Source organism: Dactylosporangium sp. NPDC049525, from assembly GCF_040676755.1.
GTDB lineage: Bacteria > Actinomycetota > Actinomycetes > Mycobacteriales > Micromonosporaceae > Dactylosporangium.
This window is the reverse complement of record NZ_JBFAPO010000006.1, coordinates 113,899-170,870: the sequence shown is the minus strand read 5'-3', so window position 1 is coordinate 170,870 and position 56,972 is coordinate 113,899. Positions and strand designations below refer to the sequence as shown.

Sequence of the window (56,972 nt, the reverse complement as noted above, 5' to 3'; positions counted from 1 at the left end):
AGCCGACCGGGAACTGGGCGAGCCCGCCGGCGGGTCCGCCGCCCGTCAGGTGGGCCTGCGCGAGCTGGCGGGCCAGATCCCAGTTGACCGGTCCGCCGCCGGGCGTGGCGAACATTTGCTGCAGCTGGCTCAGGAATTGCTGCATCTGGCGCGGATCGTTCGGATCCGGCACCTCGCCGCCGGGCGGACCGAAGCCGAACGGGATGTCTGCGGGCATGTCCCAAAGGTACTCGCTTCCCATGTACGAAAACTGAGAGCGCTAGGCTCGCCGCCATGAGACGTCGTGGCGTGACCGTGTTGGTCGGCGCGTTGCTGCTGCTGTTGCTGTCCTGGCAGACGACCGAGCTGAGGGTGCCCTACGTCGAGATGGGCCCCGGGCCGACCTACAACACGCTCGGCGCCGGCGACGACGGCAAGCCGATCATCAATGTCAGTGGTGCGCCGGTCACGAAGTCGGCGGGGCAGCTGCGGATGACGACGGTGTCGGTGCAGCCGGAGATGACGCTGCTCGAGGCGATGATCGGCTGGTGGCAGAAGGACCGCGCGGTGGTGCCGCGTGAGTTGATCTACCCGCCGAACCGCACGGAGCAGCAGGTCGAGGAAGACAACAAGAAGGACTTCCAGGCGTCGCAGTCCTCGGCGGAGACGGTCGCGCTGCGCAAACTCGGCTATCCGGTCCTGGTCGCGGTCGACGAGGTGTCCGCCGGCTTCCCGGCCGAGGGGCAGCTGGAGAAGGGCGACGTCATCACCGCCATCGACGGCACCCCGGTGACGTCCCTGGCCAAGCTCACCGAGCTGGTGCGGGCCAAGCCGGCCGGGACGCCACGGCAGCTCGAGTTCACCCGCGGCACCGAGAAGCGCACCGCCACCGTGGCGACGAAGGCCGCCGACGACGGCACCCCGCGCCTCGGCGTCGTGGCCAAGACGTCGCAGCCGCACCCGTTCCAGCTGTCGATCCAGCTGGACCGCATCGGCGGGCCGTCGGCCGGGCTGATGTTCACGCTCGGCATCATCGACACCATCAAGGAAGAGGACCTGACCGGCGGGATCGTCATCGCCGGCACGGGCACCATCGACGACGAGGGCAACGTCGGGCCGATCGGCGGGATCCCGCAGAAGCTGGTCGCGGCGAAGGCGGCGAAGGCCAAGGTCTTCCTCACCCCGGCGGCCAACTGTGCGGAGGCAGTCGCCAATGCCCAGCCGGGCCTGCCATTGATCAAGGTCAGCAGCGCCGACGAGGCGCTCGCCGCGCTCGAGCAGTTGCGGGCCGGTCGTACACCTCCCGTGTGTAGTCCATGACTACGCTGAACGGGTTTCCATACGCGAACGGGCGGAGCCGACCGTGGTAATGCGTAATCCGATGACCAGGGTGAGCCGACGCGGTCGGGTCACGATCGTCGTGCTGGCGGTCGTCTTCCTGCTCTTCACCCTCTTCGACCGGGTCGTCGGGGCCTGGGCCGACTATCTGTGGTTCTCCGAGGTCAAATACACCGGCGTCTTCTCGACGGTGCTCACGACCCGCCTGTGGATGTTCCTGATCTTCGGGGCCGCGGTCGGGCTCGTCATCGCCGGCAACCTCTACCTGGCATACCGGACCCGTCCGCTGCTGCGGCCGCACTCCGCCGAGCAGCACGCGCTGGACCGTTACCGGCTCTTCCTGCTGCCGCACATGACGATCTGGGTCGTCGCCGTCGCCGGGCTCATCGGGCTGTTCTCCGGGCTGTCCGCGCAGGGGCACTGGCAGGAGTGGCTGCTGTTCAGCAACAGCACGCCGTTCGGGCAGACCGACGCGCAGTTCCACGTCGACCTGAGCTTCTACGTGTTCGAATACCCGTTCTGGCGGTACGTGCTGGGCGTCGCCTTCACCGCGGTGGTCTTCTCACTGCTGGGTGCCCTCGCCCTGCACTACCTGTTCGGCGGGGTGCGGTTGCAGGGCGCCGGCGAGCGGATGACGACCGCGGCGCGCGCCCACCTGACCGCGCTGGTCGCCACGTTCGTGCTGCTCAAGGCCGCGGCGTACTACCTGGACCGGCGGGGGCTGCTGCTGGACAAGTTCCCCACCCAGGACCTGTACGGCGCCGGCTACACCAACGTCAACGCGCTGCTGCCGGCGAAGGAGATCCTCGCCTGGATCTCGATCGTCGTGGCGATCGCGATCCTGGTGTTCTCCAACGCGTTCATGCGCAACCTCGTCTGGCCGGGACTGTCGCTGGGCCTGCTGGCGCTGTCCGCGGTCGCGGTCGGCGGCATCTACCCGGCCGCGGTGCAGTCGTTCACGGTGAAGCCGAGCCAGCTGCAGAAGGAGGCCGAGTACTTCCAGCGCAGCATCGACGCCACGAGGCTGGCTTATGGGTTGAACACCGTCCAGGTCAAACCATATGCGTCGAAAGCGGAGAAACCACCGACCAACCTGCCGTCGGTCGACGAGACGGTCACCAGCATCCGCCTGCTCGACCCGACCGTCGTCGGCGAGACGTACACGCAGCAGCAGCAGGTCCGCGGCTTCTACGAGTTCAACCCAAAGCTCGACATCGACCGGTACACCCTCGGCGGCAAGACGCAGGACTACGTCGTCGGCGTCCGTGAGATCAACTACGCGCAGCTGCAGCAGAACAACTGGCAGAACCGGCACTCGGTCTACACCCACGGGTTCGGGTTCGTCGCGGCGCCGGCCAACCAGGTCGTCTGCAACGGGCAGCCGTTCTACGTCTCCGGCTTCCTCACCGAGCAGACCAAGCCGGTCGGCGACCAGGGCCAGCAGTGCGCGTCGTCGACCGACCTGATCCCGGTCAAGGAGCCGCGGATCTACTACGGCGAGCAGATGGGCGAGGTCTACGCGATCACCGGCCGGTCCGTCGGCGGCGCGGGTGCAGAGTTCGACCGGCCCACCGGCAACACCGGCGACCAGTACTCCAGCTACGACGGCTCCGGCGGGGTCAAGGTCGGCTCGTACTGGCGCCGGCTGCTCTACGCCGCCTACTTCCGCGAGACGAACTTCCTGCTCTCGGGCGTCTTCAACGACAACTCGAAGGTGCTGTACGTGCGTGACCCCGAGGACCGGGTCCGCAAGATCGCACCGTTCCTGACGCTGGACAGCGACCCGTACCCGGCGGTCGTCGACGGCAGGATCCAGTGGATCGTCGACGGCTACACCACGTCGGCGACGTACCCGTACGCGCAGCGCATCGACTGGAACACCGCGATCCAGGACTCCTCGACCAACAGCCGGATGTTCCCCGAGCCGCGCCAGGACGTGTCCTACCTGCGCAACTCGGTGAAGGCGACCGTCGACGCGTACACCGGCGAGGTCAGCCTCTACGCGTTCGACGAGACCGACCCGATCCTGAAGGCGTGGAACAAGGCGTTCGGCAACAAGCTGGTCAAGCCGCGCTCGGCCATCACGCCGTCGCTGATGGATCACCTGCGCTACCCGGAGGACCAGTTCAAGGTCCAGCGTGACCTGCTCAGCCGCTTCCACGTCACCACGCCGAACGGCTTCTTCTCCGGTCAGGACTTCTGGGAGGTGCCGAAGAACCCGGCGAACCCGACCGCGGACCAGCCGCCGTACTACATCGTGGCCAAGCTGCCCAACCAGGATCAGTCCCGGTTCCAGCTCACCACCGCGCTGGCACCCCGCAGCCGGGGCAACCTGGCGGCGCTGATGTCCGCGTCGTACGTCGACGGCAAACCCGTGTTCGAGATCCTGGAGCTGCCACCGGACACGGCGACCCTCGGCCCGGCGCAGATGCACAGCGCCATGACCGGCATCGCCGAGGCCAGACGCGAGATCACCCAGTTCAGCTCGAACAACTCCGAGGTCATCTACGGCAACCTGCTCACCCTGCCGGTGGCCGAGGGCATGTTGTACGTCGAGCCGATCTATCTGCGGACGAAGAGCGACAAGACGTTCCCGACGCTGCAGAAGGTCCTGGTCGCCTACGGCCCGAACTACAAGGCCTACGCCAACAACCTGGCCGACGGCCTGGCCGAGCTGGTGAAACAGGCGACGGGGCAGGCACCCGTGCCCGGCTCCGGTGACAACACGGACCCGGGCACCCCGCAGACGGGCAGCCAGGGCGGTTCGCCGCAGGTACAGGAGGCGATCGCCGCCATGAACAAGGCGCTCGCCGACCTGAAGGCCGCGCAGATCTCGGGCGACCCCGAGGCGTACGGCCGGGCGCTCAAGGCGCTGCAGGACGCGATCGGGCGCTATGAGGCGGCGGTGAAGGCGGCGACGCCGTCCCCGTCGACGAGCGCCTCACCGAGCCCGCAACCCAGCACGTCGACGAGTGCCAATCCGTCGCCATCGGTGACGGTCTCACCGGCCCCGTCCGGTTGATCGACGGAGGCGCCGCCGCACCCCGGTGCGGCGGCGCCTCCGCACCACCGGCGTGACGCCGAACACGGTCACCCGTAAGCGATTTGGAACTCATGACACACGTGCGCTAATCTGAACAAGCCGACGCGGGGTGGAGCAGCTCGGTAGCTCGCTGGGCTCATAACCCAGAGGTCGCAGGTTCAAATCCTGTCCCCGCTACAACCTGAGAGGCCCCTGCTTTGCGGCGGGGGCCTCTTGCCGTTGAGGTTTCCGCGTTCTCGCGCTCGCTTCGCTCCGCTCCCCAGCGGGGGAGCTTCGCTCCACCCACACCCCCTCAAATGCGTCGGTGGGCGCGCTCTTCAGTGATGGCCGTTGCGCAAGGTGCTGAGCTGGCATGATCGGGCGTTCGGTCGAGGAACCATACAGTGGCACGTGCTAGTGTCGGATTCTGTCACGGCACGTGCGAGGAGCATCGAATGTTCGGATCGGCGATGCTCGACGAGCGCGGAGTGCGGCCGGGGACGATGGCCGCGGGGCACGTCCACCTCAGCGGGGCGCGCCACGCCAAAGCCGTCGACGGGGTCACCGTGACGCTCATGACCGTCGTCAGCGGCGTCGAGGTCGACTTCCTGCGGTGCCAGGTGTCCGCGGGGTTCACCCTCGCGGCGGGGCGGAGCCGGTCGATTCCGTTCGAGCAGCCGCTGCCGTGGGAGACGCCGTTCACGCAGCTCGCGGGCGGGCACCTGCCGGCGGTCTCGGTGCGCCTGCGGACCACGATCACCGTCGAAGGGGAGACCCGCGACGTCGGCGTGACCCCGGTGACCGTGCACCCGACGCCCGGGCAGTGGCGGGTGCTGGACGCGCTGCGGCGGCTCGGCTGGACCTTCCCGCACAGTGAGGTGCGCCAGGGCGCGGTGCCCGGCGTGCGCCAGAGCGACCCGTTCCTGCAGTGGTTCGACTGCATGGCCCCGGACGTCGCCGGGCCGGTGCGGCTGACGTGCGTGGCCAACCCGGTCGGCGTCGACGTCCTGCTGGAAACCGCGCGCGACGGCGGGCACCGGTTCGCAGTGCGGCACGACGACGAGACCACCGACCTCGCCGCGCTGATCGAGGACCGGCTGAGCCCGTCCCGGATGCGGTGAAGGGCGGCCACCGTCACACGGTGACCGCCCTCCTGCAGCTGCACCGTCAGGCGAGCAGTTCGAACTCCGCCAGCTGGGTCTCGGCGGCGCCGTGGTTGGCGGTCACCTGGATCCGGTAGCGGCTGTAGCTGGTCGTGTTCGGGATGACGAAGGCCCTGGTCTGCCGCCGGTCGACGAAGTCGATGTTGGTGCGGGTGTCGACCGTCGTCCAGGTGACGCCGTCGTTGGAGCCCTGCACGACCCAGTTCTTCGGGTCGCGGCCCGGCACGTCGTCGGCGGACGTCAGCGTGTACTGCTTGAGCGTCGCCGACGCCGTCAGCTGGCAGGTGATCGTGGCCGTGGTCGCGAACGCCAGCCACTTCGTCATCGACGTGTCGTCGACGAGCATGGCGCGGCCCTCGGCGGTGCCGTTCTCCGCCGTGGCGGTGACGGTGCTGCCGGTGGCCCGGTCCTTGAGCTGCACCGGTGCCGCGGTACCGGTGGTCATCGAACCCGGGATGTCCGAGGCGCCGGTGCCCCACGACGACGGGTTCGGGCCCATCACGAAGCTGAGCGTGCCGCCGGCGGTGAGGTCGGCGTGGGTCAGGTAGTTCTTCGTGTAGGTGACGCCGTTGAGGGTGGCGCTCTGGATGTACCGGTTGGTGTCGCTGACGCCGGGCGCGTTGACCGTGAAGATCTTGCCGTTCTCCAGGGTCAGCGTGGTCTTCGGGTGCAGCGGCGCGCCGATCGTGTAGTCGGTCGAGCCCATCCGCGCCGGGTAGAAGCCCGCCGCGGAGAAGACGTACCAGGCCGACATCTCACCGTTGTCCTCGTCGCCGAGGTAGCCGTTGCCGGTGCCGGCGCCCGAGTTGTACAGGGTGGTCAGCACGCGCCGGACCTGGTTCTGCGTCTTCGCCGGGGTGCCGGCGTAGTTGTACATGTACAGCATGTGGTGGATGGGCTCGTTGGAGTGCGCGTACTGGCCCATGTTCGTGTCGTACGCCTCGGACATCTCGTGGATCGTCCCGCCGTAGCAGCCGGGCAGGAAGTCCCGCGGCGCGGCGAGCACCGCGTCGATCTTCGCGGACAGCTGGGCCTTGCCGCCGTAGAGGTTGGCCATGCCGTTCGGGTCCTGCGGCGCCGCGGTCGCGTAGTGCCACGGCGCGCCCTCGGTGAACTCGCAGCCCCACTCGTTGGGCTTGAAGTTCGCGTCGGTGGTGCGCCACGAGCCGTTGCTCTGCTTGCCGCGGAAGAAGCCGACCGACTGCGAGAACAGGTTCGTGTAGTCGAGGGCCTGGTTGCGGAAGTACGCCGCGTCCTCGGTGTATCCGAGCGCCTGCCCCATCTGCGCGATGCCGAAGTTGTTGGCCGCGTCCTCCAGCGTCCACGCCGCCGACTCACCGAGGACGTCGGTCGCCACGTACCCCTTGAACACCGACGTCTGGATGCCCTTGCGTCCCTTGTTGCCGGCGCCCGAATAGGTGCTCGCGTTCTTCACCATCGACGCGTACGCCGCCTGGTAGTCGAAGTTGCGCACGCCCTTCATGTACGCGTCGGCGAACGCCAGGTCCTGGTTGGTGCCGACCATGATGTCGATCGATCCCGGCCCGGTCCAGCGCGGCGTCCAGCCGAAGTTCTTGTACGCGTTGACGATCCCGTCGAGCATCTCGCCGGTCTTCGTCGGCGCGAGCAGCGTGTACAGCGGCCACACCGCCCGGGACGTGTCCCAGAAGCCGTTGTTCACGTACATCTGGCCGTCGTGCAGCGTGTTGTCGTAGGGGCTCTGGTACTTGCGGACCCCGCCGACCATCTCCGAGCGGTTGTTCGGGTACATGAACGACCGGTACATGTTCGAGTAGAACGTGGTCTGGCTGTCGCTGGTGGCGCCCTCGATGCGGACCTTGCCGAGCGTGTTGTCCCACAGCGTCGCGGCGTCCTCGCGGACCGTGTCGAAGCTCTTCGAGCCGACCTCCTGGCTGAGGTTCGCGGCGGCCTGGGCGACGCTGATAAACGAGGTGCCGATCTTCAGGGTCACCTGCTCGTTGGCGGCGGTCGCGAAGCGGATCCAGCTGGTCGCGCCCTGCCCGGTGATCGTCCCGGACGCGGCGATCGCCTTGTCCACCGTCGCGGAGACGTACATCTGCTGGCCGCGGTGGTTGATCGAGCCGGAGATGGTCTGCGCGCCGGTGTTAACCGTCAGCGAGCCGCTGGCGCTGTCGACGGTGTCGAACAGGATCACCGACTCGGCGGCGGACGGGAAGCGGAAGCGCATCACGCCGGCGTGGTCGGTCGGCGCGATCTCCGCGGTGATCCCGTACGTGTCGAGCTGGGTCTTGTAGTAGTGCGCCTTGGCGACTTCGTTGGCGTGGCTGAAGTTCGACTTGCGCGCGTCCGGCGTCGACTTCACCGCGCCGGTCATCGGCATGACCTGCAGCTGCGCGTAGTCGCCGATCCACGGGCTCGGCTGGTGGCTGATCGCGAAGCCCTGCACGGTCGTCTTGGAGTACTCGTACAGCCAGCCGTCGCTGTTGCCGTTGGTCACCGGCGTCCAGAAGTTGAAGCCGTTGGGGACCGTGGTGCCGGGGAACGTGTTGCCGCGCGAGTAGCTGAACGTCGAGTTGGAGCCGCGCCGGGTGTCGACGTAGTCCGACAGCCGGCCGGCAGTGCCGCCGTCGGCGCGGATCTGGATGTCGTCGAACCAGCCGCGGAACAGCCCGGTGTTGAGCGGCTGGTCGTAGGCGACCATGATCCGGTCGATCGTCTTGCCGGCCCGGACCGCGCCGATGTTCGACGTGACGAAGTTCCAGCGGTCGAAGCCGAGGGTCGAGCCGTTGCCCTGGAACGTCGGGTGGACCCGGACGCCGTACTGGTCCACCGCGCCGGAGTCGCGCAGGTTGGTGCCGTCGGTGAACATCAGGTCGACGGCGACGTCGAGGTGGCCGCCGGACTGGGGGTACACCCAGTAGGACAGCGTGCTGGCCGCACCGACCGGGATGTCGACATCGAAGACCCGGTTGTACGAGAAGGACGTCGTCGCGCTCAGGTCGTTGCCGGAGTACAGCAGCGCGGTCGTCCCGCCGTGGGCCGTCCCGGTGCCCGGGGTGCTCTCCATACCGGTCAGTGCGCAGCAGTAACCGCCGATGCCGTTACTGTTCTCGACGCTGTTGGTCCAGGTCGGCTGCGGTTCGCCGGACTCGAAGCCGGTCGACCAGTCGCCGGCGGCGGCGGACGCGGGCTCGGTGAACACGGTGGCGCCGATCAGGCCGGCGACGAGGGCGGCCGCCGCGAACCAGGTGCGTCTGCGGGGTGTTCTGCGGGGGTGGCGGATGGTCATGCGGCAACCTGCCGTTTCGGTGAGGGTTGTCTCGCCGCCGCCCACCACCAGCGTTGTCAACGTTGTCAGCACGCGAGCCATCACCACCTGTCGATATGCCGAGGTGGGTGACACGAGCGCGCCTGGCGGGGCGGCGCCTTGATGGGGCTGGATTTGATGGGGCGGGGTGCGGACGTCCATACGGAGATTCGCGCCCATATCGAGTTTTGTCAACTCTTGACAAATCGCGGTTCGCGGGGGCCGCAGCTCGCGGCCCCCGCGCCGCTGGTTACTGCTTGAGGAACGTCTGCGCGGCGCTGCCGTTGCAGTCCCACAGCTGGAGCCGGGCGCCGTTGTCGACGGAGCCGTTCGGCGAGTCCAGGCAGCGGCCCGACTGCGGGTTGCGCAGCGAGCCGTCGGCCTGCGGCACCCATTGCTGGGCGCCGCCGCCGTTGCAGTCCCACAGTTCGATCAGGGTGCCGTTGGCGGTGCCGTTGCCGGTCGCGTCCAGGCACCGGTTCAGCGTGCGCAGCGCCGTGCCGTCCCACGCCCAGTGCTGGTCCACGGCGTGCGGCTGGCAGCCCCACAGCTGCACGGCGGCGCCGTTGCCCCCGGTGTCGTCGGCGGCGACGTCGACGCACTGGCCGGCCGGGCCGTTGACGAACGTCGCGCCCGGCGAGCCGCCGCCGAGGCGGAAGCCCTGCGCGCCGCTGCCGTTGCAGTCCCACAGCTGCAGCCTGGCGCCGTTGGCGGTCGAGCCGCTCGGGGAGTCCAGGCAGCGGCCCGACTGCGGGTTGCGCAGCGAGCCGTTGGTCTGCGGCACCCACTGCTGCGCGCCGCCGCCGTTGCAGTCCCACAACTGGATCAGCGTGCCGTTGGCGGTACCGTTGCCGGTCGCGTCCAGACAGCGGCCGAGGGTGCGCAGCGCGCTGCCGTCCCACGACCAGCGCTGGTCGACGGCGTTGAGCTGGCAGTCCCACAGCTGGACCGCGGCGCCGTTGCCGCCGCTGTCGTCCGACGCGACGTCCACGCACTTGCCGCCCGGACCGGTGATGTTGCGCCCGGGCGGCGGGCCCGCCGTGTTGAGCCGCTTCGACGCGGCGATGAGCTGCTGGTTGGCGTTGCGGACCTTCGTCTGGTCGAACTTCAGCACCTGCCGGTCATAGGTCCAGAAGCCGTTGACCTCGCCCTCGACGTCGAAGGGCTGCGTGTAGACCAGCCCGGCGAGCCCTCGCGTGTAGATCAGGCCGAGCGCCTGCTGCTGGAGGCTCACGAACCGGTCGGTCGCCGACGTGCCGTTCGGGTGCGTCTCGTAGATGAAGAACCCGCCGTTCGGGCTGTACTCGTGGCCGGCCGAGCGCACGCCAAGCCCGCCGTACTCGCCGAGGACCGCGGTGCGGGTGCTCGTCGGGGTGGGGGAGTTCGGGCCGACGTACCAGTGCCAGTCCTGGATGTCGCCGTTGCCGGGGTCACCCTTGGACGAGCAGCAGTTGTAGCCGCTGTGCGGGTTGACCAGGCGGGTCGGGTCCTGGTTCTTGACGTTCTGCACGACCCGGGTCGTGTCGGCGAGGTTCCACTCGCCCCAGCCCTCGTTGAACGGCACGTACACGATCACCGCCGGTGACGACCGGTGCTCGTCGACGATCTGGCCGACCTCGGTCTCCCACTGCGCGTGCTGCGCCGCGGTGCCGGGCGCCTCGCCCATGCTCGGCATGTCCTGCCACACCAGCAGCCCGAGCCGGTCCGCGTGGTAGAACCAGCGCTGCGGCTCGACCTTGATGTGCTTGCGGACCATGTTGAACCCGAGGTCCTTGATCTTCTGCAGATCCCCGGCCAGGGCCGCGTCGGTCGGCGCCGTGTAGAGCCCGTCGGGCCAGAAACCCTGGTCGAGCACGCCGGTCTGGAGCACGAACTGCCCGTTGAGCGTCGGCACCAGCCGGCCGTTGACCACGGCCTTGCCGACCTCCCGCATGCCGAAGTAGTGCATGGTCTGGTCGACGGTCGCGCCGGCGCCGTTGCGCAGCGAGAGCCGCAGGTTGTACAGGAACGGATCGTCCGGCGACCAGCGGCGCGCGTTGGGCACCGGGACGCTGAACTCGGTGAAACCACCGGTCGCGGTGCCGACCACGGTCGTGCCGTCGAGCGCCTCGGCGAGCACGGAGTGCCCGGTGACGTCGCCCCGCGTGAAGACCCGGACCCGCAGCGTGTTGTTGGCGAGGTTGGGGTACAGGTCGGCGCTGAAGATCGACGACGTCGGCGTCGGCTCCATCCACACGGTCTGCCAGATCCCGGACGACGGCGTGTACATGATGCCGCCCGGGTTGCGCACCTGCTTGCCCCGGGCGATGTTCAGCCCGGGGGTGTCCGTCGGGTCGTAGGCCCGCACGATCAGCTCGTTGGTGCCCCCGTTGAGCTGCGGCGTGATGTCGAACTCGAAGCGGTCGTAGCCGCCGGTGTGCCCGCCGACCTGCACCCCGTTGACCCACACGGTGGCCTGCCAGTCGACCGCGCCGAAGTGCAGCTGGACGCGCCGCCCGGCCCAGCCGGCCGGCACCGTGAAGGTGCGCCGGTAGAACAGGTACAGCCGGTTGTCGTTCGCGGGCCGCTTGATCCCGGAGAGCGCCGACTCCACGGGGAACGGGACGTTGACCCGCTCCGGCAGGGTCTGGCCGAAGACGGGGTTGTCGTTGGTGGTCGACTGGCGCAGCTGCCACTCACCGTTGAGGTTGAGCCAGTCGGGCCGGGTCATCTGCGGGCGTGGGTACTCCGGCAGCGGCTGGCCGGTGAGCGCCTGGCTGGTCCACGGCGTGTTCAGCGGTGCGGGCTGGGCGGGCGCGGCCGCGGCCGGCGGTGCGGCGGACATCGCCGTCCCGAGGCCGAGCAGCGCGGCGAGGGCCGCGGTGAGCAGCCTCCGCCGGTGGCGTGTTGCGGGCATGAGGGTTCTCCTTGGCGGACGGAGACCGACCCTGGTTGGCGGTCAGGGATCGGCAAATGTTGATGCGCATGCTAACGATGTCACACGGAAATCAACAGAACCGCTCAGGAAGTGGACACAAATCCACGGTGTCTTCGCCGTCTTCCGCCCCGGGCCGCGACGGGCCAGCCGGCCCGTCTGCGTGACGGTTCTTAAAGAAGGGTTAACAGCGCAACGCCACGACCTGCGCACATAGAGGTACTTCTTTTGTGAAAGAAACTTAACTGATACGCTCCCTGCCCATCGATTCCATCGATGTGGAGGGCTCGCCAATGAGAGCGCAACGTCGAACATTTGCCCTGATCGCCGGCGCGGCGGTGACGCTCGTGGCGGGTCTGGTGATGGCCACCGTCACGCAGGCGGAGGCGGCCAGCAACGCCGCAGCGGCCGTCACGTGCTCGGCGCCCGGCTGGGCGGAGGGCAACACGTACACCGCGGGGACGCAGGTCACCTACGGCGGCAAGCTGTACCAGGCCCTTGTCACCCACACCGCGTACGTCGGTGCCGGCTGGAACCCCGCCGCCACCCCCTCGCTGTGGAAGGACCTCGGCGCCTGCACCGGCGGCACGCCCAGCGCGTCGCCGTCGCGCACGGCGAGCCCGTCGCCGAGCGTGAGCCCGAGCCGCACCCCGAGCACCAGCCCGAGCCCGAGCCGCACCCCGAGCTCCAGCCCCTCCACGTCGACGCCGCCGGGTGGCAACACCTGCGCGGTGAAGTCGCGGCCCGGCGGAAAGGTGCTGCAGGGGTACTGGGAGAACTGGGACGGCGCGTCCAACGGCGTCCACCCGGGGCTCGGCTGGATCCCGATCACCGACGCGCGGATCAAGCAGCACGGCTACAACGTGATCAACGCGGCGTTTCCGGTGATCCGGTCCGACGGCACCGTGCTGTGGGAGAACGGCATGGACGCCGGCGTCAAGGTGTCCACGCCCGCTGAGATGTGCGCGGCGAAGGCGGCCGGCGCGACGATCCTGATGTCGATCGGTGGTGCCGCGGCCGGCATCGACCTGAGCTCCAGCGCGGTCGCGGACCGGTTCGTCGCGACGATCGTGCCGATCCTGCGGACGTACAACTTCGACGGCATCGACATCGACATCGAGACCGGGCTGACCGGCAGCGGCAACATCAGCACGCTGTCGACGTCGCAGGCGAACCTGATCCGGATCATCGACGGGGTGCTCGCGCAGATGCCGTCGAACTTCGGCCTCACGATGGCGCCGGAGACGGCGTACGTGACCGGCGGCAGCGTCACCTACGGCTCGATCTGGGGCTCCTACCTGCCGATCATCAAGAAGTACGTGGACAACGGCCGGCTCTGGTGGCTCAACATGCAGTACTACAACGGCAGCATGTACGGGTGCGCGGGTGACTCCTACTCGGCCGGCACCGTGCAGGGCTTCCAGGTGCAGACGAACTGCCTCAACAGCGGCCTGACCATCCAGGGCGTCACGATCCGGGTGCCCTACGACAAGCAGGTCCCGGGCCTGCCCGCCCAGTCCGGCGCGGGTGGCGGCTACATGACCCCGTCGCTGGTGTCGCAGGCGTACAACACCCAGCTCAAGGGCCTGATGACCTGGTCGATCAACTGGGACGGCTCGAAGAACTGGACCTTCGGCGACAACGTGAAGTCGCTGCAGGGCCGGTAACGGCTCAGCCCGCGGCAGCCGCCGCGACGACCGCCGACGAGATCATGGACAGCTCGTCGGCGGTCGTCACGTACGGCGGCATCGTGTAGATCAGGTCCCGGAACGGCCGCAGCCACACCCCGTGCGCGGCGGCCGCCCGGGTCGCGGCGGCCACGTCGACCTCGTGGTCGAGCTGCACGACCCCGATCCCGCCGAGGACCCGCACGTCGGCGACGCCCGGCAGGCCGCGCGCCTCCTCCAGGCCGGCGCGGAGCACGGTCTCGATCCGTTTGACGTCGCCCTGCCAGTCCCCGGCCAGGAGCAGGTCGACCGACGCCCCAGCGACCGCGCACGCGAGGGGGTTGGCCATGAACGTGGGGCCGTGCGCGAGGACCGGCACGCCGCCCTGCGAGATGCCGTCGGCGACCTCGGCGGTGCACAGGGTCGCGGCCAGGGTCAGGTAACCACCGGTGAGCGCCTTGCCGAGGCACATGACGTCGGGGCTCACGCCGGCGTGGTCCGCGGCGAACAGCGCGCCGGTGCGGCCGAACCCGGTGGCGATCTCGTCGAAGATCAGCAGGACGCCGGCGGCGCGGGTCGCCTCCCGCAGCACCCGCAGGTATTCCGGCGCGTGGAAGCGCATCCCGCCGGCGCCCTGCACGACCGGCTCGACGATGACCGCCGCGAGCTCATGCGCGTGCTCGTGGATGAGGGCCGTGAGCGCCGCAGCATAGGCGGGATCGAACGCGGCCGGCGGTTCCGGCGCGAACACCTGCGCCGGCAGCACCCCGGACCACAGGTTGTGCATGCCGCCGTCGGGGTCGCACACCGACATCGGGTGGAAGGTGTCGCCGTGGTACCCCCCGCGCCAGGTCAACAGGCGGCGCTTCGCCGGGCGGCCCAGCGAGCGCTGGTACTGCAGGCACATCTTGACCGCGACCTCGACCGACACCGACCCGGAGTCGCTGAAGAACACGTGCCGCAGCGGCTGCGGGGTCAGCTCGACCAGCCGTGCCGCCAGGGAGACCGCGGGCTCGTGGGTGAAGCCGCCGAACATCACGTGGCTCATCCGGCCGAGCTGCTCGGCCGCGGCCGCGTCGAGGACCGGGTGCCGGTACCCATGGATCGCCGACCACCACGACGCCATCCCGTCGACCAGCTCGTGCTGACCCTCGAACGGCTCGGCGAGACGGATCCGGACACCCTGCGCGGACGCCGCGACGAGCGGGGCGCTGCGCCCGGGCATCGGCCCGTACGGGTGCCAGACGTGGGCCCGGTCCAACGCCAGCAGCTCCTCGACGCGCATCCACCGACCCTATCCACGCCGCCGCGGCGCGGTTGTGCCGGAGACGGCACATCCAGCTGGCCCGATGACTGGTGGCGAGTTGGTATCCTGCGGCCTCAACATACTGATCCCGTAGGGAGTCAAGGTGTCGGCCCGCAGATCCTTACTTTTTGTCGCCGTCGGCCTGCTGCTCGGCGCGGTCCTGGTCGTCAACCCGGGGCCGCCGGACGTGATCCATGAACCGGGGGAGATCTCCAACTACCGCCTGATGGACTCGGGCCCACCCGTGCGAAGCTGACCCGCCCGTCCATCGTGGACAGCGACAGCGCCGCGCTGCTGAAGAACGCGGCCTCCGTCTCCAGCGTCGACGACCTCGCCGAGCTGCTGCGGCACCTGCGCCGGCGGCAGGCGCGCCGGCGCGGCGACCCGCCGTTGACCTACCGGGAGCTGGCCGGCCGCACCGGCTGGTCCCACGGCAGCATCGGCGGCTACTTCACCGGCAAGATCCTGCCGCCGACCGACCGCTTCGACGCCCTGGTGCAGCTCCTCGACGCCGCACCGGACGAGCTCGGCGCGCTCGCCGACGCCCGCGACCGGGCCGCGGAGCACAGCCGGGCCGAGGACCGCAGCCGGGCCGAGTCGAGCGGCGACGGCGTCCCGCGGCAGCTGCCGGCCGAGCCGGCGGCCTTCACCGGGCGGGACACGGCGATCGCCCGGCTCGACGCGGCCGCCGACGCCGGCACCGTCATCGTCATCGGCACCGCCGGGGTCGGCAAGACCGCCCTCGCCGTGCACTGGGCGCACCGGGTCATCGAACAGGCCCCGGACCGGTTCCCCGACGGCCAGCTGTACGTGAACCTGCGCGGCTTCGGACCCGCCGGCCCCGGGGACACAGGGGACACAGGGGACACCGGCGGCACCGGCGGCACCGCCGAGGTGACCGCCGACGAGACGCTCCGGGCGTTCCTCACCGCCCTCGGGGTCGCACCCGACCAGGTCCCGGCGGAGCTCGACGCCAGGATCGGCCTGTACCGCAGCCTCCTGACCGGGCGACGGGTCCTGGTCGTGCTCGACAACGCCGCGCACGCCGAGCAGGTCCGGCCGCTGCTGCCCGGCGGATCCGGCAGCCTCGTGCTCGTCACCAGCCGCAACCAGCTCACCGGGCTGGTCGCCACCGACGGCGCGGTGCCCGTCACGCTCGACCTGCTCACCGCCGACGAGGCCCGGCGGCTGCTCGCCACCCGCGTCGGGCGGGCCCGCGTCGCCGCCGACCCGGCCGCGGTCGACGCGATCATCGACGCGTGCGCGCGGCTGCCGCTCGCGCTGGTCGTCGTCGCCGCCCGCGGCGCCGCGCACCCGGACCTGCCGCTCAGCGTGCTCGCCCAGGAGCTGCGGGCCGAGCGCGGGCGGCTCGCCGTGCTGCGCGACGCCGCCGCGGCGACGGATGTCAGGTCGGTGTTCTCCTGGTCGTACCAGCGGCTGAGCGCACCCGCCGCGAGCCTCTTCCGGCTGCTCGCGCTCGCGCCGGGGCCGGATGTCGGCAGGGCCGCCGCGACCGCGGTCCTCGGTGAGCCTGCCGACGCGCGCCGGGCCCTGGCCGAGCTGACCCATGCCAGCCTGCTGACCGAGCACGCGCCGGGGCGGTTCGTCGCGCACGACCTGCTCCGCGCGTACGCGGCCGAACTGTCCGGCACCCTCGACGGGCCGGCCGAGCGGGACGCGGCGACGCTGCGCCTGCTGGAGCACTACCTGCGCACCGCGCACACCGCCGCGCTGCTGCTCGACCCCCACCGCACGCCGCTGCCGGGCATCGGCACCGCCGGGGCGCTCGACACCGAGGCGCAGGCGCTCGCCTGGTATGCCGTGGAGCACCACACCCTGCTCGCCGCGGTGCGGCAGGCCGCCGCGACGGGCCACGACGCGCACGCGTGGCGGCTGGCGTGGACCCTCGTGGATCACCTCGACCGGCGCGGACACTGGCCGGACCTGCTCGCCGCGCAGCGCATCGCGCTCACCGCCGCGCAACGGGCCGGCGACGCCGCCGGTGAGGCGGTCAGCGCGCACCAGCTCGGCCGGGCCTGCATCCGGATGCGGGACTACGACGCCGCCGCCGCGCACCTGGAGCTGGCCCTCGACTGTTACGGGCGGATCGGCGACGACGCCGGCCGGGCCCGGGTCCACGGCAACCTCGGCTTCATCGCCGACCGGCAGGCTCGCCCGCGCGATGCGATCGAGCACCTGCTGCGGTCCCTGGACCTGCTCCGCGCCACCGGCGACCAGGCCGGGCAGGGCGCGGCGCTGGCCAACCTCGGCTGGTCCTACGCCGCCTCAGGCGAGCACCGCGAGGCTCTCGACTACTGCCATCAGGCCCTGGAGCTGCAGCAGCGGATCGGGGACCGCACCGGCGAGGCCTACAGCTGGGACAGCATCGGCTTCATCCACCACCAGCTCGGCGAGCACGAGCCGGCCGCCGAGTGCTACCGGCAGGCCCTCGACCTGTGGCGGGAGATCGGCGACCGCTACGGCGAGTCGGAGACCCAGACCCACCTCGGTGACCTGCACCGGGCGGCGGGCGCCGAGGACGAGGCCCGCGCCTGCTGGCTCGCCGCCCTCACGATCCTCGAGGACCTCGGCCACCCCGACGCCGACCAGGTCCGCGCCCGCGTGGCCTAGGGCCGGTGCGCCAGATCGGCGCAGGTCGACTCGTCCGGTAGGAACGGCCGGAACGTCACCTGCCACGACGACCCGGCCGACGCCCACGGGGTGCGGGAGTTGGCCTTCCCCGCGGCGGCGAGGATCTGCTTGCCCTCCTCGCCGGTCGCGCTGACGCAGTGCACGCTCGGCCGGTCGGTGAACGCTTCGCCGGGCAGCGCCGGCCCCGGCCACGCGACCGGCGACTGCGGCTGGATGCCCTGGTCGCCGCCCATCTCGGCCCATTGCACGGCGACGGCGGCGACACCCTTCGCCGGGAACGCCCTGGACTCGGAGACGGCACCCTTGCCCAGCGTCGAGGACAGGTCGGTCAGCGCCTCCACCAGGCGTTGGATGCGCTGGCGGGCGGCGCGCTGCGAGTTGTTCAGCGAGTCCTCGCCGATGCCGAGCGCGGGGACGTCGGTGGCCTGCTCGCCGGCGACGGTGCGGACCATGACGTGGGTGGTGGGGGCGTCGGCGACGTTGGGCATGCCGAAGTCGGCCTGCCGGCCGACGCCGGCGTCGAGGGCCATCCGGGCCAGCTTCGTCACGTCCGATGGGGCGAGGATCTCCTGCACCTGCACGTTCGGCAGCGCCGGACCCGGGAAGATCTCGATCATGGGACCGTTGGTGACGACCCGGCCGTCGCCGTAGATGCTCAGGGTCGGGACCTCGGTGACCGTCATGGCGACCGGGACCAGGCCGCCGGACACGTCGACCCGCAGCACGAGCTGGTCGGCCGGGTAGTTGACGGCGGCGCCCGGCGAGCCGCCGTCGCCGACGGGCGCTGACTCGGCACAGCCAGCGACCAGGAGAACCAACGTGGCGGCGAGCGCGCGCAGGTGCGTCATGCCTGTTCTGACGGAGCGGCCCACCCGCCGGTTCCGCCCTCGGGTGAGGTTCACCCTCGCGGCGCAGGGCAGAGCGCCACCATGCCACCAGCGAAGAGCGCCGCGCCAGCGGCCAAGAAGAAGGGCAGCCAGCCGTGGCTGCATCAGCAGGGCCGGGAGATCCAGCGGTTCGGCTCGATCCGGCAGTTTCCGATAGCGCTGCCGAGCGACGCCCGGATGTACTCCTGCGAGCGGCTCAACCAGGTCCTCGCCGACACCCAGATCCTGTACGCCCTGTACAAGAAGCACCACTGGCTCATGCGCGGACCGACCTTCTACCAGCTGCACCTGCTGCTCGACAAGCACGCCGGCGAGCAGCTGGAGCTCATCGACGCGATCGCCGAGCGGGTGCAGACCCTGGGCGGGATCGCGGTCGGTGACCCGCGGCACGTCGCGGAGCTCACCCGGGTGCCGCGGCCGCCGGACGGTGCCGAGGAGGTGCCGGCGATGCTGTCGCGGCTGCTCGAGGCGCACGAGATGATCCTCGTCGAGTCGCACGACGCCGCGGCGAAGGTCATGGCGATGGGCGACGACGGCACCAACGACATGCTGGTCTCCGAGGTGATCCGCACCGGCGAGCTGCAGGCGTGGTTCCTGGCCGAGCACCTCGTCGACACCCCGCTCGTGCAGACCGACGAGACCGTCAAGGAGGTCACAAAGTCCGGGGGTAGCGGCAGGCGTTGATGGCAGGGGTTACCGTGTCGGCGTGACGAGGCAATCCGACTCGCAGCTGGGCGTCGACCTTGGGACCACCCACACGGTTGCGGCGCTGACCTCTGCCGACGGTCGTAGCCAGCCCCTGTTGTTCGACGCGAGCTTCCTGCTGCCGTCGTCGGTGTTCGCGGAGGTCGACGGGCACCTGCTCACCGGCAAGGACGCGGAGCGCAGCGCCCGGCTCGACCCGAGCCGCTTCGAGCCCAACCCGAAGCGCCGCATCGACGACGGCACGGTCCTGCTCGGCGCCCGCGAGTATCCGGTGTCGGACCTGCTCGCGGCCGTGCTGCGGCGCACCGCTGACGAGGCGTCGCGGGTGCTCGGCATCATGCCCGTGCGCACCGTGCTGACCTACCCGGCGAACTGGGCGACCCACCGGCGGGCGGTCCTCGCCGACGCCGCGGCCCGCGCGGGCATGCCGGCGCCGATCCTGGTGCCCGAGCCGATCGCGGCCGCCGCCTACTTCACCACCGTCATGGGACGGCAGATCCCGCCCGGCGGCGTCCTGGTGGTGTACGACTTCGGCGGCGGCACGTTCGACACCTCCGTCCTGCGGCGCCGCCCGGACGGCGGCTGGGACGTCCTCGCCAGCGACGGCCTGCCCGACGTCGGCGGGGTCGACCTCGACGCGGCGCTGGTCACCCAGATCGGCCAGACGCTCACGATGACCGACGCCGAGCGGTGGCGGCAGCTCACCGACCCCGGCGACGACGTCTCCCGCCGGCGCAGCTTCCTGCTGCGCGAGGACGTGCGCACCGCGAAGGAGCAGCTGTCACGCACCTCGTCCGCGGGTGTGCACGTGCCGCTGTTCGAGATCGACATGCACGTCACGCGGGCCGAGTTCGAGCAGGTGTCGCGGCCGTACCTGCAGCGCACCGTCGACCTGACCGCCAACACCCTGCAGCGCGCCGGCGTGCGACCCGACCAGATCGCCGGGATGTTCCTGGTCGGCGGGTCGAGCCGGATCCCGATGGTCAGCACCCTGCTGCACCAGCGGCTCGGCGTCGCCCCCACGATCATCGAGCAGCCGGAGCTGGTGGTGGCCCTGGGCAGCGCGATCGCGGCGATGCCAGGCCGCCCCGCGCCGGGACCCGTGCCGGGATATCCGGCCGGCCCCCGGCCGCCGGGCATGGGGGCTCCGATGGGCGCGCCGGTCTCCGGTCCGGCGGGTGCCGGTGCCGCCGCGGCCGCCGCGATGGGTGCGGCCGCGCCGGTGTCGGCGCCGGTGCCCGGCCCGATCTCACCGGCCGGGTCGCCGGCGTCCCCGCCCACGTGGCTCGGCGGCCTCCCGCCGTCGTCCGGGGTCCCGGTGTCGGCCCCGCCGACGAGCGGCATGCCGCACAGCGGCCCTCCGGCGAGCGGCCCACCCGTGAGCGGCCCTCCGGGCGCGCCGCTGGCGGCCCCGCTGCACGGCGCCCCGGGTGGCTTCCCGCCCGGCGGCGGGTTCGCGGCACCCGGCGGTCCCGGCGCGGCCTTCGGCGCGCAGCCGCCGTCCGCGCCGACCGCGCAGTTCGGCCACGGCGGTCCCGCGACGCCGGGAGGGCCACCGAACGGCCTCCCGCCGTTCGGGCCGCCACCGGTGCGACGGACGGGCAGCGGCGGTGGCAAGACGGCCCTGCTCGTCGGCATCGCGCTCGCCGTCGTGCTGCTGCTCGGCGTCGGCGGCGTCGTCACCTACCGCGCCGTCAGCGACGACAAGGCCACCGACAACCCGACCGTCAGCGCCACCGGCAACCGTGGCAGCGGCAACGGCGGCACCGTGGCGGGCCCCGCCAACACCAAGGACGCCAAGCCGGGAGCGAAGCAGCAGACCGTCGAGATCAACAAGGCGGTCTGGTACGGCCAGGTCAAGCTCACCTTCGGCAAGATGGTCTACGAGGCCGACGCCGACCAGGACCCGCTCGTGGTCGAGGTGCAGATGGAGAACCTCGGCGACGACACCGTGCAGTCCTACGGCGTCCGGATGGCGTTCCAGCTCGACGGCCAGGAGTACTCGGGCTCGTTCAAGGAGAGCTCGCAGGTCTCCGGCGGCCAGAAGAGCAACTTCCACGTCTCCTTCGCGGTCTACGACCCGCTGAAGGTCAGCATCGGCTCGGGGACGCTGCTGATCGGCGACGGCAAGGAGGCCCAGCCCAAGGTCCCGCTCGGTGGCGGCGAGGTCGTCGCCTACGAGCCGGTCAACGTGCTCAAGGACAAGAAGCTCGCCATCCACGACCTCGAGGTCATGTTCGCCACCTGCGACGTGCGCGGCGGCTACCTCGACTTCAACGGGCAGGCGCTGAAGGACAACCGGGTCCTGACGTGCAAGCTCGACATCCGCTACAACGGCAAGGGCAGCCAGTACATCGGCGCCGAGCACTTCCGGCTGGGGCTGCCCGACGGCACCGAGGTCGCCCCGAAGACCGCGCCGAACGAGGCGATGTCGTCCGGCTCGGAGAACCTGGCGCCGGCCCGCAACCTCGGCTTCCAGTTCAAGTACGTGCCCGGCACGTACAAGCTGCGCGTGGTCGACATCGCGGGCGACGCCAGGAAACCGTCCGACGTGGTCGAACTGGACATCATCGTCAAGTAGGGCGGCGGCTGGCTCAGCGGGCGCCGCCGTTGACGTAGAGGGTCTGGCCGGAGACGTAGGAGGCCTCGTCGCTGGCCAGGAACGCGATGACGGCGGCGACCTCCTCGGGCTGGCCGACCCGGCGCAGCGGGGTGCGCGCCGCGACCTCCTGCTGGTGCTCCTCCGGGGTGCTGCCGAGCCTGGTGGCGGTGGCGGCGGTCATCGGTGTGGCGATGTAGCCGGGCGCGACGGCGTTGACGGTGATGCCGTAGGGGCCGAGCTCGAGGGCGAGCGTCGCGGTGAGGCCCTGCACGCCGGCCTTCGCCGCGGCGTAGTTGACCTGGCCGCGGTTGCCCAGCGCCGAGCGGCTGCTGAGGTTGACGATGCGGCCGGAGCGGGCCGGCACCATGTGCCGCTGCGCGGCGTGGCAGCACAGGAACATGCTGGTCAGGTTGGTGGTGAGGACCGATTCCCACTCCTGCACCGGCATCTTGAACAGCAGGTTGTCGCGGGTGATGCCGGCGTTGTTGACGAGGACGTCGAGTGAGCCGAGGTCCTCGACGACGGCGTCGAAGGTGCGGTCGACGGCGCCCTGGTCGGTGACGTCGCAGGAATACGCGGTGCCGACGCCCTCCGGGACCCGGGACGCGTCGAGGTCGAGCAGTGCCACCTTCGCGCCCTGCGACGCGAGCAGGCGCGCGGTGGCCAGGCCGATGCCCTGCGCGGCGCCGGTCACCACTGCGACTTTTCCGGCGAATCTGGACATGATCACCTTTCGACGAGGACGGCGGAGCCCTGCCCGACGCCGACGCACATGGTGGCGAGGCCGCGGGTGGCGCCGGTGCGGCGCATGCGGTGCAGCAGGGTGGTCAGGATGCGGGCGCCGGAGCAGCCCAGGGGGTGGCCGAGCGCGATCGCGCCGCCGGACGGGTTGACGATCGCGGGGTCGAAGCCGTCCCTGGCGAGCTGGTCGGTGACGGCGAGCGCCTGCGCGGCGAAGGCCTCGTTGAGCTCGGCCTCCTGCACGTCGCCGAGCTTCCACCCGCTGCGGGCGAGGACCCGCCCGGTGGCGGGGACCGGGCCGATGCCCATCACGTCGGGGTGCACGCCGGCGGAGGCGCCGGCGACGTACCGGCCGAGCGGCTCGAGGTCGAGGTCGCGCAGCGCGTCCTCGCTGACCAGGAGCAGGCCGGCGGCGCCGTCGTTGAGCGGGGAGGAGTTGCCGGCGGTGACGGTGCCGCCGGCCTTGAAGACCGGTTTGAGGTTGCCCAGCTTGGCGAGGCTGGTGTCGGCGCGGATGCCCTCGTCGGCGGTGACCGGCTCGGCGTCGGCGCCGGTGACGGGGATGATCTCGGCGGCGAAGTCGCCGGCGTCGCGGGCGGCGGCGGCGAGCTGGTGGCTGCGCAGCGCGAACGCGTCCTGCCGGTCGCGGGACACGTCGTAGCGCGCGGCGACCTCCTCGGCGGTCTCGCCCATGGACAGCAGCCCGTGCAGGTCTTTCATCCGCGGGTTGACCAGGCGCCAGCCGAGGCGGGTGTCGGCGATCGCCATCGCGTTGGGCAGGGCGTCGTCGGGGCGGGGCAGCACGAACGGCGCCCGGCTCATCGACTCGGACCCGCCGGCGACGACCACGTCGGCCTCGCCGGCGGCGATGGTGCGGGCGGCGATCGTGACCGCCTCCATGCCGGAGGCGCACAGCCGGTTGACGGTCGCGCCGGGCACCGACTCGGGCAGCCCGGCGAGCAGGACCGCCATCCGGGCGACGTTGCGGTTGTCCTCGCCGGCCTGGTTGGCCGCGCCCCAGTAGACCTCGTCGACCCTGGCCGGGTCGATGCCCTCGACCAGGGTCCGGATCACGGTGGCGGCGAGGTCGTCCGGGCGGATGTGGGAGAGGCCGCCGCGCAGCTTCCCGATGGGGGTCCGCCTGGCGGCGGCGAAGTAGACGGCACGCATACCCTGAAACTAACACTGTTAGTCTGGCTCTAGGTAGGCTCCGCGCCCTGTACGGCTCGCCACAGCCAGACCCCGGACGCGCGGCGGGACAGCAGGCCCGTCACCCGGTAGGGGAACGGGGTCACCGAGCCGTCCGCGTGGTGCTCCTCGCCGTCGGCCTCGGCCAGGACGAACGCCCCGCCGGGCACGGTGTGCACGGTCGCCGCGGTGGCCTGCCAGCTGTAGGACTCCGGCCGGGCGAACAGGCTCTCCAGGAGCTTCTCCACCGATCCCCGGCCGGTCGCCGACTCGCCCGTCTCGCTGCCCACGTAGGTGATGTCGTCGTCGGGGACGAAGCACGCCATCGCCGCGGCCACGTCCTGCGACAGGAACGCCATCCCGAGCCGATCCACCATCTCGATCGGGTCACTCACGCCGTCACCTCCGCTGCGCTCCGGCGCCGGCATGAGCCAACCTGCTGCGATCCTGGTGAGCGGCCCGAGCCGCTCCGCTGGCCGCTCACGGGGCACCCACCGCCAGTTGCCGGGGCGAGCGCATGCCCGGCAGGAAGAGGAACGCGAACGTGACGATCGCGCCGAGGACACCCGCGCCGACGAGGGTGTTCTGCACGCCGATCGCGGCGGCGACCGGGGCGGCCATGGCGTAGGACAGCGGGACCAGCGCGATGGAGATGAACCAGTCGACGCTGGAGACCCGGCCGAGCAGCTCGTCGGGCACGAGCTTCTGCTTCGCCGTGGCCCAGGCGATGGTGCCGGCCGCCTCGAGGCCGTTGACCAGGGCGCACGAGATGGCAAGGTGCCACGAGGCGGTGGCCATCCCATACCCCGCGACCGCGAGGGTCGCCAGGGTCCACGTGACGTAGATGAAGGGCATGTAGCTTCGGGGTACACCACGCTGGCTGACGATCAACGCGGCCGCGATGGCGCCGATGCCGCCGCTGGCAAGGACCAGGCCGAGGTCGCCGGCGGTGCCGTGCAGCTCGTGCTTCACCACGAACGGCAGCAGGACCTCGGTGGGGCCGATGAAGAGCAGGTAGGCGAAGGTCGCGGCGAGGAAGGTGCCCCACAGCCACACGTTGCGGCGGACGTAGTTCATGCCCTCCTTGAACTCCTCCCAGATCGAGCCCGCCGCCTCGTCCTCCTGCGAGGCCGCCACCGGCCGCATCAGCCACAGACACGTCGCGGAGACGGCGAACGTGGCCGCGTCCAGCGCGAACGCCAATCCGCTACCCCCGATCGCGATCAGGATGCCGCCGATCGAGGGGCCGGCCATCTGCAGCGCCGCCGGCCGGACGAACTGGTCCAGGGCGTTCGCCTTGACCAGGTCGTCCTCCGGCACCAGCTGCGGCACGATCGAGTCGAACGCCGGGCCGAAGAAGCCGGAGGCGGCCCCGTAGACCGCCACCAGGGCGACGATGTGCCAGACCTGAACGACGCCGGTCAGGCTCAGCACGGTCAGGACGGTGAGCACCGCGCCCCGCACCAGGTCGGTGCACAGCATGATCTTCCGCCGGTCGAACCGGTCGCTGATCACCCCGCCGAACAGCAGCGTGGCGACCTGGGGCAGCGAGAGGGCGAACCCGACGACGGACATCGCCGCGGGCGCGCCGGACAGCGCGTACACCTGCCAGGCCAGCGCGACGAGCAGGATGCCGTCGCCGATCAGCGAGGTGCTCATCCCTGTCCACAGCAGGCGGAACTCCCTGTTGCGCAGCGGGACGAGCAGCCCGGGAAGCTCACGCTGCCTACGCTTCGCTCCGGCAGCGTGAGCCGGAGCCTGCGCCCATGGTGAGCGGCTCCTCCGCTCCGCTCCGGACCGCTCACGTGGAGCGCGGTGCTTGGCCATCAGGCGGCGTCTCGCAGCTGCTGCTTACCCGCCAGCTCGGTGAGCACGGTGTTGAGCTGGTCGAGCTCCTCGTCGGTGTTCGCGGCGGTCACCTGCACGCGGAAGCCGACCTGGTCGCGGGGGACGAGGGGGTACGCGGCGAGGGTGACGTAGATGCCCCGGTCCCACAGGAACTGCCCGACCTGCTGGATGTCCTGACCCTGCGCCAGGGGCAGCTCGATGATGGGCGTGGTGCCGGTGTTCGGCGTGTACAGGCCGAGAGCCCGGACGTGGTCGAGCACCTTCATCGTCTTGCGGTACAGGTCGGCGCGGATCTCGTCGCCGCGCTTCTCGTTCACGTCCAGGCCGGCCATGACCGTGGCCAGGGACGCCGTCGGCGACGGGCCCGAGTACAGGTACGGCGGGGCGGCGACCTTCAGGTGGTTCTTCAGCCACGTCGGCAGCGCCAGGAACGCCATCAGCGACGAGTACGACTTGGAGAATCCGCCGACGAGCACGATGTTGTCGTAGGTCTCGCCGGCGTACTTGACGATCGCGTTGCCGCGGGAGCCGTAGGGCGAGGTCTCGTCCGGGGTGCGCTCGCCGATGACGCCGAAGCCGTGCGCCTCGTCGACGTAGAGCAGCGCGTCGTTCTCCCGGCAGACCTGGGCGAAGCGGGCCAGGTCGGGGGCGAGGCCGGTCATCGAGTTGACGCCGTCCATGGCGACCAGGCGGGTGACCCCGGCCGGCGCGGCCTTCAGCAGCTCCTCGAGGTGCTCGGGGTCGTTGGCGCGGAAGCGGGTGACGGTCGCGCCGAGGCCCTTGGCGTACATGCAGCCGTCGTAGATCGTCTTGTGCGACTGCGAGTCCAGGAAGATCATGCCCTGGCCGGCGAGGATCGGGATCACCGACATGTGGATGTGCGTGATCGTCGGCAGCAGCAGCGTGTCGGGGGCGCCGAGCAGCTCGGTGAGGCGCTCCTCGATCTCGACGTACGGCTTCGGGTTGCCCAGCAGCCGCGACCAGCTGGGGTGGGTGCCCCAGGTGCGGATGTACGGGTCGACCGCGTCCATGATCTCCGGCTCGAGGTCGAAGCCGAGGTAGTTGCACGAGGCGAAGTCAGACAGCCAGTGCTGGCCGACCCGGATGCGCCGGCCGGCGATCTCTTCGATCGTCGCGTCGTACATCGGGCTGCTCGTGCGCAGTCGCTCCAGGTCGGCCCACCGTCCGTCGCGGCGGATGTAGCTGGCCTTGGTGCTGTGCATCGGGCTGACGGTCATTCCTGCTGCCTTTCGTCGAAGGGGTGACGCAATCCATTGCATCGGGCTGTTGGTGCGTCGTCCGGTCCGGTCAGGTTGCTGTCCGGTTGGATGACTCACGCCATTGCGGCGAAGGGTGCTGCCTTGGGGATCAGGGCGAACGCGTCCGGCTCGGACAGCGGCCGGGCGAAGAGGTAGCCCTGGCCGTACGGGCAGCCCATCTCGCGCAGCGCCTCGGCCTGCGCGGACTCCTCGACGCCCTCGGCGACGACCGCCAGGTCGAGCGTCTGGGCGAGGGTGACGATGGCGGTGACGACCGCCCGTTGCTGTTTGGACTCCAACATGCCGTCGATGAACGACTTGTCGATCTTGAGCACGTCGATCGGCATGTGCTGCAGGTACGACAGCGACGAGTACCCGGTGCCGAAGTCGTCGATCGCGAGCCGGACCCCCATCGCCCGCAGCGCGTCGAAGTCGGCCTTGACCTGCTCGTCGTTGCGGAGCAGGAGACTCTCGGTGATCTCCAGCAGTAACGTGCCCGGCTCCACGCCGGAGGCTCGCAACAGCTGCCGGACCTCCTCGACGAAGCCGGGCGTGCGGAACTGCCGGACGGAGACGTTGACGCTGATGTACCGCAGCGCGCCCGGCGCCGTGGAACGCTGCCAGCGCCCGACGGTGTTCAGCGCCTGTTGCAGCACCATCCGCCCCATCGGCACGATCAGGCCGCTCTCCTCGGCCACCTCGATGAAGTGGCCGGGCGCGATCATGCCCCGGGTCGGGTGGTTCCACCGCACGAGCGCCTCGAAGCCCAGCGGCGAGCCGGTCTCCAGGTCGACGATCGGCTGGTACTGCAGGACGAACTGCTGCTCCTTGACCGCCTGGTCGAGCGCGGCGCGCAGCTCGAGGCGTTCGAGCACGGCCGTGTGCAGGTCCGACTGGTAGCGGCGCCACTGGCCCTTGCCGGCGCCCTTCGCCACGTACAGCGCGAGGTCGGCCTGCCGCATGAGCTCCTCGGCGGAGTTCGCGTCGACGGTGGTGGACAGCCCGACGCTGGAGATGCCGTTGACGTCCTGGCCGGCGATCTCGAACGGCTCGGCGAGCGCGAGGATGATCCGCTCCGCCGCGAGCTCCAGGTCCGGCAGCGAGTCGGCCTCGATCAGCGCGGCGAACTCGTCGCCGCCGAGCCGGGCGACCGTGTCGGTGTCGCGCAGCGCCCCGGTGACCCGCTCGCCGACCGCGATGAGCAGCGCGTCGCCGACCGCGTGGCCGAGCGTGTCGTTGACGATCTTGAAGTCGTCGAGGTCGATAAACAGGACCCCGACGAGCCCGCGGTCCTGGGGCTTGTCGAGGTGCTGGTCGCGCTTGGCGCGGGCCACCGACTGCTCCACTCGGTCCTGGAACAGCACCCGGTTCGCCAGGCCCGTCAGGGCGTCGTGGAACGCCTGACGGATCAGCTGCTCCTCCAGCTGCCGGCGCTCCGTCACGTCCCGCACGGTGAGCACCAGACCGCCGACGGTCTGGTCGTCGCGCAGGTCCCGGCAGTCGACCTCGACCAGCAGGCCGACCCCGTCGACGCGCTCGGCGCGCAGGTCGATCTGGTTGTGCGCGTGCAGCCCGCCGCGGACCTGGGTGAGCAGCTCGGCGAGGCGGGGCCGCTCGTCGGCGGCGACGAACTCCCACAGCTCGAACCCGGCCAGCCGCTCGTCGCCGAACACGGCCCCCGCGGACGGGCTCGCGTACTGGATGAGGTCGTGCTCGTCGACGATGAGGATCACGTCGGAGGTGTTGTGGATCAGCGTGCGGAAGTAGGCCTCGCTGCTGCGCCGGTTCACCTCCGCGGTCAGCGTCATGCGCTCCAGGGCCATCGCCGCCTGCGACGCGAGCACCTCGAACGTCGTCTGCAGCACCTGCAGTGCCTCCGTCGGCGCGCCGACGTAGAGCATGTCGCGCTCGATGCCCAGGGGGTGGCGCAGCGCCGAGCTGTACCCGCGCAGCAGCTCCCGGACCTCCGGGTCGAGCCCCGACACCCGGACCAGGCCCGGGTCGTCCACGCGGTCGGCCCGCACCAGCACCACCGTGTGCGCGATGCCGTCCGGCAGCAGCCGGTCGACCGCGCGCCGCACGGCGGCGAGGGTCTCGGCGGTGTCGGCGGCCGACACGAGGGTGGTGGTGGCCTCCCGCAGCTCCCGCTCGCGGGCCATCGACTGGCGGTGGTTGCCCATCACCCCGGCGAGGCGGGCGAGCACCAGCACGAACATGACGCCGGACATGACGGCGATGACGGCCGCGTCGCGGACCGTGCCGAGGCTTGCCTCGACCAGCAGCACCCCGGGCGCGATCAGCGACGCCGCGCCGAGCAGCGCGATGCGGCGCACCCCGACGTCGCTGGACTGCGACCTGGCCGGCTCGGTGAGCTCCACCATCGACGGGTGCAGCGCCGCCGCGGCCCACGCCGCGTAGCAGAGCACCCAGCCGAGGTCGGTGGGGCCGCCGACCTGCCAGGAGCCGTTGAGCTGGATCAGGCCGTACGCGACGTCGGCGACGAGCAGACCGGCGGTGCCGACGCCCAGGATCACGATCGACGTGCTGCGGCGGGTGCCGCCGGTGATCAGCCGCGCGAACACCGCCAGGGTGAGCACGTCGCCGAGGGGGTACGCGATGGAGACCAGCTTCTGCACGAGCGTCAGCTCGGTGCTGCGCACGTAGGGGTCGATCAGGAAGATCCACGCCAGCAGCGCGAGGCCGATGGTGAGCGTGGTGGCGTCGAGCAGGCTGTCGCGGTCGTTGCGGCCGGTCCTGGACCGGATGAAGCCGAGCAGGCCGCCGGCGACGAGGGGGTACATCGCCAGGTACAGCACGTCGGAGAACGACGGGAACGGGTTGGTCATCCCGAATACGTCGGTGAGCAGGTTGTACAGGAAGTCGCCGGCGCCGAACGCGAACAGCGCCGCGGCCAGCAGCAGCCATGGCCAGCGCTGCCGCGGCCGGTGCACGACCACCCCGACGAGGACCCCCGCCGTGCTGGACAGGCCGATCGCGCCCCACCAGAGCATGTGCTGGCCGGGCCACAGGTAGAACGCCACGGTGAGCAGCGCCATCCAGGCCGCGAACCAGGTGCTGAGCATGCGTGCCAGCAAGTCGTCCGCCTCCATCCCGCTCGCCGTCGTCAGAACCCCGCGATTGACCAGATCGGTCACGCGATGAAGGTCTGAACGAATACCGGGGTGCGGGTCGGGTCAGCTGAGTTGCCGGACGGTGCGCCCGAACGGCTGACACCACCCGGGCGGCGGCGCTACCGCGGTGCCGCCCGTGGCGTCGGTGGTTGCAGTGGCCGCGGTGGCGTGGGTGGCGCGGGTGGCTCGCGGGGCCTCAGCGGCGGGCGGGGCGCCTGGCGGCCAGTGGGGCGCCGGTGAGCACGAGGGTCTTCGCCTCGCGGGTGATCTGGTGATGGTGCTGCGGCTCGGCGTAGAAGCTCAGGCCGATCACGCTGCCGAGGGTGACCACGAAGCCGGCCGCCACCAGCCACTCCCGGCCCGGCCAGACGCCGTCGCCGAGGACCAGCAGGCCGACCAGGGCGGCGGGCACCGCGCCGGCGGCGTCCATGGCGGCGACCGCGGCGGTCGTCGAGCCACGCTGCATCGCCAGGCCCAGCAGCAGCTGGCCGACGAGCGAATGGGCGATCAGCAGGTAGGACAGCGGGTCGGTGAGGAACTGGCCGAGGTTGTCCGCGGAGGCGAGCGGGCGCGACGCGACGGCCGCCGCGCCGAACGCGACGCCGGACAGCGCGCCGAGCGCCACCGACCCGGGTGCCCCGTGCAGGCGGACGGCGAAGAACCCCACCACCGCGAGGACGCCGAGCGCGGCGATCAGCCCGGCGACGCCGGCGGTGCCGAGCTGCCGGGACGGTGCCGGCTTCGCGGCGAGCACCAGCGCGGCGATGCCGAAGGCGAGCAGCACCAGCAGCGCGAGCTCGGTCCTCGGCAGTTTCCACTTGAGAATCAGCACGCCGAGCAGGGCGGTGACGCCGAGCCCGGCGGCCATCGCCGACTGCACCAGGAACAGCGGCAGGTCCCGGCGGGCGAAGAAGGCGAGGGCGAAGCCGCCGAACTGGCAGGCGACCCCGATCAGGTAGGACTTGTGGCGTCCCAGCCGCAGCAGCAGCATCGGGTGGAATCCGTGGTGCAGGTCGGTGCGGGCGGCGGCGACGGACTGCAGCAGGTTGGCCACCCCGTAGGCAGCGATCATCGCGCCGAGGAAGAACCAACTCCAAGATGCCACCCGGAGAGGATAGACCCGGTTCGGAGGTGGGGCATGCGGACTATTCGGTTTAGCCTGACAAACCGGACAATCTGGGGTTGCCCAAACGGGTGAGAACGTCCTCGTGAAGGTGACCGTTCGTAGCGATCGCGCTGCCGCCGCCCGGCCCCGGCTGCCCCTGGATGTCGGTGAACGTGCCACCGGCCTCCGTGACGATCGGCACCAGCGCGGCGAGGTCCCACAGCGACAGCTCCGGCTCGACCATGATGTCCACGGCCCCCTCGGCGAGCAGCATGTACCCGTAGAAGTCGCCGTACGCCCGCTGCCGCCAGGTCCGGCGGGTCAGGTCGAGGATCCCGTTGAGCCGCCCGGCCTCCTCCCAGCCACGCAGCGACGAGTAGCAGAAACTGGCGTCCGCGAGCCGGTCGACGCCGCTCACCCGGATCGGCGTCGCCGCGGCGGTGTGCCGCCCCGCATACGCACCGTGACCGAGCGCGGCCCACCACCGCCGGCCCAGCGCCGGCGCCGACACCAGCCCCACCACCGGCTGGGAGCCCTCCATCAGGGCGATCAGGGTCGCCCAGATCGGCACCCCGCGGACGTAGTTCTTCGTGCCGTCGATCGGGTCGATCACCCACTGCCGGGTCCCCGGACCGGCGGCGGCCTCCGTCGCCCCGAACTCCTCGCCCAGCACCCCGTCGCGCGGCCTGGCCCGCTGCAGCGTGGCCCGCAACGCCTTCTCCACCGCCGTGTCCGCCTCCGTCACCGGCGTCAGGTCCGGCTTCGTCGACACGTGCAGATCCTGGGCCCGGAACCGGGGAACGGCGATCGCGTCCGCGGTGTCGGCAAGCATGTGAGCGAGGGCCAGGTCGTCCGCGTAGCGCGCCATGCGCGGAAACTTAGCCGACGATCGCCATCTTCTGGCAGTACTGTCGCCGTTTGTGAGCAGTCACCAGCCGCCCCACCGCTCTGCGGCGGGTCCCGCCGGGGGATTCTCACCCCGGACCCCCAACGCGCCGCACGCGGCGCGCACCGCGACGTCGCCGGCCGCGCTGTGCGGCCTTCTCGCCGAAGAGGACCGGCTCCGCGTCTATGCCGCCGTGGTGCTCGGTGCGCCGGGTCTCACCGCGATCGAGTCCGCGACCGGCCTGTCCGCCCGCACCGTCGCCGCCGCCGTCGGCCGGCTCCAGCAGGGCGGCCTGCTGGAGGTCGTCGATGGCGTCCTGTGCGCCGACGTCGAGGTCTTCAAGGACTCCGTCCGCGCCCACGCGGCGGTCCCGGCCGCCGTCGAGCCCATGGACCCCGACCGCCAGCGGGACCAGATCCTGCGCACCTTCGTGGTCGACGGCCGGCTGACCCAGATGCCCGCCGCGCACGGCAAGCGCCAGGTCGTCCTGGAGCACATCGTCGCCTCGTTCGAGCCCGGCGTCCGGTATCCGGAGCGCGAGGTGAACGCGGTGCTGCGGGCCTGGTTCGACGACTACGCCGCGCTGCGCCGCTACCTGGTCGACAGCGACCTGCTCTCCCGCGCCGACGGCACCTACTGGCGCACCGGCGGTCCCGTCATCCTGTAGGCCCGCTTGTAGGCCCGCTCGGGGTTCCGGCCTCACGCCTCCGGGGCGTCCACGATCTCCTGCGGGTCGGGGGAGCCCTCCTTGGAGGCGAGGAGGCGGCGGAACGAGGCGAGCCGCCGCGCGTCCGCGCCGCCCTCGGCGACCAGCATGTCCAGGCCGCACTCGCCGCCGGCGCCGGTGTGGTCGCAGTTGGGCGCGCACCGGGTCGACGCCTCGACCAGGTCGGGGAACCCGTGCAGCAGGCTGTCCGCCGACACGTGCGCCAGGCCGAAGGACCGGATGCCGGGCGTGTCGATGATCCAGCCCGCCTCGTCGGGGCTGCCGCCCGGCAGGCGCAGCGCCACGGCGCTGGTGGACGTGTGCCGGCCCTTGCCGACGGCGCTGACCACGCCGACCGCGCGGTCGGTGCCGGGGACGAGCCGGTTGACGAGCGTGGACTTGCCGACGCCGGAGTGGCCGATCATCACCGAGACCCGCCCGCGCAGCGCGGCGACCAGGTCGTCCAGCGGCGCGTCGGGGCGGCACAGGACATGCGGCAGGTCCAGCTCGGAGTAGTAGTCCAGCACCGCGGCGGGCCCCGCGAGGTCGCCCTTGGTGAGGCACAGCAGCGGCTCGATCTCCGCGTCGTACGCCGCGACGAGGCACCGGTCGATGAAGCCGGTCCGCGGCGGCGGGTCGTGCAGCGAGTTGACGATGACGAGCTGCTCGGCGTTGGCGACGACGACGCGCTCGAAGCGGCCCTCGGTGGTGCCCTCCTCGTCGTCCGCGGTGCGCATCAGCACCGACCTGCGGTCGTCGATGCGCACGATGCGCGCGAGGGTGTCGGGCCTGCCGGTGACGTCGCCGACGATCTGGACGTTGTCGCCGACCACGACCCCGCGGCGGCCGAGCTCGCGGGCCCGCATCGCGGTGACGACGGCGTCGGTGTCGGCGACATGGCAGGTGTACCGGCCGCGGTCGACCGCGACGACGAACCCCTCGACGGCGTCGCTGTGCTTGGGGCGGGTGCGCGTGCGAGGTCGCGAGGACCGGCTCGGGCGGACCCGGACGTCATCCTCGTCGTACTCGCGCTTGCGCGTCAGTCCTGCCCCCCAAACGATCCCGTGCCGTTCACCATCGTTGACCATAGCCGGGGAAACTCCGGCAGTGTCTTCGCGGTGCATGTCACGTCGTCGAGATGCACCCCGTCGACGGCGAGCCCGAGGACTGCGGCCGCGTGCGCGAGGCGGTGGTCGTCGTGGGTGGGGAACGTGGTGCCACGCAGCGGGCGGGGCCGGATCCGCAGGCCGTCGTGGTCCTGGGTCACGTCCGCGCCGAGCCTCGTCAGGCCCGTGACCAGCGCGGCGATCCGATCGGTCTCGTGCCCGCCCAGGTGGGCGATGCCGTGCAGGTGTGACGGGGAGTCCGCGACGGCGGCGAGCGCGGCGAGCACCGGGGCCAGCTCCGCGACGTCGGCCAGGTCCGCGGTGATGCCGTGGACGGTGCCGGTGCCGCGCATGACGAGACCCTGCCGGGTGAGCGTGGGCGAGCCGCCCATCTGCTGCAGCAGGTCCAGCAGGCGCCCAGCGGGCTGGACGCCGGAGCGCGGCGGCCAGCCGGCGACGGTCACGGTGCCGCCGGTGATGAGCGCCGCGGCGAGGAACGGCGCGGCGCCCAGCAGGTCGGGTTCGATGTCCCAGGCGCGGCCATTGAGCCGCCCCGGTTCGACCACCCAGACGTCGGGCCTGCTGTCGTCGATGCCGGCGCCGGCGGCCCGCAGCATCTGGACCGTCATCCGCAGGTGCGGCGCGCGGGGGACCGGCGGGCCGGCGTGGCGCACGACGACACCCCGGTCGAACTCGGGCGCGGACAGCAGCAGCCCCGACACGAGCTGGCTGGACGCCGACGCGTCGATGGTCACCTCGCCCCCGGTGATGCGGCCGATGCCGTGCACGGTCAGCGGCAGGCCGGTGGCGTAGTCGACCCGCGCGCCGAGGCTGCGCAGCGCGCCGATCAGCGGCGCCATCGGGCGGGTGCGGGTGCGTTCGTCGCCGTCGAACGTGATCGCGCCGTCGGCGAGACCGGCGACCGGAGGCAGGAAGCGCAGCACCGAGCCGGCGGCACCGACGTCGACCCGGGCGGGCCCGCCGAGGGGCCGGGGGCGCAACAGCCACAGACGGTCGTCGGAGGTGGACACGTGGCAGCCCATGGCGCGCAGGCCGGCGGCCATGAGCTCGGTGTCGCGGGCGCGCAGCGGCGCGCGCAGGGTGCTGGCGCCGAGGGACAGCGCGCTGAGGACCAGGGCTCTTGCCGTCATCGACTTCGAACCGGGCAGTTGCACGGTGGCCGTCACCGGACCCGGCGCGGTCGGCGCGGTCCACGGGAGGTATGCGGGGGCGGTCAGGTTCGGCACGCGTTCAGTGTGCGGCTCGTTCCGTTGAGTAGCGACTGCTGACAATGCAGCGTTCGCGGAGTCACAGCCGGCGTCGGTACCGTAATGGGCATGTGTGGTCGGTATGCGACATCCCGCAGCAACGTTGACCTGAGCGCGCTGTTCGAGGCGGCCGATGAGACGGACGGGCTCGAGCCGGACTACAACGTGGCGCCGACGGACCAGGTGCCCGTGGTGCGCGTCTCCCAGTCCGCCGGCGGCCGGGTGCTCAGCGCGGCGCGCTGGGGCCTGGTCCCACCGTGGGCCGCCGACCTGAAGGTGGGCGCCCGGATGATCAATGCCCGTTCGGAGACGGTCGCGGACTCGAAGGCGTTCGCCCAGTCGTTCGCGAAGCGGCGCTGTCTCGTCCCGGCCGACGGCTGGTTCGAATGGGTCCGCGGCGAGGGCAAGGCGAAGCAGGCCTATTTCATGACGCTCGGTGACGAGGAGCCGTGCGTGTTCGCCGGAATCTGGACCGTGTGGGGCAAAGGCGAGGGCCGGGTGCTCACGTGCAGCATCATCACCGCGCCCGCCGTCGATGATCTGGCGCTCATTCACGACCGTATGCCACTGGTGCTGCCGCGGTCGCGGTGGGAGGAGTGGCTGGAGGCACCCGTCGATGAGCGGCTGCTGGCCCCGACCCCGTCCGAGCACGTCGCGCGGCTGGAGCTGCGCCCGGTCGGCGCGCGGGTGGGTGACGTTCGCAACGACGGCCGTGATTTGCTCGACCGGGTGCCGGCACCGGCGCTGCGACCGGGCGACGTAGAGCCGATCGATCTGACCCTCTTTTAGGTTTACGTCCATTTCATCCCCGGCAGAATTTGACGATCGGCGTGAAAACTCTTGTATTTGCAGGTGTTTGTGCGATAGAACACAGCGCCGGTAGGTCAATGTCGGATGGGGGCATCCCGACGTTTTCCTGCCTAGTGTTCGTTTGACCCACGGGGGAGGTGGGTGTATGACCCGGGCGAGGATGCCACGCCCGCATGAGGTCGCTGCCGCCAAGCGCGATCCGCGTCTGTTGCGCGCTGCTCGCGAGCAACAGGGCGATGATGCCTGGCGGACACGCGGCGCGTGCCAAACCGTTGATCCGGAGACGTTCTTTCCGGCCCCGAGCGAGCCCGCCGACGCTGCCGTCGCGCTGTGCCGCACCTGCGACGTCCAAGGTGCCTGTCTGGCCTGGGCGCTGGAGGTCGGCGACTGCCACGGGGTGTGGGGAGCGACCACGCCGCGTGAGCGGCGTGCGATGCTCGTCGCATGGCGCAGCGACGTGCCCAATCCCGGCCTGACCGGCCCGACACCGGAGCATCGGATCGGCCCAGTGGCGTGCCTGCCGCTGCTGCCGATCCAGCGCGTCGGCCGCACCGATCGGAGGGATCCGGTGGGGGCGGCCAGCTGACCGGCAGGCCCAGTCGTTCGAGAGCGCGGCGGTCACTGCGGGGCCAGGAGCTCGAGACCCCGTTCGGGGTCGCGCGCTTCTCCCTCGACGTGCCCGCGGGATACACGGGGACACTGCTCGTCCTGGGCCACGGCGCCGGCGGTGACGTCGACGCCGTGGACCTGGTGGCGGTGCGTGCCGCCGTGCTCGCCGCCGGCGCCGGGGTGGCCATGGTGACCCAGCCCTACCGGGTCGCCGGGGCCCGCCGCCCACCGGCGTCGGCCAGGCAGCTCGACGCCGCCTGGTTGGCCGTCATCGCCGAGCTGCGCCGCCGGGTGGCGGTCGACTCGCTCGTCGTCGGCGGCAGGTCCAGCGGCGCGAGGGTCGCCTGCCGCACCGCGGCCGAGGCCGGCGCCGACCGGATCCTGGCGCTCGCCTTTCCGCTGCACCCGCCCGGCCGCCCGGAGGTCACCCGGGCGGATGAACTGCGCACCGGCGTGCCGACGCTGGTGCTCAACGGCGACCGGGACGCCTTCGGCGTGCCCGAACCCCAGCCGCTGGTCCTCGTCGAGGTCCTTCCCGGCGAGACCCACGCCCTGTCGAAGGCGCCGCAACTGCTCGCACAGATCGCCGTGGCGTTCGTCACCACCGCCGGAATCGCTCGTTGAACAGCTTGTGACCGGTGCAAATCGGACACACTCTCCACACCGCGGACCGATGTCGTTCCGCAACCTCCCAGGCCCTTCCTGTTCCCGGCGGCCGACCGGTCCCAATCCAAAAAGGCCGGTCGCCGGGGCAGGCGGGTAGGAATGGCCGGCGCGCCGCGGGTGTTACACCGACCGTGCGACGCTGCCGAGGCGTCGCCTGTGGAGGGAAGTCGCAGCGTGGCCATCCTTGAGCGCGAGGATCAGCGCATCCGACAGTTGCTGTTCAGCCCGTCGTGGCCGGCGGCGACGGACGCGGAGCCCGATCCGTCCTGGCAGCCGATCGTCCGCGAGCGGTTGACGGGCGCCACAAACTCAGAAGTCGCTCAGCAACTCGGCGTATCCTCGGCAGGACGGTCGAGGGTTGGAGTCGCACGAGTGGTCAGCAGCGAGAGCGCGGTGCAGCAGCGCATCCGGTTCGAGCACGACGCGTTGCCCTTCATCGATCAGCTGTATGCGGCGGCCCTGCGCATGACGCGCAACCCTGCCGACGCGGAGGACCTCGTCCAGGAGACGTTCCTCAAGGCGTATGCGGCGTTCCACCAGTTCGAGACGGGCACCAACCTCAAGGCCTGGCTGTATCGCATCCTCACCAACACCTACATCAACTCCTATCGTCGCCGCCAGCGCCAGCCCGTCCAGGCGCCGACCGAGGAGATCACCGACTGGCAGCTCGCCGAGGCTGAGTCGCACACGTCCAGCGGTCTGCGCTCCGCCGAGACCGAGGCGCTCGACCGGCTGCCCGATTCCGACGTCAAAGAGGCGCTGCAGTCGCTGCCGGAGGAGTTCCGGCTCGCCGTCTACCTCGCCGACGTCGAGGGCTTCTCCTACAAGGAGATCGCCGACATCATGAACACGCCCATCGGCACTGTGATGTCCCGCCTGCACCGCGGCCGCCGCAACCTCCGCCGCTCGCTCGAGACCTACGCTGCCGACCGGGGATTCACCCGCACCCCGTCCGCTGAGCCGAGCGAGGTCTGAGATCGATGAGCTGTGGAGACCCGCACGAGACAGACTGCGGTGACGTCCTCGCCGAGGTGTATCTGTACCTCGACCTGGAGTGCGCCGACGACCGCCGGTCGCTCATCCGCGACCACCTCGACGAGTGCTCGCCGTGCCTGCGCGAGTTCGGCATCGAGCAGGAGGTCAAGGCCCTCGTCGCCCGCTGCTGCGGTTCCGAGTTGGCGCCCGCCGAGCTCAAGAGCCGCCTCCGGCTGAAGCTTTCCGAGCTGGTCGTCAACGCCGAGGCCCGCGAGCTGCGCACGGACTGACCGCCCTGAAGCGCTTCGGAGCGCTCTGAGGCGCTCTGGGGCTCCGGCCGTGAACTTCCCCGCGGCGACCGCCCCGGTTGGGGCGGTCAGCGGAGGCGGAAGACCGGCCCCCGCGGGGTGAAGGGCAGGCGGGCGGCGTCCGGGACCAGGAAGGCGTGCTCGCGGCGCACCCGGACGTGGTCGCAGTAGCCGTCCGTGATGACCAGGATCGGGGCGTCGGCGGGGAAGTCCGGGGCGCGTTCCAGCAGGCGCACGCCCGGCTGGAGGATGGTCCCGCCGCGGCCCTTGACCCGCACCCGGCCGGCGATGTCGGCGACGGGGAGGTAACCGGCGTCGTACGCGGCCGCGTCGCAGAACACGACCCGAGCGGCGGCGACGTCGCGGGCGGCGGCGTAGGACGCGATCGCGCCGAGGGCCTTGCCGAGCAGGGTGCGGTCCATCGACCCGGACGTGTCCAGCACGACGCCGAACGTGGCCCGCTCGACCTCCTCCTCCGGCCAGAGCCACCCGGGTCGGGGGATGTCAGGGGTGGAGCTCTGCCGGCGGGACGGGCGCGCGTAGGACCGGCGGGGAGCGGGGCCGCGGACGTGCTCCTCGAACCAGCGGGCCAGCTGCGCGTCCCACGGCAGCGGCGGGTGGTCGAGGGCCCGGATCTCCTGGATCAGGCCGGCCGGCAGCCAGCCGCGGCCGTGCGACTCGTGGAAGGCGAGGCCGGTCGCGAGGGCGCGGCGGTAGTACTCGTCGAGCTCGGTGCCGCGGTGCGGGCGGCGGGCATCGCAGAGGATGTCGCCGAGGCCGCGGCCGCGCAGGGTGCCGAGGCGGCGCAAGCGGCGCAGGTCGGTGGCGATGCGGTCGTACACCTCCTCGGCGCCGGCGTCCTTGAACTGCGGGTCGTAGAGGGCGCCCTCGGGCAGGTCGCCGACGGCCATCTCGACGAGCCAGCCGTTGATGACGTAGTCGGTGGCGATGTTCCACAGGTAGGGGTCGCGGTGCGCGATGCGGTCGCCGTGGCGCAGGGCGGCGTGCAGCATCTCGTGGGCGATGACGAAGCGCCGCTCGTCGGGGCTGAGCGGGGCGAACGGGTTGACGTAGATCTCGGCCGCGGAGGGATCGACGGCGGCGATGCTGATCGACAGGTCCCGGGAGACGGTGACGTCGCTGATGATGCTGAACCCGGCGGCCAGGCCGGCCAGCAGCGGGTAGGACGACACGAACCACCGGCGCGCCGACTCCCACGCCTCGTCGAGCTTGCGCGCGGCGCCGGTCTGCCGGATCGATCCCGCCTCGTCGACGGCGGCCGCCGCGGCCTGGCCGAGCCCGAGCGCGAACCGGTCCGGCCAGGACATCACCGTCGCGCCGGGCAGGGCGGGCGGTTGCCAGCGGACCCGATGAGGGTCGACGGGCGTGCCCGGGGTGAGGTCGGTGTCGCCGCCGGCCCCACCGGTCGAGCAGGCGGCCATCCCGTCGGGGACACCGGAGACCCGCCACCGTTCGGCGAGCTGCTCCTCAGGTGCGGTGGGCAGCTCCGGCAGGTGTACCGGTGCCCGCCCGAGCCGCAGTTCCGCCTGGAACCGGGCGACGACCACGCACCGCGCCACGGAGAGCTCGGCGTCGACCCGCTCGGCGGGGTCGTCGAGGTGGCCGAATCCGAGGTGCAGGGCGCAGTGCGCGAACACCCACAGCCACTCGTCCAGTTCCAGCGGCGAGTGCTTGTTGGCCACGACGGTGCCGTCGGCGTGGACGCGGGCGTGGCCGCGGGCGCGGATCAGCGGGGTGTCCTCCGCCCACCGCCACCGCAGCTCGCGCGGGTCGACGCCGGTCGGGTCGCTGGCGAGGGCGCGGAACATCGCGTTGCCGGCGACCGCGGCCCAGGCCTGCTGGGCGCGCTCGAGCCGCGGGTCGACCTTCTTCACGGCCATCGGCTCAGGTCCGGGCGGCGACGAGGCGCGGCAGGTCCCGGGTCACCTCGACCAGGAACCACGCCGGCAGCGCCGGCATCCCGTCCTCGTCGGTGGCGATGACCAGCTGCGCGCATTCGAGGGAGATCTCGGCGAGCTCGACGAGCAGCCCCTTCGCCCGGACCGCGAAGCGGCGCACGGACGGCGAGGCGTGCTCGCGGCTGGCCGGCAGGTCCTTGACCAGCCGGGCGCGGAACGCCTCGGCGAAGAAGTACAGCAGGTCACGGTCCGTCGGGTCGCGGGGCCACGACGCGTCGCCGCGGACGATGGCGTCGAGGCCGTAGCGGTGCCGGACGGTCTTGACATACGCGCAGAACGCCGACGCGTGCGTGGGCGTCAGCGTGCCCGCGGTGAGGACCCGCAGGATGTCCTCGCCGGCGTCCTTGTCGAGATCGCCGCCGAACGAGTGCAGCGCGTCGGACAGCATGTGCCAGGACCGCGGGGTGGAGAACGGTTCCTCGGTCTTCGGCGGCTTCGACCACAGGTGGTCCGGCCGCTGCGTGAGGTATTCGGTGATCAGGGTGTGCAGGCCGGCGCCCATGGCCCACCGCAGCCAGTCGTCCGCGTTGGCCCGCAGGTGCACGTGGATGAGCCGGTTGATCAGCGCGGAGGCCATCGGCCGGGCGAGCGCGTTGTCGGAGGCCCGGTTGCCGGCGCCGATCACGATCGAGCCGGCGGGCAGTTCGTACGCGCCGATGCGCCGGTCGAGGATGAGCGAGTAGAACGCCTTCTGCACCTCGGCGGAGGCGGAGTTGAGCTCGTCGAGGAACAGGCAGTAGGGCTCGTCGCGGGCGATCGACTCCGGTGGTGCGAAGCGGCTGCGCCCGTCGCGCAGCTCGGGGACGCCGATGAGGTCCTCGGGCGCGAGCTGGGTGCCGATCAGCGTGACGCAGTCCAGGCCGAGCGCCGCCGCGAACTGCTGGACCAGGGAGCTCTTGCCGATGCCCGGCTGACCCCACACGAAGACAGGACGGACCACCGCGACGTGCAGGAGCACGCCGGGCAGGGTCGCCGGGGTTACCGTGATGGCCGATTCCACGCCGTCATGATGCGTTCGGCTCCGCGCCGAGCGCGACCGGGTTTCGCGCGGATATGCTGCGGATCAGCTTCCGACGTCAAAGGAGACCGGGATGTCCGACGAGATCCGTGCCGAGATGGTGGCCAACGTCTGGAAGATCACCACCGAGGTCGGTGCCGAGGTCAGCGAGGGCGACACCCTCATGATCCTCGAGTCGATGAAGATGGAGATCCCCGTCATCGCCGAGTCCGAGGGCACAGTCAGCCAGATCGCCGTCAACGAGGGCGACGTGGTGCAGGAGGGCGACCTGATCGCCGTGATCGGGTGACGTCAGCAGCGGTGACGGTCCGGCCCGCGACGCCGGACGACTTCGCCGAGGTGGCGCGGCTGACCGTCGAGGCGTATCGCGCCGACGGGCAGCTCGAGGAGGAGCACGGCTACGGCGAGGTGCTCGCCGACGTGGCGACCCGCGCCCAGCACAGCGAGATCCTCGTGGCCGCGGACGGCGGTGCGCTGCTGGGTGCCGTCGCGTTCGTGCTGCCCGGCACGCGCTACGCGGAGCTGTCCAAGCCCGGTGAGGCCGAGTTCCGGATGCTCGCCGTCGACCCCGCTGCCCAGCGGCGCGGGGTGGCCCGGGCACTGGTGCGCGCCTGCGTCGAGCGGGCGGCCACGGCCGGCTGCGGATCGCTGGTGATCTCCACCCGGGACCGCAACACCGCGGCGTTCGCGCTGTATGACAGCTTCGGCTTCGTGCGTGAGCCGGCCCTGGACTGGACCCCGGTGCCGGGCGTCAACCTGCTCGGGCTGCGGCTGAAACTGCCGGCCGCCGCCTGAGGCTCAGCGGCGCTCCGCCTCGTCCTCGGCGGTGTCGCGGTGGGCCGCGAGGCGCATCAGGTCCTCGGCGACCACCAGGGTCGCGTCGCGGCGGTCCTGGGCGGACACGTCGTCGCGGCCGCGGAAAATGAAGTGACCCGCGTGGATGGTGAAGATCGCCATCGCGCGGCGGATCTGCTGGACGGTGGACTCCTCGGGGTCCATCAGGAAGCCGAAGACCCGCTCCATCTGCCCCTTCATGAGCTTGCCGGCGGGCAGGGTGTTGATGAGGGTCTGGTTGCGCTCGAAGAAGCGGATCACGTGCTCGTGCTTCGAGACGTCGTGCAGCACCGAATAGCGCCGCACGAACTCGATGCGGGTCTGCTCGGTGCGCGGCTGCGCCTCGGCCCACTCCATCAGCGCGTCGATGGCGGCGATGCGGTGCTCGATGAGGCTGTTGACGATGTCGTCCTTGGTCGGGAAGTGGTAATACAGCGCGGCCTTGGTGACGCCGAGCTGCTCCGCGATCTCCCGCAGTGAGGTCTTGTCGTAGCCCTCCTCGATGAACAGCTCCAGGGCGACCCGCTGGATGTGTGTGCGCACGTCGTCGCTGTCCGCGTCGCCACCGGTGGTGGTGCGGATGCGGTTGCGCCCCCGCACGACGCGGGCGGCGGTCTGGTTCTGCTCCATCGGGACCATCCTACGTGAACCTACTTGACGAGCGGCTAGTAACGAGCTTACCGTGCGGCTAGTAAGTTAACTAGCCGGCCGACAAGTAAGGTGTGGCACGATGTCCGACAAGCACATCCGCGTCGTCCTGCCAGGACTGCTCATGGCGATGCTCCTGGCAATGCTTGACAACGTCATCGTCGGCACCGCGATGCCACGCATCGTCGGTGACCTCGGCGGGGTCGACCACCTGTCCTGGGTCGTCACCGCGTATGTCCTCGGCGCCACCGTCTCCACGCCGATCTGGGGCAAACTCGGCGACCTGTACGGGCGCAAGACGGTCTTCATGACCTCGATCGTGCTGTTCCTGCTCGGCTCGGTGCTGTGCGGCTTCGCGCAGGACATGGTGCAGCTGATCGGGTTCCGCGCCTTCCAGGGTCTCGGCGCCGGCGGCCTCATGGTCGGCGCGATGGCCGTCCTCGGCGACCTCGTCCCGCCGCGGGAGCGCGGCAAGTACCAGGGCCAGTTCGCCGCGGTCATGGCGGTCGCCATGGTCGGCGGGCCGCTCGTCGGCGGCTTCATCACCGACCACGCCGACTGGCGCTGGGCGTTCTTCGTCAACCTGCCGCTCGGCGGCGCGGCCCTCACGCTGCTCGCGCTGAAGCTCGACCTGCCGAAGCGGCGCACCGAGCACCGCATCGACTGGGTCGGCGCCGCGCTGCTGTCCATCGGGGTGACCGCGCTGGTGCTGATCACCACGTGGGGCGGCAACCAGTACGCCTGGGGCTCCGCGCAGATCCTCGGGCTCGCCGTGCTGGCCGCAGCCGCGCTCGCGGTGTTCGCGGTCGTGGAGCGCCGGCACCCGGAGCCGATCCTGCCGCTGGGCATCTTCCGCAACCGCAACTTCTCGCTGATCTCCGGGGTCGGCTTCCTGGTCGGGTTCGCGATGTTCGGCGCGATCACGTTCCTGCCGCTGTACCAGCAGATCGTCCAGGGCGCCTCGGCGACCAACTCCGGCCTGCTGCTGCTGCCGATGATGGGTGGCCTGCTGGTCACCTCGCTGCTGGTGGGGCGGCTGATCACCAAGACCGGCAAGTACCGGATCTACCCGCTCATCGGCGGGCTCGTCATGATCCTGGCGATGGTGCTGCTGTCCCGGCTGGACTCCGACACCTCGAAGCTGGAATCCGGGATCTACATGGCCGTCCTCGGCCTGGGTATGGGCTTCCTGATGCAGACCTCGATGCTCATCGCGCAGAACAGCGTCGAGCTCAAGGACCTCGGCGTGGCCAGCAGCACCGCGACGTTCGCCCGGTCGATCGGCGGCGCGTTCGGCGTCTCGGCGTTCGGCGCGATCTTCAACCACCGGCTGCACGACCTGCTCGCGGACAAGGTCGGCCCGCAGGCCGCCGACCAGCTCTCCGGCGGCGGTGGCGGCGGCGCGTCGATCGGGCCGGCGACGCTCGGCCAGCTCCCCGCGCAGGTGCGCGCGGCGGTCGTCGACTCGATCGCCGGGGCCACGTCGAGCGTGTTCCTGTGGGCGATCGCGGCGACGGTCCTGGTGCCGCTGCTCGCGATCTTCATCCGCGAGGTGGCGCTGCGCGGCGGCCCCGAGACGCCGAAGGAGCAGGCGGAAAGCACGCTCGTTGCGCAGGAAGGGTAGTTTCGCGCACGAGATGCGCGAACTTGCGCGAAAAACTGGCGTCTGGTGCGCGAAGCTGCGAATATTTGCGCAGTAACGCGCACCAGACGAGGTAGGGAGACAGCCGTGACGGAGCAGCCCGGTGCCGGAATGCAGGCGGACATCGCCGAGCAGCCGGCGGTGTTCGCGAGGCTCATCGACGAGCAGGCCGACAAGATCGCCGCCGTCGCCGCACAGATCGCCCAGTGGCAGCCACGCAACGTGATCTTCACGGCGCGGGGCACGTCCGACCACGCCGCGCTGTACGCGGCGTATCTCACCGAGATCCGCCTCGGCATCCCCGTCGGCCTCGCGTCGCCGTCGGCGATGACGCTGTACGGGGCCCGCCCCGACCTGCGCGACACGCTCGTCGTCGGGGTCAGCCAGAGCGGCGGCTCACCCGACCTGCGCGAGGTCCTGCGGGTCGCCGGCGAGCAGGGCGCGCACACCCTGGCCGTCACCAACAACGCCGAGTCGCCGCTCGCCCAGGCCGCCGAGCTGCACATCGACGTCGTCGCCGGGCACGAGATCGCCGTCGCGGCCACCAAGACCTACACCGCGGAGCTGCTCGCGCTGCTCATGCTCGTCGAGAGCATCCGCGGCGGCGGCATCCTGCCCGCCGAGGAGCTCGCCGAGCTGCGCAAGCTGCCCGACCACGCGGCCGCGCTCCTCGCCGACAGCAGCGCGGCCGACCTCGCCGCCCGCTACCGGTTCGCGGACCGGATCGTCACCACGGGGCGCGGCTACGCGTACCCCACCGCCCGCGAGACGGCGCTCAAGCTCATGGAGACCTCCTACGTGGCGGGTCTCGCCTTCTCCGGCGCGGACCTGCTGCACGGCCCCCTAGCCATGGCCGACCCCGACGTGCCGGTCCTGGCGGTCGTCGGCGGCGGCCCCGCCGGCACCTCGATGCGCGACGTCGTCGGCCGGCTCGGGGAGCGCCGCGCCGACGTGGTCGTCTTCGGCCCGTCCGCGGTCGACGGCGCCGCCGGCTGGGTGCAGACCCCCGACGTCGACGAGCGTTACGCCCCGCTGCTGGACATCCTGCCGCTGCAGCGGCTCGCGCTGTCCCTCGCCCTGCACCGCGGCGAGAACCCCGACGCGCCGCGCGGCCTCAAGAAGGTGACGTCGACGCTGTAACGGCGGCGATGTCCACGACCGCGGGCCGGCCTTCGCGCAGCGCCCGCGTCTCGAACGACACCGGGGGCCGGTCGGCGACCAGGATCTGGTAGGCGTCCCGGCTCCCGGACAGGTTCAGCAGCTCGAAGCCGAAGTTGCAGTGGTACCCGTCCGCGGCGGTGGCCAGCACCCCGGCGGACAGCGTCGTCACGGCGATGACCTTGCCGGCGGTGTCGGCGGCCTTGACCGTCGCGCCCGCGACGATGTCCGGCGCGCTGGCCGGCGCCAGGCACGGCGTGCCCGGGATGCCCGTCGCCGCACCCGCCACGCTCGCATACCCGTGCAGCAGGAAACCGTCGGGCTTGCTGGTCTCGTCGGCTCGGCCCACCCACCCGCAGCCGCCCAGCGTAAGGACAAGGGTCAGGGGAAGCGCCAGCCGTCGCACCGGCTCACCTTAGTCTGTACCGGTGTCGACCCTGCGTGACCTCGTCGAGGAGCACACCTCCCTCGCCCCCGAGGACATCGAGCACCTGCACCGCCTCGCCGGCGACTGGCAGATCGTGTCCGACCTGTCCTTCGCCGACCTGCTCATGTGGGTGCCGATCGCGGACCGGGGCGAGTTCCTGTGCGTCGCGCAGGTGCGCCCGACCACCGCGCCGACCGCCTACCAGGACGACCAGGTCGGGCGGATCTCCGGCGGTCCCGAGGTGGCGCACCTGACCATCGTGCGGTCGCAGGGGCGGATCTGGCGGGAGGGCGACCCCGTCTGGTACGGCGACATGCCCGCCCGCCACGAGGCGATCCCGGTCCGCCGCCGGGGCGAGGCCCAGGTCATTGCCGTCGTCGGCCGCGACACCAACCTCAGCACCGCCCGGACCCCGGCCCAGCTGGAGCTCAACTACCTGACCACCGCCGACGACCTGGCGCAGATGATCGCCGACGGCACGTTCCCGCCGCCGCGGCACCCGGGGGAGACCACCAGCGCGCCCCGCATCGGCGACGGCCTGGTCCGGCTCGACGCGTCCGGCAAGGTCACCTACGCCAGCCCGAACGCGCAGTCGGCGTACCGGCGGCTCGGGCTGGCCGCGCACCTGGTCGGGGAGAGCCTCGCGGAGATCACCGGCCGGCTCGTCGACGACCCTCTGGAGGGCAAGGACGCCACCGACCGGGTCCACTCCGCCCTGCGCGGCGACGCGCCCGCCCGCAAGGAGCTGGAGGCCCGCGGCGCGACCGTGCTCATGCGGGCACTGCCCCTCATGCCCGCGGGGGTACCGATCGGCGCGCTGGTCCTGGTCCGCGACATCACCGAGGTCCGGCGCCGGGACCGGCAGCTGATGACGAAGGACGCGACGATCCGGGAGATCCACCACCGGGTCAAGAACAACCTGCAGACCGTCGCCGCGCTGCTGCGGCTGCAGGCCCGGCGGGTCGGCGTCCCGGCCGCCCGGCACGCCCTGGAGGAGTCGGTGCGCCGGGTCGCCTCCATCGCACTGGTCCACGAGACGCTGTCCATGTCGGCGTCGGACACCGCCGACGAGGCGGTCGAGTTCGACGGCATCGTCGATCGGGTCGCCGCCGCCGCCGTCGAGGTCGGCGCGTCCGACTTCACGGTGGCCCTGCGCCGCAACGGCGACTTCGGGGTGCTGCCCGCCGAGATCGCCACGCCGCTGGTCATGGTCCTCAACGAGCTGCTGCAGAACGCGGTCGAACACGCGTTCGAGCCGCCGTCGTCCGCATCTCCCGAGGTCGTCGTCTCCGTGCACCGCTTCCGCAAGCAGCTGCACGTGACCGTCGCCGACAACGGGCGGGGCCTGCCCGACGGGTTCGACCTGGACAGCAGCGAGCGTCTCGGGCTGCAGATCGTCCGGACCCTCGCCACGGGGGAGCTGCGCGGCACGATCGAGCTGCGCACCCGGGCCGAGGGCGGCACCGAGGCCGTGATGGTCGTCCCGTTGGCGAAACGCTGAAACCTACCGCAGTGTGGGACTCGTGCGCTTTTCCGGCCACCACCAGGCCCTTTTGGGTCTGCATTTCCTATCGGCAGAGTCGTGTTTATGTTACGTCTAGGTGACGCGGGTTTGAGACAACCCTCACGCCGACGTGGCGTAAGGACCGGTCGACGTGGAAGACTGCACCCTATGCACGCTGCTTCTCTGCGGCTCGTCAGCCGCCGACACGTTGACTACGGTCGCGTGCGCAGCGCCATGTGTCCGGCTTGCTGAACGCCGCCCGCTAATTTTTCTCGGGTGCGCGACTTCGCGCCGGATTCTTCATGACATCGACGTCATCCATCGCGCATCTTCCGCGATAGGCCGGCGCAGGCTCGCGTGCTCTCAACCTTGAGAGGACGCCGACATGACGGTGAACACCGTCCCGGCAGAAAACGCCGCACCCGCTCCCCGTCCCGCCGCCCGCGGCGCACGGACCGGAGCCGGTGGGCGCCCTCGCGGCGAGGGGCAGTGGGCACTCGGGCACCGCGAGCCGCTCAACCCCAACGAGCGCAGCAAGAAGGACGACAACCCGCTCAACGTCCGCGCCCGCATCGAGACGATCTACGCGCACCGCGGCTTCGACTCGATCGACCCCGCCGACCTGCGCGGCCGGTTCCGCTGGTTCGGCCTGTACACGCAGCGCAAGCCCGGCATCGACGGCGGCCGGACCGCGATCCTCGAACCCGAGGAGCTCGACGACAAGTACTTCATGCTGCGCATCCGCAGCGACGGCGGCCAGCTGAGCCTGGCGCAGCTGCGCACCATCGCGTCGATCTCCACCCGCTTCGGCCGCGACACCGCCGACATCACCGACCGGCAGAACATCCAGTTGCACTGGATCCGCGTCGAGGACGTCCCGCAGATCTGGCAGGAGCTCGAGGCGGTCGGCCTGTCCACCACCGAGGCCTGCGGCGACACCCCGCGGGTCGTCCTCGGCAGCCCGATCGCCGGGGTCGCCGAGAGCGAGATGCTCGACCCGACCGAGGCGATCACCGAGATCACCAGCCGGTTCGTCGGCGACCCGTCGCTGTCCAACCTGCCCCGCAAGTTCAAGACGTCGATCTCGTGGCTGCCCGACACCCCGTACGAGGCGAACGACGTCTCCTTCGTCGGCGTCATCCACCCCGAGCACGGCCCCGGCTTCGACCTCTGGGTCGGTGGCGGGCTGTCGACCAACCCGATGCTCGCCCAGCGGCTCGGCGTGTGGGTGCCGCTGCACGAGGTCGTCGACGTGTGGCACGGCGTCATCCAGATCTTCCGCGACTACGGCTACCGCCGGCTGCGCACCCGCGCCCGGCTGAAGTTCCTCGTCGCCGACTGGGGCGTGGCGAAGTTCCGCGAGATCCTCGAGACCGAGTACCTCAAGCGCGCCCTCATCGACGGCCCGTCACCGGACCTGCCGGAGAAGCCGATCGACCACATCGGCGTGCACAAGCAGTGGGACGGCAAGTACTTCGTCGGCGCGGCGCCCCTGGCGGGTCGCAGCTCCGGCACCCAGCTGGCGAAGGTCGCCGACGTCGCCGAGCGGCACGGCAGCGACCGGGTGCGGCTCACCCCGTACCAGAAGCTCATCGTGCTCGACATCGCCGAGGCCGACACCGAGGCCGTCGTGCGGGAGCTGCAGGCCGCCGGCCTGGAGGCCCGCCCGTCCAGCTGGCGACGCAGCACGATGGCCTGCACCGGCATCGAGTTCTGCAAGCTGGCGATCGTGGAGACCAAGGCCCGCGCCGCCGAGCTGGTGGAGCACCTCGAGGCCAAGGTCGCCGAGCTCGACGCCGACATCTCCATCCACCTCAACGGCTGCCCCAACGCCTGCGCCCGCACCCAGGTCGCCGACATCGGTCTCAAGGGCATGCTCGTGCGCGACGAGACCTCGGGAAACATGGTCGAGGGCTTCCAGATCCACCTCGGCGGCGGCCTCGGCATGGCCGCCGGGCAGAACGCCGGCTTCGGCCGCAAGCTGCGCGGGCTGAAGACGACCGCCGCCGACCTGCCCGCCTACGTCGAGCGGATCACCAACCACTACCTGGCCGGCCGCACGTCCGGCGAGTCCTTCGCCCGCTGGGTCATGCGGGCACCGGAGGACGAACTCCGATGAGCGAACGCATGGCTCCCCTCTATTGCCCGTACTGCGGTGACGAGGACCTACGGCCACACGAAGACACCCACGGCGCATGGGAGTGCCGCAGTTGCGCACGGGTCTTCTCACTGAAATTCCTGGGACTTGCGGCACGAGCGTTGGAGGCGAAGCGATGAGCACAGCCGTTGCACGTACGAGGGAAGAGTCCATAGCGTTCGCCAAGGAGGCGTCCGCCCGCCTCGAGGGCCAGACCGCTGACAAGATCGTGGAGTGGGCCGCCGGCGAGTTCGGCGACCGGTTCTGTGTGACCAGCTCGTTCGCCGACGCCGTCCTCGCCCACGTCGTGTCAAAGGTGGTGCCCGGCGTGCCGGTCATCTTCCTCGACACCGGCCTGCACTTCGCCGAGACCCTGCGGGTCCGTGAGGTCGTCCAGCGGACCCTGCCGGTGACGGTCCGCTCGATCCGCCCGCGGCAGACCGTCGCCGAGCAGGACGCCGAGCACGGGCCGCGGCTCTACGCCCGCGACCCCGACGAGTGCTGCTTCCTGCGCAAGATCGAGCCCCTGGAGCGGGCACTGTCGGATTACGACGCCTGGGCCGCCGGCCTGCGCCGCGACGAGTCGCCGAGCCGGGCCAACACGCCGATCGTCGGCTTCGAGCAGGCCCGCGACAAGTTCAAGGTGTCGCCGCTGGCGCAGTGGACGCAGGCCGACGTCGACGCGTACATCTCCCGCTACAACGTGCCGGTGAACGCGCTGATGCGGCAGGGGTACGCCTCGGTCGGCTGCTGGCCGTGCACCCGGCGGACCCCTCCGGGCGGCGACCCGCGCGGTGGGCGCTGGCCGATGTTCGACAAGACCGAGTGCGGCCTGCACGCGGGATGACAGCGGTTCTCCTGGTGGCGCACGGGTCTGCGGACCCGCGGGCGGCGGCCTCTACGCGGGCCCTCGCCCGCGCGGTCGCGGCCCAGCGTCCCGGGCTGGACGTTCGCACGTCCTACCTGGACCATGCGGGCCCCCGTCCGGACGCGGTGCTGTTCGACATGCAGCGGCTCGGGCATCGTTCGGTGGTTGTGGTACCGCTGCTGCTGACCGCGGCTTTCCACGGCCGTGTGGACCTGCCTGCGGTCATCGACCGGGCCTACTCCAATGGTCTTTCCCTCCGGGTGGACGTCACTGACGTGCTCGGGCCGGTCGGTGGCTTCGTGGAGCCGTTGCTCGTTGCCGCGCTGCGCCGCCAGCTGCCCTCCCTGGACGCTGACGGGATCGTCATGGTCGCCGCTGGTACCCGCGACGACCTGGCCAGGCACACCGTCGATCTGGCCGCCGCGGCGCTCGGACAGCAGCTCGGCCTGCCGTGCCGGGCCGCCTTCGCCTCCGGGTCGCGGGTCACCGGGGCGGTCGCTGTCGCCTCGCTGGGCTGTGCCAGGGTGGCGATCTCCTCGTACTTCCTGGCCCCCGGCCGGTTGCACGACATCGCCGTCGCGTCCGCGGTGTCGGCGGGCGCGATGACGCCGGCCGCGCCGCCGCTGGGCCGGGCCCTTGACCTGGCTCGGCTGGTCGCGGCGAGGGTCGGCGCGGCATCGGCACCGATGGCCGACCTCGCCGCCTGAACCGCTGCGTTGGTGCCGACGGCTACCTTGGGGGTATGCAGATGACTTGCCCCAAGTGCCGTGGCGAGATGCGGCAGTATGAGCGCAGCGGCGTCACGATCGACCAGTGCCTGGAGTGCCGGGGGATCTTCCTCGACCGCGGTGAGCTGGAGAAGCTCGTCGACGCGGAGGACGCCTGGCACGGCAGGCGTCAGCAGCCGGGTGCCCCGGGTGTCCCGCCCGCCGCTCCGGGATTCCCGCCGCCCGGTGCCCCGCAGGCGTATCCGCAGCAGCCGGCCTATGGTCAGCAGCCCTACGGACAGCCGGTGCACGGTCAGCCTGGTTACGGCCAGCCTGGGTACGGGCAGCCGGCTTACGGTCAGCCTGTCCACGGTCAGCCTGGGCACGGCCAGCCTGTCCACGGTCAGCCGCATTATCCGCAGTCGCACGGTCACTACGGTCATTACGGGCATCACAAGAAGCGGAAGAAGCACCACCGCGACAGCTTCTTCCAGGAATTGTTCGACTAGCCACACCGGCCGGGCGGCCTGCGGAAACGGCTGATCTCGCGCTTGGTGGCCGAGGGCTACCTTGGGGGTATGCAGATGACATGCCCGAAGTGCCGCGGCACGATGCAGTCGTACGAGCGCAGCGGCGTCACGATCGAACAGTGCCTTGAGTGCCGGGGGACGTTCCTGGACCGCGGTGAGTTGGAGCGGCTGATCGACGTCGAGTCCGCCAACTGGCGCGGACAGCAGTATCCGCCCGGCTATCCGCCGCCCGGCTACGGCCAGGCGCCCTATGGCGCCCCCGGCTACGGCGGCGGTTACGGGCAGCCCGGCTATCCGCCGCCCGGCTACGGCCAGCCGCCATATGGCGCTCCCGGCTACGACGGCCCGAACTTCCCGCCGCCCGGCCCCAACGACCCCCATTATCGGGGTTAGCGGGCATTTGATTGGCGGGGACCGACACGTGAAACGCCCCGGCGCATCGGCCGGGGCGCTCTCGTCTTCACTGCTGCTCTTGTCGTCGGCGCGCTTTCGGCTTCGGTGCGCTTCAGGTCCGAGCTGCGTTCTTGTGGTGCGGTTATGGGAAGGCTATGCGGAGTGAGCGCGGACCCGGAGGCCGCCGCGACGCTTCATCAAGCGACGCTCGTCTTCGCTCATTCCGCCCCAGACTCCTGCATCCTGACCGGAATCGAGTGCCCATTGCAGGCAGTCGCTGGTCACGGAGCAGCGCTGGCAGACTGCCTTCGCCTGCTCGACCTGCAGCAGAGCGGGGCCCGATGTCCCAATGGGGAAGAACAGCTCCGGGTCCTCGTCGCGGCAGAGGGCATGGTGGCGCCAGTCCGACATGGCGGCAACACTCCTTGTTGTTTTCGCGGATCGTTGTTAGTGATTCCCTATATGCATCTCGCGTAACGTCTCGGCTAGGCGGAGCCTGAAGATCCGTAACGCGCCTGCGGGCAACGCTCAGTGTTCGTTTCGCTTGTGAATGCTTTCACGAACTACCGCGATGTCAAGGGGTCCAAACCAAGAAAATCCAAGTCGGTGAGCAAGCTCACGCACTGTTTGTCCGATTTTATTGTGGTTGGGGACCCTGAATCGCAACAGCCAGTTACCAATGTAGTACGGTTCGGTCAACGACCGGAGGGGTTTCGGAGATGCGGTCGCGGTGTCTCTCTCGCGACTCTCTGCAACTTTCTCCCCCTTCGGTGGAAGATCGCCGGGGGTGACTCAACACACTACGCGTAACGCCCCGGGCACGGACGCGAAATCCAACTTGTCGCACTCTCCGAGGTACTCCCCGTCGACCTGGAAAGCGATCGGTTTGGCGGCGGTGAGCGTGAACCCGGCAAGATCGTGCATCCGCAGGACCTGCTTGCCCTTCGGATCAGCACCCCTCGCCAACTGGGCCAACGTCCGGGCCGTGCTCCCGACCTGCATCTCCAGCAGGCCAAGCACGTCAAGCCCCGTGTCAAACGAGGCCCGCGGATTCGGATCCACCGGCCGCTCGCCGATGTATGTCCACGGTGCGGTGTTCTGCACCAACATCCACGTTAGCCCGGACCGGGCCGGTTCGCCCGGTAGCTCGAGCGTGAGGAGCGGCACCCGGCGGTTCGTGGACACGTACTGCTGCGCGATCGCACGGAAATACAGCCACGGCGTCGACGTCGATCCCTTGTGCCGGGCCTGGTCAACCCGGCGGACGACCTCCGCGTCCAGCCCCATGCCGGCGCAGAACGTAAAATACCGATCGTCGGCGCGGCCCAGCCCGACGATCCGCTCGCGCCGGTCCCGCAGCGCCTCCAGGATCGCGCCGGTGCCCTCGGCCCAGTCGCTCGGCAGGCCCAACGCCCGCGCGAACACGTTCGTGGAGCCGCCCGGGACGACCGCGAGGGCCGGCCGCTCCTGCGCCCGCCCCGCCGCCGCGCCGGTGTCGAAGGTCATCAGCCCGTTGACCGCCTCGTTGACGGTGCCGTCCCCGCCAAGCGTCACGACCAGGTCGAACCGCTCCCGGGCGGCGTCCCGCGCCAGCTCCACGCCATGGCCCTTGCGCTGCGTGTACGCCACCTCGAGGTCGACCTGGCTGCGCAACGCCCGCACCAGGATGTCCCGGCCGCGTTCGGTGGTGGTCGTCGCGTTCGGGTTGACGACCAGGAGGGCTCGCATGGGCGGCACTGTACCCGCTCTCCCGCGCGATAAGGTTGGTGCGCGCGATACGGCGCTGAGGAAGGGAATGCCAGGTGAGCGGCACGGCGGCGCCCGAGGAGGCATCGGCGACCCTGCGGTGGGCGGTCCGGCTGCTGTTCCTGGAGGGCGCGGGACTTGCCCTGCTCACGCTGGTTGTCGTCTACCTGGACGTCACCGCCGAATGGACCGCCGCGTCGATCGCGCTCTCATCGACTGGCTACCTGGCGCTCATGACCGTGCTGTTCCTCGGTATTGCCGTCGCCCTGCACCGCCGCCGCCGGTGGGCCCGCGGCCCCGGCATCGTCGCCCAGATGCTGCAGATGCCGATCGGCTGGACCATGCTCACGCACGGCCAGCCGCTGATCGGGGCGCCACTGTTCGCCCTCGGCCTGGCCGGCGCGATCCTGCTCTTCGCCCCGTCCACCCGCATCGCGCTCGGCATCCGCTGACCTCCGAGCAGATGCATCCGCTGATCTCCGTGCAGGCGCATCCGCTGATCTCCGAGTAAATGTAGGAGATCGAGGCGTTGCAGGTCCCGTGGATGGCTGGCGTGACATACGCTCGTTTGTCGTGACGGTCGCACCCGCCTATCAGGTCCTCGCCGACCGGCTCCGCGTCGAGATCATGTCCGGCCAGCTCCAGCCGGGTGCCCGGCTGCCGACGGAGCCACAGCTGTGCGAGCAGTCAGGGCTGAGCCGCTCCACCGTCCGCGAGGCGCTCCGCCTGCTCAGCAGCCAACACCTGATCGTCACCACCCGCGGCGTCAACGGCGGCAGTTTCGTCGCCGAACCCGACGCCCTCACGCTCGGCGAGTCCCTCACCGACGGCATCGGCCTCCTGCTCGCCAGCGGCGTGGTCAAGGGCGACGACTTCCTCGAGGTCCGCCGGATGCTGGAAGTCCCCGCCGCCGGCCTGGCCGCCGCCCGCCGCGAGCCCCACCATCTGCGCGAACTCGAAGCGGCCATGTTCGACCCGGAGACCGCGACCCTCGACGAACGCATCGCCGCGCACGCCGCGTTCCACCTCGCGGTCGCGGCCGCCTCCGGCAACACCCTGCTCTGCCTGGTCGTCAGGCCGCTGTACACCGTGACCGACCGCAAAGCCGCAGCCCACAACGCTCCGCCGCCGATGTGGCGGATCATCGACCGGGATCACCGGACGCTGCTGGATGCGATCCGCGACCAGGACATCGACCTTGCCATGGAGATCGCCCGCGGTCACATCGACAACGTGCGACCGTCCGAGGTCCCGCCGCACCACGCCCGCACCCCGGTACCCGGCGTGGCGGCCCTCAAGGAACGCCCCCTGTAACGGCTTCGAGGACCGCCTTCTGTTGAGGGCTCCACGGAGTTCCCCTGTAAAGGCTTCAGGGAGCGGCCACCGTCCGTCAGCTCAGTTACTTCGGGCGGCGTTTCGTCAGGCGGATGCTGGCCTGGTGTCCGTCGACCGTGGCGGACACCTCGTCGGCCAGGGCGCTGAGGACCTGCCATGCGAACGACTCGCCGCCGGGCAGCCGCTCCGTCGGTGAGCCCAGTGGCACCGTCGTCTCGACCGTCAACGCGTCGGCGGTGACCGTGAACCGGCAGGCGAGCTCGACCGTGTCGCCGAGCTGTGGGGTCTCGCTGGCCACCGCGAGCAGCATCGCGCAGGCCTCGTCGACCGCGATGCGCAGGTCTTCGATCTCGTCGAGGGTGAACTGCAGACGCGCGGCCAGACCCGCCGTCGCGGTGCGCAGCACCCCCAGATAGGCGGGCGACGCCGGCACGGCAAGCAGGACGACGTCGTCGCCGTCCGAGCCCGACCTCTTCGAAACGACCTGAGTCACGCGATGAACCCCCTTGCCCGCGACTCTACGACCTCACCGCACACACCGGCGCGGCGGACATGGCGGCCGACCCCAACACGCCCCCCAACGCAGGACCCCGCGACCGGCAGCGTCACGCCGTGGCCGCGAGCGTCGACAGCGCGTCGCCGGACAGCCGGTACGGCAGCCAGTCCGACTTGTGCCGCGCGCCAAGCGCCTCGTAGAACGCCCGCGCCGGGTTCCAGTCCAGCACTGCCCACTCCAGTCGCGGGTATCCGGACTCGACGCAGATGCGCGCGAGCGCCGCGACGAGGGCCTTGCCGGCGCCGGTACCGCGGGCCGCCGGACGCACGTAGAGGTCCTCCAGGTACACGCCGTGCACGCCCTCCCAGGTGGAGAACGTCCGGAACCACAGCGCCATCCCGATCGTCTGCCCGTCGACGCGGGCGACGTGGCAGAACACGGCTGGGGACGGGGCGAACAGCGACGCCCGCAGCTGCTCCGGTGTCAGGTGGCACTCCTCGACGGCCTTCTCGAACTCGGCGAGCTCGTACACCATCTCGACGATCGCCGGCACGTCCTCGTCCGCGGCCGGACGGATTTCAACGCTCATCTATGTTCCTTCGATAAGGAAACGCCCCCCACCTGCTTCGGCGCAGGTGGGGGGCGAACCCGTGAGATGGGCAGGTCAGGCCTGCTTCGTCTCCCAGAAGATCTTCGCGATCTCGTCGATCTTCGCGAGCAGCTTCTCGGCGACGGCCGGGTCGACTGAACCCTTGGCGCCGGAGGCGCCCGCGAGCTTCGTCGCCTCGTTGAAGAGGTTGTGCAGCTCCGGGTACTTCTCGAAGTGCGCCGGCTTGAAGTAGTCGGTCCACAGCACCCAAAGGTGGTGCTTGACCAGCTCGGCGCGCTGCTCCTTGATCAGCAGCGCCCGGGTGCGAAACTCGGCGTCGCTGCTGGCCTGATACTTCTCGCTGATTGCTTTGACGGACTCGGCCTCAATACGGGCCTGCGCCGGGTCGTAGACACCACACGGCAGGTCGCAGTGGGCGCTCACCACGGTGCGCGGGGTGAAAAGCCGCGACAGTCGCATCGAACCCTCCAGGGTGATTTGCGATGATCCTCAGTTCCTGACCCTACTCCTATCCAAGCTCGGGGATTTCATGCGGCTACCGTGGTTCACGGCTCTGGTGAACGGGCCCTCAATGGTGCCCACACTCCGCCACGGCGACCGGATCCTCGTGCGCCGCACCGGCACCGCACGCCCGGGCGACGTCGTCGTCGGGTGTTTCCGCAGCCGGCCAGACCTGCTCGTGGTGAAACGCGTGGCCCGCGCCGACGCCGACGGGTGGTGGCTGGCCGGCGACAACCCCTTCGGATCCGATGATTCATCCACCTACGGGACCGCCGACGTCATCGGACGTGTGACATTTCGCTGGTGGCC

Annotated in this window: 51 protein-coding genes and 1 tRNA gene (2 of these 52 only partly in view); 28 read left to right on the top strand and 24 right to left on the bottom strand. The window is 71.0% G+C overall.

The genetic code is table 11. The features are described from left to right. Window positions 1–217 carry the 5' portion of a zinc-dependent metalloprotease gene (locus AB0K00_RS12645; RefSeq protein ID WP_363519363.1) on the bottom strand. It extends 1,202 nt beyond the left edge of the window, so 217 of the gene's 1,419 nt are visible here — the first part of the coding sequence; it begins with the start codon at window positions 215–217; its stop codon lies beyond the left edge, outside the window. Window positions 218–273: 56 nt separating this feature from the next. Between AB0K00_RS12645 and AB0K00_RS12640 the strand changes: the two genes are divergently transcribed. The 4 genes from AB0K00_RS12640 to AB0K00_RS12625 all read left to right on the top strand — a co-directional run bounded on the left by AB0K00_RS12640 (window position 274) and on the right by AB0K00_RS12625 (window position 5,460). Next, window positions 274–1,299 (top strand): PDZ domain-containing protein, encoded by a 1,026-nt coding sequence (locus AB0K00_RS12640; protein WP_363519362.1) that lies wholly within the window; start codon window positions 274–276, stop codon window positions 1,297–1,299. Between the two features lie 61 nt (window positions 1,300–1,360). Beyond that, window positions 1,361–4,339, top strand: coding sequence for a UPF0182 family protein (locus AB0K00_RS12635; protein ID WP_363519360.1), 2,979 nt, complete (start codon window positions 1,361–1,363; stop codon window positions 4,337–4,339). 124 nt (window positions 4,340–4,463) lie between these two features. Next, window positions 4,464–4,537 (top strand) — tRNA-Met (locus AB0K00_RS12630). Between the two features lie 257 nt (window positions 4,538–4,794). Then, the gene (locus AB0K00_RS12625) at window positions 4,795–5,460 is read left to right on the top strand and encodes a sporulation protein (protein WP_363519357.1); all 666 of its coding nucleotides are present in this window, start codon (window positions 4,795–4,797) and stop codon (window positions 5,458–5,460) included. Window positions 5,461–5,506: 46 nt separating this feature from the next. On the opposite strand, the gene AB0K00_RS12620 is transcribed toward AB0K00_RS12625, so the two are convergent. Next, entirely contained in the window at window positions 5,507–8,773 is a 3,267-nt protein-coding gene (locus AB0K00_RS12620) for a GH92 family glycosyl hydrolase (protein ID WP_363519354.1), read from the bottom strand. A 268-nt stretch (window positions 8,774–9,041) separates the two neighbouring features. Then, entirely contained in the window at window positions 9,042–11,687 is a 2,646-nt protein-coding gene (locus AB0K00_RS12615) for a ricin-type beta-trefoil lectin domain protein (protein WP_363519351.1), read from the bottom strand. Between the two features lie 311 nt (window positions 11,688–11,998). On the opposite strand from AB0K00_RS12615, the gene AB0K00_RS12610 reads away from it, so the two are divergent. Beyond that, entirely contained in the window at window positions 11,999–13,372 is a 1,374-nt protein-coding gene (locus tag AB0K00_RS12610; protein WP_363519349.1) for a glycosyl hydrolase family 18 protein, read from the top strand. 4 nt (window positions 13,373–13,376) lie between these two features. Here the strand turns inward: AB0K00_RS12610 and AB0K00_RS12605 are convergent, their stop codons facing one another. Continuing rightward, a complete protein-coding gene (locus AB0K00_RS12605; RefSeq protein ID WP_363519346.1) occupies window positions 13,377–14,657 on the bottom strand; it encodes an adenosylmethionine--8-amino-7-oxononanoate transaminase in 1,281 nt (426 codons plus the stop codon). A gap of 124 nt (window positions 14,658–14,781) precedes the next feature. Here AB0K00_RS12605 and AB0K00_RS12600 point away from each other — a divergent pair, with 124 nt between their 5' ends. Then, a complete protein-coding gene (locus AB0K00_RS12600) occupies window positions 14,782–14,934 on the top strand; it encodes a hypothetical protein (RefSeq protein WP_363519343.1) in 153 nt (50 codons plus the stop codon). Window positions 14,935–14,948: 14 nt separating this feature from the next. Beyond that, window positions 14,949–17,309 carry a tetratricopeptide repeat protein gene (locus tag AB0K00_RS12595; RefSeq protein ID WP_363519341.1) on the top strand — a complete coding sequence of 787 codons (2,361 nt, stop codon included), beginning with the start codon at window positions 14,949–14,951 and terminating at the stop codon, window positions 17,307–17,309. On the opposite strand, the gene AB0K00_RS12590 is transcribed toward AB0K00_RS12595, so the two are convergent. Beyond that, complete coding sequence (locus AB0K00_RS12590; RefSeq protein ID WP_363519338.1) at window positions 17,306–18,178, bottom strand: hypothetical protein; 873 nt, start codon at window positions 18,176–18,178, stop codon at window positions 17,306–17,308. The genes AB0K00_RS12595 and AB0K00_RS12590 overlap by 4 nt on opposite strands. Window positions 18,179–18,259: 81 nt before the next feature. On the opposite strand from AB0K00_RS12590, the gene AB0K00_RS12585 reads away from it, so the two are divergent. Beyond that, complete coding sequence (locus AB0K00_RS12585; RefSeq protein WP_363519336.1) at window positions 18,260–18,901, top strand: DNA starvation/stationary phase protection protein; 642 nt, start codon at window positions 18,260–18,262, stop codon at window positions 18,899–18,901. 22 nt (window positions 18,902–18,923) lie between these two features. Next, on the top strand, window positions 18,924–21,503 hold the full coding sequence (locus AB0K00_RS12580; RefSeq protein WP_363519333.1) for an Hsp70 family protein: 2,580 nt from the start codon (window positions 18,924–18,926) through the stop codon (window positions 21,501–21,503). 13 nt (window positions 21,504–21,516) lie between these two features. Here AB0K00_RS12580 and fabG read toward each other — a convergent pair whose 3' ends face one another. The 8 genes from fabG to hisN form a co-directional block, all read right to left on the bottom strand. Next, entirely contained in the window at window positions 21,517–22,248 is a 732-nt protein-coding gene (fabG, locus tag AB0K00_RS12575) for a 3-oxoacyl-ACP reductase FabG (RefSeq protein ID WP_363519331.1), read from the bottom strand. Between the two features lie 2 nt (window positions 22,249–22,250). Continuing rightward, a complete protein-coding gene (locus AB0K00_RS12570; protein WP_363519329.1) occupies window positions 22,251–23,435 on the bottom strand; it encodes a thiolase family protein in 1,185 nt (394 codons plus the stop codon). A gap of 29 nt (window positions 23,436–23,464) precedes the next feature. Continuing rightward, window positions 23,465–23,848, bottom strand: a complete 384-nt coding sequence (locus AB0K00_RS12565) for a nuclear transport factor 2 family protein (protein ID WP_363519326.1) — start codon at window positions 23,846–23,848, stop codon at window positions 23,465–23,467. Window positions 23,849–23,933: 85 nt separating this feature from the next. Continuing rightward, the gene (locus AB0K00_RS12560; protein WP_363519324.1) at window positions 23,934–25,280 is read right to left on the bottom strand and encodes an MFS transporter; all 1,347 of its coding nucleotides are present in this window, start codon (window positions 25,278–25,280) and stop codon (window positions 23,934–23,936) included. Further along, a complete protein-coding gene (locus AB0K00_RS12555) occupies window positions 25,280–26,524 on the bottom strand; it encodes a pyridoxal phosphate-dependent aminotransferase family protein (RefSeq protein ID WP_363519322.1) in 1,245 nt (414 codons plus the stop codon). The genes AB0K00_RS12560 and AB0K00_RS12555 overlap by 1 nt, the downstream gene beginning before the upstream one ends. 110 nt (window positions 26,525–26,634) lie before the next feature. Beyond that, a complete protein-coding gene (locus AB0K00_RS12550; RefSeq protein WP_363519321.1) occupies window positions 26,635–29,670 on the bottom strand; it encodes an EAL domain-containing protein in 3,036 nt (1,011 codons plus the stop codon). A gap of 217 nt (window positions 29,671–29,887) precedes the next feature. Continuing rightward, on the bottom strand, window positions 29,888–30,763 hold the full coding sequence (locus AB0K00_RS12545) for a hypothetical protein (RefSeq protein WP_363519678.1): 876 nt from the start codon (window positions 30,761–30,763) through the stop codon (window positions 29,888–29,890). A gap of 82 nt (window positions 30,764–30,845) precedes the next feature. Then, window positions 30,846–31,664: a histidinol-phosphatase gene (hisN, locus tag AB0K00_RS12540; RefSeq protein WP_363519319.1), complete on the bottom strand. Its 819-nt coding sequence runs from the start codon at window positions 31,662–31,664 to the stop codon at window positions 30,846–30,848. Between the two features lie 52 nt (window positions 31,665–31,716). On the opposite strand from hisN, the gene AB0K00_RS12535 reads away from it, so the two are divergent. Further along, window positions 31,717–32,349: a DUF2087 domain-containing protein gene (locus tag AB0K00_RS12535; protein ID WP_363519318.1), complete on the top strand. Its 633-nt coding sequence runs from the start codon at window positions 31,717–31,719 to the stop codon at window positions 32,347–32,349. Between the two features lie 32 nt (window positions 32,350–32,381). On the opposite strand, the gene rsgA is transcribed toward AB0K00_RS12535, so the two are convergent. Together rsgA and aroA are read right to left on the bottom strand one after the other, a co-directional pair. Next, window positions 32,382–33,476, bottom strand: a complete 1,095-nt coding sequence (gene rsgA, locus AB0K00_RS12530; protein ID WP_363519316.1) for a ribosome small subunit-dependent GTPase A — start codon at window positions 33,474–33,476, stop codon at window positions 32,382–32,384. Then, window positions 33,428–34,741: a 3-phosphoshikimate 1-carboxyvinyltransferase gene (aroA, locus tag AB0K00_RS12525; RefSeq protein ID WP_363519313.1), complete on the bottom strand. Its 1,314-nt coding sequence runs from the start codon at window positions 34,739–34,741 to the stop codon at window positions 33,428–33,430. The genes rsgA and aroA overlap by 49 nt, the downstream gene beginning before the upstream one ends. A 90-nt stretch (window positions 34,742–34,831) precedes the next feature. Here aroA and AB0K00_RS12520 point away from each other — a divergent pair, with 90 nt between their 5' ends. The 5 genes from AB0K00_RS12520 (at window position 34,832) to rsrA (ending at window position 38,112) form a co-directional block, all read left to right on the top strand. Then, window positions 34,832–35,551, top strand: a complete 720-nt coding sequence (locus AB0K00_RS12520; protein ID WP_363519310.1) for an SOS response-associated peptidase — start codon at window positions 34,832–34,834, stop codon at window positions 35,549–35,551. A 166-nt stretch (window positions 35,552–35,717) separates the two neighbouring features. Continuing rightward, window positions 35,718–36,158, top strand: coding sequence for a WhiB family transcriptional regulator (locus tag AB0K00_RS12515; protein ID WP_363519307.1), 441 nt, complete (start codon window positions 35,718–35,720; stop codon window positions 36,156–36,158). Window positions 36,159–36,247: 89 nt separating this feature from the next. Beyond that, a complete protein-coding gene (locus AB0K00_RS12510; protein WP_363519304.1) occupies window positions 36,248–36,805 on the top strand; it encodes an alpha/beta family hydrolase in 558 nt (185 codons plus the stop codon). 141 nt (window positions 36,806–36,946) lie between these two features. Beyond that, window positions 36,947–37,822, top strand: a complete 876-nt coding sequence (locus tag AB0K00_RS12505; protein WP_363519301.1) for a sigma-70 family RNA polymerase sigma factor — start codon at window positions 36,947–36,949, stop codon at window positions 37,820–37,822. A gap of 5 nt (window positions 37,823–37,827) precedes the next feature. Then, window positions 37,828–38,112, top strand: coding sequence for a mycothiol system anti-sigma-R factor (rsrA, locus tag AB0K00_RS12500; protein WP_363519298.1), 285 nt, complete (start codon window positions 37,828–37,830; stop codon window positions 38,110–38,112). 86 nt (window positions 38,113–38,198) lie between these two features. Here the strand turns inward: rsrA and AB0K00_RS12495 are convergent, their stop codons facing one another. Together AB0K00_RS12495 and AB0K00_RS12490 are read right to left on the bottom strand one after the other, a co-directional pair. After that, window positions 38,199–40,031, bottom strand: a complete 1,833-nt coding sequence (locus AB0K00_RS12495; RefSeq protein ID WP_363519295.1) for a hypothetical protein — start codon at window positions 40,029–40,031, stop codon at window positions 38,199–38,201. Window positions 40,032–40,035: 4 nt separating this feature from the next. After that, window positions 40,036–41,109: a MoxR family ATPase gene (locus AB0K00_RS12490; protein ID WP_363519293.1), complete on the bottom strand. Its 1,074-nt coding sequence runs from the start codon at window positions 41,107–41,109 to the stop codon at window positions 40,036–40,038. A gap of 91 nt (window positions 41,110–41,200) precedes the next feature. On the opposite strand from AB0K00_RS12490, the gene AB0K00_RS12485 reads away from it, so the two are divergent. Together AB0K00_RS12485 and AB0K00_RS12480 are read left to right on the top strand one after the other, a co-directional pair. Then, complete coding sequence (locus AB0K00_RS12485) at window positions 41,201–41,416, top strand: biotin/lipoyl-binding carrier protein (protein ID WP_363519290.1); 216 nt, start codon at window positions 41,201–41,203, stop codon at window positions 41,414–41,416. Beyond that, a complete protein-coding gene (locus AB0K00_RS12480) occupies window positions 41,413–41,922 on the top strand; it encodes an N-acetyltransferase (protein WP_363519288.1) in 510 nt (169 codons plus the stop codon). The genes AB0K00_RS12485 and AB0K00_RS12480 overlap by 4 nt, the downstream gene beginning before the upstream one ends. 3 nt (window positions 41,923–41,925) lie before the next feature. On the opposite strand, the gene AB0K00_RS12475 is transcribed toward AB0K00_RS12480, so the two are convergent. Continuing rightward, window positions 41,926–42,591, bottom strand: a complete 666-nt coding sequence (locus AB0K00_RS12475; protein WP_363519286.1) for a helix-turn-helix domain-containing protein — start codon at window positions 42,589–42,591, stop codon at window positions 41,926–41,928. Between the two features lie 100 nt (window positions 42,592–42,691). Between AB0K00_RS12475 and AB0K00_RS12470 the strand changes: the two genes are divergently transcribed. Together AB0K00_RS12470 and AB0K00_RS12465 are read left to right on the top strand one after the other, a co-directional pair. After that, window positions 42,692–44,233, top strand: coding sequence for an MDR family MFS transporter (locus tag AB0K00_RS12470; protein WP_363519283.1), 1,542 nt, complete (start codon window positions 42,692–42,694; stop codon window positions 44,231–44,233). Between the two features lie 129 nt (window positions 44,234–44,362). Further along, entirely contained in the window at window positions 44,363–45,391 is a 1,029-nt protein-coding gene (locus tag AB0K00_RS12465) for an SIS domain-containing protein (RefSeq protein WP_363519675.1), read from the top strand. Here the strand turns inward: AB0K00_RS12465 and AB0K00_RS12460 are convergent. Next, window positions 45,366–45,815, bottom strand: a complete 450-nt coding sequence (locus tag AB0K00_RS12460; RefSeq protein ID WP_363519280.1) for a hypothetical protein — start codon at window positions 45,813–45,815, stop codon at window positions 45,366–45,368. The two genes, AB0K00_RS12465 and AB0K00_RS12460, sit on opposite strands and share 26 nt — an antisense overlap. Before the next feature lie 22 nt (window positions 45,816–45,837). On the opposite strand from AB0K00_RS12460, the gene AB0K00_RS12455 reads away from it, so the two are divergent. From AB0K00_RS12455 to AB0K00_RS12430, 6 genes are all read left to right on the top strand, one after another. Then, complete coding sequence (locus tag AB0K00_RS12455; RefSeq protein ID WP_363519278.1) at window positions 45,838–47,337, top strand: histidine kinase N-terminal domain-containing protein; 1,500 nt, start codon at window positions 45,838–45,840, stop codon at window positions 47,335–47,337. Between the two features lie 388 nt (window positions 47,338–47,725). Next, the gene (locus AB0K00_RS12450) at window positions 47,726–49,459 is read left to right on the top strand and encodes a nitrite/sulfite reductase (RefSeq protein ID WP_363519275.1); all 1,734 of its coding nucleotides are present in this window, start codon (window positions 47,726–47,728) and stop codon (window positions 49,457–49,459) included. Between the two features lie 154 nt (window positions 49,460–49,613). Then, window positions 49,614–50,324: a phosphoadenylyl-sulfate reductase gene (locus AB0K00_RS12445; protein ID WP_363519272.1), complete on the top strand. Its 711-nt coding sequence runs from the start codon at window positions 49,614–49,616 to the stop codon at window positions 50,322–50,324. Then, on the top strand, window positions 50,321–51,052 hold the full coding sequence (locus AB0K00_RS12440; RefSeq protein WP_363519270.1) for a CbiX/SirB N-terminal domain-containing protein: 732 nt from the start codon (window positions 50,321–50,323) through the stop codon (window positions 51,050–51,052). Before AB0K00_RS12445 ends, AB0K00_RS12440 begins: the two co-directional genes overlap by 4 nt. 35 nt (window positions 51,053–51,087) lie before the next feature. Beyond that, on the top strand, window positions 51,088–51,561 hold the full coding sequence (locus AB0K00_RS12435; protein ID WP_363519268.1) for a zf-TFIIB domain-containing protein: 474 nt from the start codon (window positions 51,088–51,090) through the stop codon (window positions 51,559–51,561). A gap of 69 nt (window positions 51,562–51,630) precedes the next feature. Then, a complete protein-coding gene (locus AB0K00_RS12430) occupies window positions 51,631–51,975 on the top strand; it encodes a zf-TFIIB domain-containing protein (RefSeq protein WP_363519265.1) in 345 nt (114 codons plus the stop codon). Between the two features lie 153 nt (window positions 51,976–52,128). On the opposite strand, the gene AB0K00_RS12425 is transcribed toward AB0K00_RS12430, so the two are convergent. Together AB0K00_RS12425 and AB0K00_RS12420 are read right to left on the bottom strand one after the other, a co-directional pair. Further along, window positions 52,129–52,386, bottom strand: coding sequence for a WhiB family transcriptional regulator (locus tag AB0K00_RS12425; RefSeq protein WP_033358446.1), 258 nt, complete (start codon window positions 52,384–52,386; stop codon window positions 52,129–52,131). 381 nt (window positions 52,387–52,767) lie between these two features. Then, the gene (locus tag AB0K00_RS12420) at window positions 52,768–53,703 is read right to left on the bottom strand and encodes a diacylglycerol kinase family protein (protein WP_363519262.1); all 936 of its coding nucleotides are present in this window, start codon (window positions 53,701–53,703) and stop codon (window positions 52,768–52,770) included. 74 nt (window positions 53,704–53,777) lie between these two features. On the opposite strand from AB0K00_RS12420, the gene AB0K00_RS12415 reads away from it, so the two are divergent. Both AB0K00_RS12415 and AB0K00_RS12410 read left to right on the top strand, forming a co-directional pair. Beyond that, window positions 53,778–54,173, top strand: coding sequence for a hypothetical protein (locus AB0K00_RS12415; RefSeq protein WP_363519259.1), 396 nt, complete (start codon window positions 53,778–53,780; stop codon window positions 54,171–54,173). Between the two features lie 121 nt (window positions 54,174–54,294). Continuing rightward, window positions 54,295–55,035, top strand: coding sequence for an FCD domain-containing protein (locus tag AB0K00_RS12410; protein ID WP_363519257.1), 741 nt, complete (start codon window positions 54,295–54,297; stop codon window positions 55,033–55,035). An 85-nt stretch (window positions 55,036–55,120) separates the two neighbouring features. Here AB0K00_RS12410 and AB0K00_RS12405 read toward each other — a convergent pair whose 3' ends face one another. The 3 genes from AB0K00_RS12405 to sodN all read right to left on the bottom strand — a co-directional run bounded on the left by AB0K00_RS12405 (window position 55,121) and on the right by sodN (window position 56,621). Next, window positions 55,121–55,549 (bottom strand): ATP-binding protein, encoded by a 429-nt coding sequence (locus AB0K00_RS12405; protein WP_363519254.1) that lies wholly within the window; start codon window positions 55,547–55,549, stop codon window positions 55,121–55,123. Window positions 55,550–55,661: 112 nt separating this feature from the next. Then, the gene (locus tag AB0K00_RS12400; RefSeq protein ID WP_363519252.1) at window positions 55,662–56,141 is read right to left on the bottom strand and encodes a GNAT family N-acetyltransferase; all 480 of its coding nucleotides are present in this window, start codon (window positions 56,139–56,141) and stop codon (window positions 55,662–55,664) included. 75 nt (window positions 56,142–56,216) lie between these two features. Next, the gene (gene sodN / locus AB0K00_RS12395) at window positions 56,217–56,621 is read right to left on the bottom strand and encodes a superoxide dismutase, Ni (protein ID WP_363519250.1); all 405 of its coding nucleotides are present in this window, start codon (window positions 56,619–56,621) and stop codon (window positions 56,217–56,219) included. 70 nt (window positions 56,622–56,691) lie between these two features. On the opposite strand from sodN, the gene AB0K00_RS12390 reads away from it, so the two are divergent. Continuing rightward, window positions 56,692–56,972 carry the 5' portion of a S24/S26 family peptidase gene (locus AB0K00_RS12390; RefSeq protein WP_363519672.1) on the top strand. It continues 34 nt past the right edge of the window, so 281 of the gene's 315 nt are visible here — the first part of the coding sequence; its start codon is at window positions 56,692–56,694; its stop codon lies beyond the right edge, outside the window.

Coding starts and splice junctions, on each gene's coding strand:
- AB0K00_RS12640 (WP_363519362.1), top strand. CDS start 274: ATGAGACGTCGTGGCGTGACCGTGTTGGTCGGCGCGTTGCTGCTGCTG.
- AB0K00_RS12635 (WP_363519360.1), top strand. CDS start 1,361: ATGACCAGGGTGAGCCGACGCGGTCGGGTCACGATCGTCGTGCTGGCG.
- AB0K00_RS12625 (WP_363519357.1), top strand. CDS start 4,795: ATGTTCGGATCGGCGATGCTCGACGAGCGCGGAGTGCGGCCGGGGACG.
- AB0K00_RS12620 (WP_363519354.1), bottom strand. CDS start 8,773: ATGACCATCCGCCACCCCCGCAGAACACCCCGCAGACGCACCTGGTTC.
- AB0K00_RS12615 (WP_363519351.1), bottom strand. CDS start 11,687: ATGCCCGCAACACGCCACCGGCGGAGGCTGCTCACCGCGGCCCTCGCC.
- AB0K00_RS12610 (WP_363519349.1), top strand. CDS start 11,999: ATGAGAGCGCAACGTCGAACATTTGCCCTGATCGCCGGCGCGGCGGTG.
- AB0K00_RS12605 (WP_363519346.1), bottom strand. CDS start 14,657: ATGCGCGTCGAGGAGCTGCTGGCGTTGGACCGGGCCCACGTCTGGCAC.
- AB0K00_RS12590 (WP_363519338.1), bottom strand. CDS start 18,178: ATGACGCACCTGCGCGCGCTCGCCGCCACGTTGGTTCTCCTGGTCGCT.
- AB0K00_RS12585 (WP_363519336.1), top strand. CDS start 18,260: ATGCCACCAGCGAAGAGCGCCGCGCCAGCGGCCAAGAAGAAGGGCAGC.
- fabG (WP_363519331.1), bottom strand. CDS start 22,248: ATGTCCAGATTCGCCGGAAAAGTCGCAGTGGTGACCGGCGCCGCGCAG.
- AB0K00_RS12570 (WP_363519329.1), bottom strand. CDS start 23,435: ATGCGTGCCGTCTACTTCGCCGCCGCCAGGCGGACCCCCATCGGGAAG.
- AB0K00_RS12560 (WP_363519324.1), bottom strand. CDS start 25,280: ATGGCCAAGCACCGCGCTCCACGTGAGCGGTCCGGAGCGGAGCGGAGG.
- AB0K00_RS12555 (WP_363519322.1), bottom strand. CDS start 26,524: ATGCACAGCACCAAGGCCAGCTACATCCGCCGCGACGGACGGTGGGCC.
- AB0K00_RS12550 (WP_363519321.1), bottom strand. CDS start 29,670: ATGGAGGCGGACGACTTGCTGGCACGCATGCTCAGCACCTGGTTCGCG.
- AB0K00_RS12545 (WP_363519678.1), bottom strand. CDS start 30,763: ATGATCGCTGCCTACGGGGTGGCCAACCTGCTGCAGTCCGTCGCCGCC.
- hisN (WP_363519319.1), bottom strand. CDS start 31,664: ATGGCGCGCTACGCGGACGACCTGGCCCTCGCTCACATGCTTGCCGAC.
- rsgA (WP_363519316.1), bottom strand. CDS start 33,476: ATGGTCAACGATGGTGAACGGCACGGGATCGTTTGGGGGGCAGGACTG.
- AB0K00_RS12520 (WP_363519310.1), top strand. CDS start 34,832: ATGTGTGGTCGGTATGCGACATCCCGCAGCAACGTTGACCTGAGCGCG.
- AB0K00_RS12515 (WP_363519307.1), top strand. CDS start 35,718: ATGACCCGGGCGAGGATGCCACGCCCGCATGAGGTCGCTGCCGCCAAG.
- AB0K00_RS12505 (WP_363519301.1), top strand. CDS start 36,947: ATGGCCGGCGCGCCGCGGGTGTTACACCGACCGTGCGACGCTGCCGAG.
- rsrA (WP_363519298.1), top strand. CDS start 37,828: ATGAGCTGTGGAGACCCGCACGAGACAGACTGCGGTGACGTCCTCGCC.
- AB0K00_RS12495 (WP_363519295.1), bottom strand. CDS start 40,031: ATGGCCGTGAAGAAGGTCGACCCGCGGCTCGAGCGCGCCCAGCAGGCC.
- AB0K00_RS12485 (WP_363519290.1), top strand. CDS start 41,201: ATGTCCGACGAGATCCGTGCCGAGATGGTGGCCAACGTCTGGAAGATC.
- AB0K00_RS12475 (WP_363519286.1), bottom strand. CDS start 42,591: ATGGAGCAGAACCAGACCGCCGCCCGCGTCGTGCGGGGGCGCAACCGC.
- AB0K00_RS12470 (WP_363519283.1), top strand. CDS start 42,692: ATGTCCGACAAGCACATCCGCGTCGTCCTGCCAGGACTGCTCATGGCG.
- AB0K00_RS12465 (WP_363519675.1), top strand. CDS start 44,363: ATGCAGGCGGACATCGCCGAGCAGCCGGCGGTGTTCGCGAGGCTCATC.
- AB0K00_RS12450 (WP_363519275.1), top strand. CDS start 47,726: ATGACGGTGAACACCGTCCCGGCAGAAAACGCCGCACCCGCTCCCCGT.
- AB0K00_RS12445 (WP_363519272.1), top strand. CDS start 49,614: ATGAGCACAGCCGTTGCACGTACGAGGGAAGAGTCCATAGCGTTCGCC.
- AB0K00_RS12440 (WP_363519270.1), top strand. CDS start 50,321: ATGACAGCGGTTCTCCTGGTGGCGCACGGGTCTGCGGACCCGCGGGCG.
- AB0K00_RS12435 (WP_363519268.1), top strand. CDS start 51,088: ATGCAGATGACTTGCCCCAAGTGCCGTGGCGAGATGCGGCAGTATGAG.
- AB0K00_RS12430 (WP_363519265.1), top strand. CDS start 51,631: ATGCAGATGACATGCCCGAAGTGCCGCGGCACGATGCAGTCGTACGAG.
- AB0K00_RS12425 (WP_033358446.1), bottom strand. CDS start 52,386: ATGTCGGACTGGCGCCACCATGCCCTCTGCCGCGACGAGGACCCGGAG.
- AB0K00_RS12420 (WP_363519262.1), bottom strand. CDS start 53,703: ATGCGAGCCCTCCTGGTCGTCAACCCGAACGCGACGACCACCACCGAA.
- AB0K00_RS12400 (WP_363519252.1), bottom strand. CDS start 56,141: ATGAGCGTTGAAATCCGTCCGGCCGCGGACGAGGACGTGCCGGCGATC.
- sodN (WP_363519250.1), bottom strand. CDS start 56,621: ATGCGACTGTCGCGGCTTTTCACCCCGCGCACCGTGGTGAGCGCCCAC.